50 protein-coding genes (2 of these 50 running past the window's edge) are annotated in these 56,325 nt (G+C 69.5%); 33 read left to right on the plus strand and 17 right to left on the minus strand.

Features of this window, described 5'->3' with window-relative positions; all coding sequences use genetic code 11:
- Together LXT13_RS24525 and LXT13_RS24530 are read left to right on the plus strand one after the other, a co-directional pair.
- Nucleotides 1-765, plus strand: the 3' portion of a protein-coding gene (locus LXT13_RS24525) for a glycosyltransferase (protein ID WP_233374947.1). It extends 78 nt beyond the left edge of the window; 765 of the gene's 843 nt are visible here — the last part of the coding sequence; the start codon falls outside the window, past its left edge; its stop codon occupies nucleotides 763-765.
- Nucleotides 766-769: 4 nt separating this feature from the next.
- Nucleotides 770-1,909: a rhamnan synthesis F family protein gene (locus LXT13_RS24530; RefSeq protein WP_233374948.1), complete on the plus strand. Its 1,140-nt coding sequence runs from the start codon at nucleotides 770-772 to the stop codon at nucleotides 1,907-1,909.
- On the opposite strand, the gene LXT13_RS24535 is transcribed toward LXT13_RS24530, so the two are convergent.
- From LXT13_RS24535 to LXT13_RS24575, 9 genes are read right to left on the minus strand one after another with little or no spacing between them, the layout of a single operon-like run.
- The gene (locus LXT13_RS24535; protein ID WP_233374949.1) at nucleotides 1,881-2,825 is read right to left on the minus strand and encodes a rhamnan synthesis F family protein; all 945 of its coding nucleotides are present in this window, start codon (nucleotides 2,823-2,825) and stop codon (nucleotides 1,881-1,883) included. The genes LXT13_RS24530 and LXT13_RS24535 overlap by 29 nt on opposite strands.
- Nucleotides 2,826-2,830: 5 nt before the next feature.
- Nucleotides 2,831-4,336, minus strand: coding sequence for a lipopolysaccharide biosynthesis protein (locus LXT13_RS24540; protein WP_233374950.1), 1,506 nt, complete (start codon nucleotides 4,334-4,336; stop codon nucleotides 2,831-2,833).
- Entirely contained in the window at nucleotides 4,336-5,028 is a 693-nt protein-coding gene (locus LXT13_RS24545; protein ID WP_233374951.1) for a hypothetical protein, read from the minus strand. The genes LXT13_RS24540 and LXT13_RS24545 overlap by 1 nt, the downstream gene beginning before the upstream one ends.
- A gap of 37 nt (nucleotides 5,029-5,065) precedes the next feature.
- On the minus strand, nucleotides 5,066-6,745 hold the full coding sequence (locus tag LXT13_RS24550; RefSeq protein WP_233374952.1) for an asparagine synthetase B family protein: 1,680 nt from the start codon (nucleotides 6,743-6,745) through the stop codon (nucleotides 5,066-5,068).
- A 15-nt stretch (nucleotides 6,746-6,760) separates the two neighbouring features.
- Entirely contained in the window at nucleotides 6,761-7,873 is a 1,113-nt protein-coding gene (locus LXT13_RS24555; protein ID WP_233374953.1) for a GNAT family N-acetyltransferase, read from the minus strand.
- 7 nt (nucleotides 7,874-7,880) lie between these two features.
- Nucleotides 7,881-8,807, minus strand: coding sequence for a glycosyltransferase family 2 protein (locus LXT13_RS24560; RefSeq protein WP_233374954.1), 927 nt, complete (start codon nucleotides 8,805-8,807; stop codon nucleotides 7,881-7,883).
- A 1-nt stretch (nucleotide 8,808) separates the two neighbouring features.
- On the minus strand, nucleotides 8,809-9,687 hold the full coding sequence (locus LXT13_RS24565) for a hydrolase 1, exosortase A system-associated (RefSeq protein ID WP_233374955.1): 879 nt from the start codon (nucleotides 9,685-9,687) through the stop codon (nucleotides 8,809-8,811).
- Complete coding sequence (locus tag LXT13_RS24570) at nucleotides 9,684-10,490, minus strand: hydrolase 2, exosortase A system-associated (RefSeq protein ID WP_233374956.1); 807 nt, start codon at nucleotides 10,488-10,490, stop codon at nucleotides 9,684-9,686. The genes LXT13_RS24565 and LXT13_RS24570 overlap by 4 nt, the downstream gene beginning before the upstream one ends.
- Nucleotides 10,487-10,744: an acyl carrier protein gene (locus tag LXT13_RS24575; protein WP_233374957.1), complete on the minus strand. Its 258-nt coding sequence runs from the start codon at nucleotides 10,742-10,744 to the stop codon at nucleotides 10,487-10,489. Before LXT13_RS24575 ends, LXT13_RS24570 begins: the two co-directional genes overlap by 4 nt.
- Nucleotides 10,745-10,878: 134 nt before the next feature.
- Between LXT13_RS24575 and LXT13_RS24580 the strand changes: the two genes are divergently transcribed.
- Entirely contained in the window at nucleotides 10,879-12,468 is a 1,590-nt protein-coding gene (locus LXT13_RS24580; RefSeq protein WP_233374958.1) for an acyl-CoA ligase (AMP-forming), exosortase A system-associated, read from the plus strand.
- A 7-nt stretch (nucleotides 12,469-12,475) separates the two neighbouring features.
- Nucleotides 12,476-13,738, plus strand: coding sequence for a pyridoxal-dependent decarboxylase, exosortase A system-associated (locus tag LXT13_RS24585; RefSeq protein ID WP_233374959.1), 1,263 nt, complete (start codon nucleotides 12,476-12,478; stop codon nucleotides 13,736-13,738).
- Between the two features lie 35 nt (nucleotides 13,739-13,773).
- On the opposite strand, the gene LXT13_RS24590 is transcribed toward LXT13_RS24585, so the two are convergent.
- Together LXT13_RS24590 and LXT13_RS24595 are read right to left on the minus strand one after the other, a co-directional pair.
- A complete protein-coding gene (locus LXT13_RS24590; protein WP_233374960.1) occupies nucleotides 13,774-14,514 on the minus strand; it encodes an arginyltransferase in 741 nt (246 codons plus the stop codon).
- Complete coding sequence (locus LXT13_RS24595) at nucleotides 14,511-15,242, minus strand: leucyl/phenylalanyl-tRNA--protein transferase (RefSeq protein ID WP_233374961.1); 732 nt, start codon at nucleotides 15,240-15,242, stop codon at nucleotides 14,511-14,513. Before LXT13_RS24595 ends, LXT13_RS24590 begins: the two co-directional genes overlap by 4 nt.
- Before the next feature lie 23 nt (nucleotides 15,243-15,265).
- Between LXT13_RS24595 and LXT13_RS24600 the strand changes: the two genes are divergently transcribed.
- The 20 genes from LXT13_RS24600 to LXT13_RS24700 all read left to right on the plus strand — a co-directional run bounded on the left by LXT13_RS24600 (nucleotide 15,266) and on the right by LXT13_RS24700 (nucleotide 35,986).
- Nucleotides 15,266-15,613: an arsenate reductase gene (locus LXT13_RS24600; protein ID WP_233374962.1), complete on the plus strand. Its 348-nt coding sequence runs from the start codon at nucleotides 15,266-15,268 to the stop codon at nucleotides 15,611-15,613.
- A 209-nt stretch (nucleotides 15,614-15,822) separates the two neighbouring features.
- Nucleotides 15,823-16,971 (plus strand): ammonium transporter, encoded by a 1,149-nt coding sequence (locus tag LXT13_RS24605; protein WP_233375095.1) that lies wholly within the window; start codon nucleotides 15,823-15,825, stop codon nucleotides 16,969-16,971.
- Between the two features lie 47 nt (nucleotides 16,972-17,018).
- Nucleotides 17,019-17,723, plus strand: coding sequence for a riboflavin synthase subunit alpha (locus tag LXT13_RS24610; RefSeq protein WP_233374963.1), 705 nt, complete (start codon nucleotides 17,019-17,021; stop codon nucleotides 17,721-17,723).
- 178 nt (nucleotides 17,724-17,901) lie between these two features.
- Nucleotides 17,902-17,994 (plus strand): K(+)-transporting ATPase subunit F, encoded by a 93-nt coding sequence (kdpF, locus tag LXT13_RS24615; RefSeq protein ID WP_233374964.1) that lies wholly within the window; start codon nucleotides 17,902-17,904, stop codon nucleotides 17,992-17,994.
- Complete coding sequence (gene kdpA / locus LXT13_RS24620) at nucleotides 17,991-19,685, plus strand: potassium-transporting ATPase subunit KdpA (RefSeq protein ID WP_233374965.1); 1,695 nt, start codon at nucleotides 17,991-17,993, stop codon at nucleotides 19,683-19,685. Before kdpF ends, kdpA begins: the two co-directional genes overlap by 4 nt.
- Nucleotides 19,682-21,736 carry a potassium-transporting ATPase subunit KdpB gene (kdpB, locus tag LXT13_RS24625; RefSeq protein ID WP_233374966.1) on the plus strand — a complete coding sequence of 685 codons (2,055 nt, stop codon included), beginning with the start codon at nucleotides 19,682-19,684 and terminating at the stop codon, nucleotides 21,734-21,736. The genes kdpA and kdpB overlap by 4 nt, the downstream gene beginning before the upstream one ends.
- Nucleotides 21,737-21,739: 3 nt before the next feature.
- The gene (kdpC, locus tag LXT13_RS24630; RefSeq protein ID WP_233374967.1) at nucleotides 21,740-22,315 is read left to right on the plus strand and encodes a potassium-transporting ATPase subunit KdpC; all 576 of its coding nucleotides are present in this window, start codon (nucleotides 21,740-21,742) and stop codon (nucleotides 22,313-22,315) included.
- Nucleotides 22,316-22,331: 16 nt separating this feature from the next.
- On the plus strand, nucleotides 22,332-23,306 hold the full coding sequence (locus LXT13_RS24635) for a magnesium and cobalt transport protein CorA (RefSeq protein WP_233374968.1): 975 nt from the start codon (nucleotides 22,332-22,334) through the stop codon (nucleotides 23,304-23,306).
- An 18-nt stretch (nucleotides 23,307-23,324) separates the two neighbouring features.
- A complete protein-coding gene (locus tag LXT13_RS24640; protein ID WP_233374969.1) occupies nucleotides 23,325-26,003 on the plus strand; it encodes a DUF4118 domain-containing protein in 2,679 nt (892 codons plus the stop codon).
- Between the two features lie 17 nt (nucleotides 26,004-26,020).
- Nucleotides 26,021-26,683 carry a response regulator gene (locus LXT13_RS24645; RefSeq protein WP_233375096.1) on the plus strand — a complete coding sequence of 221 codons (663 nt, stop codon included), beginning with the start codon at nucleotides 26,021-26,023 and terminating at the stop codon, nucleotides 26,681-26,683.
- Nucleotides 26,684-26,834: 151 nt separating this feature from the next.
- Nucleotides 26,835-28,397 carry a methyl-accepting chemotaxis protein gene (locus LXT13_RS28720; protein WP_304622828.1) on the plus strand — a complete coding sequence of 521 codons (1,563 nt, stop codon included), beginning with the start codon at nucleotides 26,835-26,837 and terminating at the stop codon, nucleotides 28,395-28,397.
- Between the two features lie 22 nt (nucleotides 28,398-28,419).
- A complete protein-coding gene (locus tag LXT13_RS24660; RefSeq protein ID WP_233374970.1) occupies nucleotides 28,420-28,635 on the plus strand; it encodes a DUF3820 family protein in 216 nt (71 codons plus the stop codon).
- On the plus strand, nucleotides 28,632-29,345 hold the full coding sequence (locus tag LXT13_RS24665; protein WP_233374971.1) for a phosphodiester glycosidase family protein: 714 nt from the start codon (nucleotides 28,632-28,634) through the stop codon (nucleotides 29,343-29,345). Before LXT13_RS24660 ends, LXT13_RS24665 begins: the two co-directional genes overlap by 4 nt.
- An 89-nt stretch (nucleotides 29,346-29,434) precedes the next feature.
- Nucleotides 29,435-29,920, plus strand: a complete 486-nt coding sequence (locus LXT13_RS24670; RefSeq protein WP_233374972.1) for a hypothetical protein — start codon at nucleotides 29,435-29,437, stop codon at nucleotides 29,918-29,920.
- Nucleotides 29,921-30,005: 85 nt separating this feature from the next.
- Nucleotides 30,006-30,947 carry an RNA polymerase sigma factor SigJ gene (sigJ, locus tag LXT13_RS24675; RefSeq protein WP_233374973.1) on the plus strand — a complete coding sequence of 314 codons (942 nt, stop codon included), beginning with the start codon at nucleotides 30,006-30,008 and terminating at the stop codon, nucleotides 30,945-30,947.
- A gap of 46 nt (nucleotides 30,948-30,993) precedes the next feature.
- Nucleotides 30,994-31,470: a carboxymuconolactone decarboxylase family protein gene (locus LXT13_RS24680; protein WP_233374974.1), complete on the plus strand. Its 477-nt coding sequence runs from the start codon at nucleotides 30,994-30,996 to the stop codon at nucleotides 31,468-31,470.
- Between the two features lie 325 nt (nucleotides 31,471-31,795).
- Nucleotides 31,796-33,613, plus strand: a complete 1,818-nt coding sequence (locus tag LXT13_RS28860; RefSeq protein ID WP_233374975.1) for a thiamine pyrophosphate-binding protein — start codon at nucleotides 31,796-31,798, stop codon at nucleotides 33,611-33,613.
- Nucleotides 33,610-34,377 carry an SDR family oxidoreductase gene (locus LXT13_RS24690; RefSeq protein WP_233374976.1) on the plus strand — a complete coding sequence of 256 codons (768 nt, stop codon included), beginning with the start codon at nucleotides 33,610-33,612 and terminating at the stop codon, nucleotides 34,375-34,377. Before LXT13_RS28860 ends, LXT13_RS24690 begins: the two co-directional genes overlap by 4 nt.
- Nucleotides 34,377-35,186: a citrate synthase family protein gene (locus LXT13_RS24695; RefSeq protein WP_233374977.1), complete on the plus strand. Its 810-nt coding sequence runs from the start codon at nucleotides 34,377-34,379 to the stop codon at nucleotides 35,184-35,186. Before LXT13_RS24690 ends, LXT13_RS24695 begins: the two co-directional genes overlap by 1 nt.
- Entirely contained in the window at nucleotides 35,183-35,986 is an 804-nt protein-coding gene (locus LXT13_RS24700; RefSeq protein WP_233374978.1) for a citrate synthase family protein, read from the plus strand. Before LXT13_RS24695 ends, LXT13_RS24700 begins: the two co-directional genes overlap by 4 nt.
- On the opposite strand, the gene LXT13_RS24705 is transcribed toward LXT13_RS24700, so the two are convergent.
- Nucleotides 35,983-38,091 (minus strand): TonB-dependent receptor plug domain-containing protein, encoded by a 2,109-nt coding sequence (locus tag LXT13_RS24705; RefSeq protein WP_233374979.1) that lies wholly within the window; start codon nucleotides 38,089-38,091, stop codon nucleotides 35,983-35,985. The genes LXT13_RS24700 and LXT13_RS24705 overlap by 4 nt on opposite strands.
- A gap of 234 nt (nucleotides 38,092-38,325) precedes the next feature.
- On the opposite strand from LXT13_RS24705, the gene LXT13_RS24710 reads away from it, so the two are divergent.
- Both LXT13_RS24710 and LXT13_RS24715 read left to right on the plus strand, forming a co-directional pair.
- Nucleotides 38,326-39,252, plus strand: a complete 927-nt coding sequence (locus tag LXT13_RS24710; protein WP_233374980.1) for a type 1 periplasmic-binding domain-containing protein — start codon at nucleotides 38,326-38,328, stop codon at nucleotides 39,250-39,252.
- A gap of 13 nt (nucleotides 39,253-39,265) precedes the next feature.
- The gene (locus tag LXT13_RS24715; RefSeq protein ID WP_233374981.1) at nucleotides 39,266-40,942 is read left to right on the plus strand and encodes an ATP-binding protein; all 1,677 of its coding nucleotides are present in this window, start codon (nucleotides 39,266-39,268) and stop codon (nucleotides 40,940-40,942) included.
- Here LXT13_RS24715 and LXT13_RS24720 read toward each other — a convergent pair whose 3' ends face one another.
- Nucleotides 40,943-42,928, minus strand: coding sequence for a methyl-accepting chemotaxis protein (locus LXT13_RS24720; protein WP_233374982.1), 1,986 nt, complete (start codon nucleotides 42,926-42,928; stop codon nucleotides 40,943-40,945).
- A 275-nt stretch (nucleotides 42,929-43,203) separates the two neighbouring features.
- On the opposite strand from LXT13_RS24720, the gene LXT13_RS24725 reads away from it, so the two are divergent.
- Nucleotides 43,204-43,482 (plus strand): hypothetical protein, encoded by a 279-nt coding sequence (locus LXT13_RS24725; RefSeq protein WP_233374983.1) that lies wholly within the window; start codon nucleotides 43,204-43,206, stop codon nucleotides 43,480-43,482.
- A gap of 89 nt (nucleotides 43,483-43,571) precedes the next feature.
- Nucleotides 43,572-43,928, plus strand: a complete 357-nt coding sequence (locus LXT13_RS24730; RefSeq protein WP_233374984.1) for a hypothetical protein — start codon at nucleotides 43,572-43,574, stop codon at nucleotides 43,926-43,928.
- On the opposite strand, the gene LXT13_RS24735 is transcribed toward LXT13_RS24730, so the two are convergent.
- The 4 genes from LXT13_RS24735 to acnA form a co-directional block, all read right to left on the minus strand.
- Complete coding sequence (locus LXT13_RS24735; RefSeq protein WP_233374985.1) at nucleotides 43,909-45,129, minus strand: potassium/proton antiporter; 1,221 nt, start codon at nucleotides 45,127-45,129, stop codon at nucleotides 43,909-43,911. The genes LXT13_RS24730 and LXT13_RS24735 overlap by 20 nt on opposite strands.
- Nucleotides 45,130-45,133: 4 nt before the next feature.
- A complete protein-coding gene (locus LXT13_RS24740; protein WP_233374986.1) occupies nucleotides 45,134-46,273 on the minus strand; it encodes a mechanosensitive ion channel family protein in 1,140 nt (379 codons plus the stop codon).
- A gap of 119 nt (nucleotides 46,274-46,392) precedes the next feature.
- Complete coding sequence (locus LXT13_RS24745) at nucleotides 46,393-47,469, minus strand: acyltransferase family protein (RefSeq protein ID WP_233374987.1); 1,077 nt, start codon at nucleotides 47,467-47,469, stop codon at nucleotides 46,393-46,395.
- 53 nt (nucleotides 47,470-47,522) lie between these two features.
- The gene (acnA, locus tag LXT13_RS24750; protein WP_233374988.1) at nucleotides 47,523-50,234 is read right to left on the minus strand and encodes an aconitate hydratase AcnA; all 2,712 of its coding nucleotides are present in this window, start codon (nucleotides 50,232-50,234) and stop codon (nucleotides 47,523-47,525) included.
- A 79-nt stretch (nucleotides 50,235-50,313) separates the two neighbouring features.
- Here acnA and LXT13_RS24755 point away from each other — a divergent pair, with 79 nt between their 5' ends.
- From LXT13_RS24755 to LXT13_RS24775, 5 genes are all read left to right on the plus strand, one after another.
- Nucleotides 50,314-51,663 carry an MATE family efflux transporter gene (locus LXT13_RS24755; RefSeq protein WP_233374989.1) on the plus strand — a complete coding sequence of 450 codons (1,350 nt, stop codon included), beginning with the start codon at nucleotides 50,314-50,316 and terminating at the stop codon, nucleotides 51,661-51,663.
- A gap of 72 nt (nucleotides 51,664-51,735) precedes the next feature.
- Nucleotides 51,736-52,713, plus strand: coding sequence for a BMP family lipoprotein (locus tag LXT13_RS24760; RefSeq protein ID WP_233374990.1), 978 nt, complete (start codon nucleotides 51,736-51,738; stop codon nucleotides 52,711-52,713).
- 78 nt (nucleotides 52,714-52,791) lie between these two features.
- Entirely contained in the window at nucleotides 52,792-54,336 is a 1,545-nt protein-coding gene (locus LXT13_RS24765; RefSeq protein ID WP_233374991.1) for an ABC transporter ATP-binding protein, read from the plus strand.
- Complete coding sequence (locus LXT13_RS24770; RefSeq protein WP_233374992.1) at nucleotides 54,333-55,442, plus strand: ABC transporter permease; 1,110 nt, start codon at nucleotides 54,333-54,335, stop codon at nucleotides 55,440-55,442. Before LXT13_RS24765 ends, LXT13_RS24770 begins: the two co-directional genes overlap by 4 nt.
- Nucleotides 55,435-56,325 carry the 5' portion of an ABC transporter permease gene (locus tag LXT13_RS24775; protein WP_233374993.1) on the plus strand. 75 nt of this gene lie beyond the right edge of the window, so 891 of the gene's 966 nt are visible here — the first part of the coding sequence; the start codon lies at nucleotides 55,435-55,437; its stop codon lies beyond the right edge, outside the window. Before LXT13_RS24770 ends, LXT13_RS24775 begins: the two co-directional genes overlap by 8 nt.

Genomic DNA, 56,325 nt, shown 5'->3' on the forward strand with positions numbered 1-56,325 from the left:
GCACAGCCGCAGCGGCGTTTCCACCTCTGCTACTTCAGCTGCTACTCGTACTTCGCCTACCTGTACTGCGCCATCGACAGCGTGGCCCGCCATGTCAAACAGCCCTGCACGGTCTACCTGTTCAACGACCAGGAGCAGCCGCTCAGCGACGAGCAGATCGAGCGCCTGCGCGAGCGCATGCCCGACCTGAAGGTGTTCCTGTGGCCCAAGAGCATGGGCTGGGGCGCGGCGCAGATCCAGACGATCTGGCAGGCATACGGGCTGGCGGCGGAGCAGGCGGCGGACGACGACATCATCGCCCGCGTCGACTCCGACGTGTTCTTCTTCAATGACCGCATCTTCCAGGTCGCGCAGCGCAGCGAGGCGGACGTCATCGGCGACGGACATTTCGTCGGCTTCGAGTACAGCCAGGGTGGTTGCTATTTTTTGAAGGCGTCGGCGGTGCGGCGCATCAATGCGTGGCTTGCCAGGCGCGACATGGACGAGGCGCTGGCCGGTGCGGCCATCAAGGTCGAGGACGTGGCGATGCACCACTTCGCGCGCAGCGTCGGCCTCGACATCTTGCTGACCTGGTTCATGATGTTCCCGGACGAGCTCCGCAACGCCGGTGGCCTTACCGCGTGGCAGCGCTACAAGTTCTCCTGCCTGCACTTCGTTATGAAGAACAAGCGCGGCATGCTGGACGCCTACCTGGACCAGGTGTTGGCACCGGCCGAGCGCGGCGCCTTCCTGGCCGCCGCCGGCCTGCCGGCGCCGGCCGCCTGAGGCGATGCGGGCGTCGGGCGCCGCCGGCCACTGGGCCCAGCTGACCTACGAACGCAGTCGCGCCGGCAGCGGCGTGCAGGCGCTGCAGGCCACCTGGCAGGCTGCAAGTGCGCGCCGCCATCAGCGCGCGGCGCTGTCCGGCGCGGATCGCCAGCAGCTGCTGGACGCCGAGCTGGCCTGCCTGCGGCTGGGCCTGGCCTGGCCGCGCGAGGCGCAGGACCAGCGCGCGCCGTGGCAACTGCCTGCGCGCGTGCTGCAGGCCGACGCGGTCGCATTGCCCGCCCACCCGCTGATCGATCCGGCGTGGGCCGTCGAGCGCATGGGCGTGCCGGGCAGTGCGCTGGCGTTGATCGACGCGCTGGGCCAACCCGACCGGCGTGCGGCGCTGTGGGCCGGCCTGCCGCTGGCGCCGCCGAAGGACGTGTCGCGGCTGGGCGTCGTCGTGCATCTGTTCTATCCGGCGCTGTGGCCGGAGATACGCGCCGCGCTGGCCGCGTTGCCGGAGGTCGCGGCGCTCTACCTGACCGTGCCGGAGTTCGCCGCCACGCCGGCGCTGCGCGACATCGTCGACAGCTGGCCCGGCCCGGTGCAGGTCGTGCCGTTACCCAACCGCGGCCGCGATGTGCGGCCCTTCCTGCACCTGCTGCGCGGCGGCGCGCTGGACGCGCACGAGCTGGTTTGCAAGCTGCACACCAAGCGCAGCCCGCACATCCGCGAGGGGGCCGCCTGGCGGCAGGCGTCCTTGCAGGGGCTGCTCGGCAGCCCGGAGCTGCTGGCCGAGCGGCTGGCGCGGATGCGGGGCGACGCGGGCGGCGGGCTGTGGTGCGCCGAGTCCGATCTCGTCGCGCCGGAGGACCGGCGTCGCTGGACGCGCCAATGCCACCGGCCGCTGCAGCGCCAGCTCGCGCTGCAGCAGTGGACTGAAGAGCCGGGCGGCTGGTCGTTCGCCGCCGGCACGATGTTCTGGCTGCGGCCCGCCGCGCTGCAGGCGCTGCGCGGCCCGGCCTGGACCGACCTGCACAACTACGAGCCGGAGATGGCCCAACTGGACGGCACCTGGGCGCACGCGTTGGAGCGGCTGATCGGCCTGGCCGTGCGGCGCGCGGGCTTCCAGCTCAATCCGCTGGCAGCACCTCGTCGATGAGCTGAAGCGGGTAGACCGGCGCGCTGGCCTGCAACTGGTCACGCCAGCCGTCGGTCAGCGTGGCCAGCCCGCGGCGTCGCTGCAGCAGGTCGCGCTTGACGTAAGGCATGCCCAGCGGCTGCAGGCATTCGCGCCAATACCAATGTGTCGGGTTGCCCAGGAAGCGGCCGTCCGCGGCATGGAGCTTGTCCGGTGCCCGGCGTGGCACCGTGGCGATGACGGTCTGCAGCCGGGCGGCCGGCACGAAGGCCTCGGCGCGCAGGCCGGCCTCGCGCAGCGCCACGCTCAGGCCCAGCTCGTAGCGGGCGATCAGCGCCTCGCGTTCGAGGATGAACCTGAAGCCGTCCAGCCAGCGCTGCAGGAAAGCCAGCGCCGGCCGCTCGAAGACGATGAAATAGCTTTGCAGGTGTGGCTGGCGCTCCAGTGACTCGGTCATGCCCCACGCGTCCGGCGCGCGCCCCGCCATCTCGGCGAAGACCGGCGCCAGCGGCGTCAGCGGGCCGAAGATGCTGTCGTTGGTGAACAGCCAGCGTTGGAAGCCGGCGACGCGCTGGCCCGTCAGTCGCCACACGGCGGCCGCGGCGACGGGCCAGCCGCCGAGGTCCAGGCTCACGTTGGGCCGCTGCAGCACCAGCCAGCAGCGCGGGCGAAGGGCGTCCAGCGCGGCGGCGGAGAGCTGCGGCGAGGTCGTGACGAACACGATGCGCGCATCCAGCGCCCGCAGCGCGTCCAGGTGATGCAGCACATAACCGGCGACGCGTCCGTCCGGGTCGAAGTGATTGAAGACGGCCACCGTGTGCGAGCGTAACGCGGCCAGCGCGTCGTTGCGGGCCAGCACGCGGCTGTGCAGCCGCCACGGGTCGAAGCGCCAGCGGGCCTCCCGCAGCGCACGCTGAAGCCGGGCCCTCAGCGCCATGCCGCTCAGCCGCGCAGGCGCGACCAGATCTCGCTGCCCAGCTGCCAGGCGGCACGCCGGGCCAGCACGGCCAGGCCGCCGATGTAGACGGCCAGACCTAGCGGCACGGCAATCAGCACGCGAACCAGCGATGGGACGTCGGGCAGCAGCAGCGGCAGCGTCGCGATGCTTGCCGCGCTGAACAGCGCCGCGCCGAGCCAGGGAGCGAGCGCCTGCACGAGGCTGCGCTTGCGCTGGCCGCAGGCGTTGCAGGCCAGCCAGGTCGTCACGACGTTCAGTGCGATCGAGATGACCGCGAAGACCGCCGAGGCCACGTTCAAACCGAACTGCGCGGAGGCGAACAGGCCGAGGCCGACGCTGACAGCGCTGACGATGGACAGTCGCATCAGCGCGCCTGCGTGGCCCAGAGACAGCAGCACGGTGGAGGCGGTCGTCAGCACCGCCTGGGCCGCCATCGAGATGGACAGGAAGGCGAGAGGCACGGCGGCGCCATCCCACTGCGGGCCGAGCAGCACGCGCACGACGTCAGCTGCCAGCGCGGCCACGCCGAGCATGATCGGCAGCACCAGCGCCGCGACGCTGACAGTTGCGCGCAACCAGGCGGATCGCAGACGTTCGAGGTCGTCCTTCAACGCCGACAGCGTCGGGAACAGCACGCGCACGACAACTGAGCTGATCTGGTAGATCACGCTGCCGGTCAGGTGCGACGCCGTGCCGAACAGCGCCAGTTGCGCGGCGCCGAGCTGACGGCCGAGGATGATGCCGGGCATGTTGCGGCTTGAGAAGCCGACGAGGTTGGACGCCAGCAGCTTGGACGAGAAGCCCAGCAGGTCGCCCAGGTCCGCAAACGCCCAGCTGCGGCTCGGCCACCAGCCGGCCGAGCGCACCATCAACCCACCGGTCACCAGCGTGCCAACCAGCGGCTGCACGGCCAGCGACCAGTAGCCCCAGCCCAGCATCGCGCTGCCCAGCGCACCCAGCGCCGCCGCCACGCTGCCCACCGTCTGCGCGACGATCATCGAGCGGAAAGCCAGCCGCTGTGTAAGCAGCGCCTGCGGCACGACGACGGCGGCCGACAGCAGCAGGTTCAGCGCCAGCGGCAGCAGTAGGCCCTGTACCTCGGGCCGGCGGAAGTACAGCGCCAGCAGCGGCCCACTGGCCGCGACGGCCACGGCGATGCCCAGGCCGATCAGCACATTGGTCCAGAAGCAGGCGCTGAGGAGCCGGGGCGACGAGGCCTGGCGCTGCACGATGGCCGAGCCGAAGCCGAAGTTCGTAATGATCTGCCCCGCCTCGGCAGCTAGGTAGGTCATGCCGAACAGGCCGAAGTCGTCGGGCGTGAGCAGCCGCGCCAGCACGCTCATCGTGATGAAGCCGAGCCCTTGCCTCAGCAGCTGCCCCCCGCCCAGCCAGGCAGCGCCCTGGACGGCCTGGTTGCCGATGCGGGGCGACGACCGGTCGGGCGCGTCTGCGGGATTGTCGTCGCGGGCCGCGTCGGCTGGTGGCTGCATTACTTCTCTTTCTCGGGTTCCGGCGCCTGGTCCCGGGGCTTGTCCTCGGGCTTTTCATCGTCCCAGTGGCCGGCCTTGCGCAGCTGTTCGATAAGGTCTTGGTAAGGCACGCCCAGCGTGACGGCGGTCTTCATCGCGGCCCTGGACTTCTCGTACTCGCCCAGCTCGTAGTAGAGCTTGGCGGCGTTGTACTGCGTCATCGGCACGTCGTCGGCCTTCTGCACGACGTAGTCGAGCTGCACCAGCGCGTCGGCCTTGCGGTCGTAGGTCTTCAAGTAGAGCGCGTAGACCATGCGCACCAGCAGGTCATCGGGCTTGTAGCGCAGCGCGCGCTCGAAATAGCACTCCGCGGTGAAAGGCAGCAGCATGGGCTGCTGCGTCTTTTCCTTCAGCGTCAGGTTGATCAGCGTCAGCAGCGCGCGCGGATGGTTGGGAAAGGCCCAGAGCGTGTAGTGCAGGTCGGGGCCGAAGTACTGGAAGATCGGCTTGCGCAGCTCCGCCACGTCGTCCGTGAAGTGGTTGCGCTCGACGATGTCGCGCATTTCGGCGGTGGCCGTGCGGTAGTCGAAGGGGCCGTACTTGCCGGCCTGGTACAGCGAGCCGCAGATGTTGGCCTGCGCGCTCATGCCGGCCAGCAGCAGCGCCGCGACGGCGGCAAAACGGGAGACGACCGAAAACCTGGCAAGAAACATCGGAGACCTCAGCGTTGACACGGGGCCATGTGGCGCCTTAACGGCGGTCGACCCGGTAGTGCGGCGCATGCGCCCGCAGCCATTGTTCCAGCATCATCAGGATCCAGACCATTTCGCCGTAGTAGCCGGCGTGCTCCCTGAGCCGCTGCGTCAGCAGGCTCTCGACGAACTCGGTCCGCACGAGGCCGCGGTCGGCGACGCCGCGCAGCGACTCGGCGGCCAGCGCGTTGAGCGCCGCGTCCTTGACGGCCCACGGGCCGAAGGGTAGGCCGAAGCCGTGCTTCTTCTTCGTCAGGATCTCGTCGGGCAGGAAGCCGCGCAGCGCCTCCTTGAAGAACCAGCGCAGCTTTAGGCCCTTGAGCTTGTAGCTCGTCGGCAGCTTCAGCGAGAAGTCCAGCAGCCGCGTGTCCAGCAGTGGGAAGCTGACGTCCACCCCGGCCAGCGCGGTCGTGCCGACGACCTTTGGCAGGTCGTTCTCGGCCAGCGTGTAGCGCCAGTCGAAAGCGAGCATCTGGTTGACGAGGCTGGCGTCATGCGGGCCGGCCGCCCAGGTCGCGCGCTGGTGCTGGCGCGGCGCCTGCGTGTCCACCGCGGCGAGGAAGCCGGGCGTGAAGACCTCGGCCAGGCCCAGTCGGTCCAGCAGGTTGTAGCTCTGCATGCGGTCGGGCATGGGCACGCGAGCTTGGCGGATGTAGCTGGTGCCCTTTTTCAGCAGCGGGATGCTGCCGGTGACGGGATTCAGAAACAGCGGATTCAGCACGCCCGAGCGCAGCGGCGACGGCATCTGGCTGTAGACGTGGAAGACGCGCTCCTTGGCATAGCGCACATTGCCGCCGAAGAGTTCGTCGCCGCCGTCGCCCGCCAGCAGCCGTGTGTAGCCGTCGTCATGCGCCTTGCGGGCGCAGTAGAACGCAGGCACCGCTGACGAGTTGCCGAACGGCTGGTCGTAATGGGCGGCGACGCCGGGGATGGCCTTCACGAGGTCGGCCGGCGTCACGTAGTACTCGTGGTGGTCCGCGCCGAAGGCCTTGGCGGCGATGCGCGCGTAGGCCATCTCGTCGTAGCCCTCCGCCTCGAACCCGATGGAGTAGCCGGCCGGCGCCTGGCCGGTGGTCTCGCGCAGCAGGCCGCAGACGGTGGAGCTGTCGGTGCCGCCGGACAGGAAGCAGGCCGTCTTGCCGTCGCCGGTCAGCCGCTCCTTCACGGCCGTGCGCAGGATGTCGCGGAACTCGTCGCGCAGCGCGTCGAAGCTGGGACGAGTCTCCTCGCGGAAGCCCGGCGTCCAATAGGGCGCGACCGTCAGCCGTCCGTTCTCGAACAGCGCGTAATGCGCCGCCGGCAGCCGCAGGATGCCGGCGTAGATGGTGCGCGGCGACGGGATGCAGTGGTGGTACAGGTAGTCGAAGACGGCCTGGGTGTCGATCTCGGTGATGCCGAGCTGGCGGGCCAGCGTGTCTGCCCGCGTGGCGTAGTGCAGCCGGCCGTCTTTCACGGAGTAGCACAAGCTGTGCACGGCAAAGCGGTCGACGGCGAGCCACGTGCCGCCTCCGGGCAGCGCCAGCGCCACGGCGTACTCGCCGCCCACGTCGGCCGCGCAAGTGGCGCCGCGTGCGGCGTAGGCGTCCTGCCACGCCGCCAGCACGTCGGCGGCGGGGCACCCGAAGCGCGGGGCGCCGGTGGCGAAGGGCTGGTCAGGCGTGGGGGCGTGGGCTTGCATCGCTGGGAATGAGAGTCAGGCGGGATTCTCGGCGGCCGGCGCAGCTGGTGCCGGTGCGGTGGCGGGCTTGGGGCGGAGCCGCCGCCAGGCCCGGCCCAGCGTCTGGCGGGCCAGGCCTGCCAGGCCGCGCGGCGTCAACGGGTCGTAGGCGACGATGCCGAAGCGTTCGCGGCGCTGGCTCATCCAGGCGGCCTTATAGGCATCGTCGCCGATGAGGTAGTCGATCTCCCGCACGGCGTCCACGTCCAGCGCCTGCTCCATCAGCGCCGCCGTCAGCAGCGTGCCGGGCGCAAGCGCCTTGTAGGCTTCGTCGTAGGCGAGCTTGTAGATGTCGGCGCGTCCGTTGGCGACGATCCAGATCTGCGCAGCCACGGCCTTGTCGCCCAGCCAGGCCACGCCCAGCCGCAGCCAGCCGCGCGCCGCGCACAGGCGGATGAGCCCGGGCACGAAGCCGGGGTAGGGCTCGGGGATCTTCCAGCTTTGCGCGTAGACGCTCTGGTAGGCCGCCAGGCCCGCCTCGAGCCGGTCGCCGCCCTGTACGATCTCCAACCGGCCGCCTTCGGCGGCGAACTTCTTGGCGTTGCGCTTGATCGTGTTGCGCACCTGGCTGCTGCGGGCCTTCAGGTAGTCGGCCCAGTTCAGGCGCACCGGCTCGTACCAATTGCCGAACGAGAAGAACGCGTGGACGCTCAGGCCGGCCAGCGCCAACGCCTCGCGCAGCAGCGCGAATTCGCGCGACGCCGGGTCCATCGGCCAGAAGCGAAACACGCCTGCGCCGCGCCCGTCGCGGCGCAGCGCGCGGGACAGTGGCAGCAGGTCTCGCGCCTGCACGTCGTCGGCGAACGCGGGGCTGTAGATGGCCGTGTAGAAGTTGGCCAGCGCACAGACCTCGCTGCCCGTGGCCAGCGTCGGCACCACGGCCAGCACGCCGGCGGCGCCGCGCAGCACCCACAGGCGCGGCTGGCCGGCGGCCTTGTTGTCCGCGTAGACGTGGGTGACCAGATTGCGGAACCAGTCGGCGCCGAACTCGATGTGCCGCGTCTCGGCCCGCGCCATCAGCGCCAGCGCATCGGCCGGCAACTGATCGATGTCGGTGAAGGACGTGACGCTCGGGATGGTGTCGTTCATGGGCGGCTCAGCGGGACAGCCAGCGCGCACGCGCGTAGTTCAGCCACACCCGCGGCGCGAGCGGCTCGTGGCCCAGCGCGATGCGGTAGAAGTCCAGCGCCGTCTCGCGCGAGCCGCCGGCCAGGTGCGCGTCGGCGAAGTTGCGCGCCGAGCGCGCCAGGCGCTGGCGCATCGTCGCCTCGGGAAGCCGCCGGCCGTCCGGGTTCTGCAGGCCCCAGCGGCGGTAGGCGCCGTCGAGGATGCGGTACTCGAAGTTCGTCGGGTTGACGGTGCGCGTGATGTTCTCGGTGTGCAGCCGATACAGCGCCAGCGACTCCGAGACGCCCTCCCATGGCGCCTCGTGCGCGAGCTTGAGCCACAGGTCGTAGTCCTGGCCCTTGCGCAGGCTGGGGTCGAAACCGCCGACCTTCTGCAGCAGGTCCTTGCGGGCCAGCACGGTGGAGGTCCAGACCTCGCAGTCCAGCAGCAGGTCGATGTAGAGCCAGCCGCTGCGCGCCGGTGCCGTGTCGCGCGCCTGGCAGGCGGCCAGGTGAGGCGCGGCGTCGGGGAAGGCCCCCGTTGCATCGGGCTCCCACAGCGAGAAGCGCGAGTACACCAGCGGCGCGCCGGCCTGCACGCGTTCCCACTGGCGGGCCAGCTTTTGCGGGTGCCAGTAGTCGTCGGCATCCAGGAAGGCCACATGATCGGCGCGGGCCGCCTCGATGCCGCGATTGCGCGCGACGGCCGAGCCCTGGTTGGCCTGTTCGATGAGGCGCACGCGGTCGCCGAAGGCGCGCACGCGGGCAACCGTGTCGTCGCGCGAACCGTCGTCCACGACGATGACCTCGATGGCCGGGCCGGTCTGCGCCAGTGCCGAAGCCAGCGCTTCGTCGATGAAGCGCGCGCTGTTGTAGGCCGGCACGATGACCGATATCTGGGGGGCGGCGTCGGCCATGTTAGAGGTCTCCATGGGGCTGCGTCGCGAGCGTGCTCAGCCAGTCGGCCGTGGCGGCCTCGACCGCCTGCTGGTGGGCGAGCGTCGAGAAGGTGTGGTCGGCGTCCGGCAGGTCCAGTCGCTGCACGCGTGGCGCCGTCAGCAGGCCCTGCCACGCCGGGGCCTGGCGGGTGTAGTCGATGAACTCCTGGGCCGTGTAGTCTTCGCCGCTGAGGATGAGCAGCGTGGCGCCGGTGTGGGCCTGCAGGCCGGCGGCCATGCGCTCCTGGAAGCTGCGGTTGTCAGCCGCTCGACCGGCGCCACGCGCCAGACGCAGGTTGCCGGCCAGCGTGCGCAGCGCGGTCAGCCCCACGCCGCCGCGCAGGAGCTTCAACCAGAACTCCGGCTGGCGCAGCCGGCGACCATAGTAGTGCTTGACATGGGTCTGCGCCAGCGTGGCGGCCGAGCGGGCCCAGGGATTCAGCAGGGCCATGCCGGCCACGCGGGCGTCGCGGGTGGACTCCACGTAAAGCAGCGCGGCCGAGGCGGCATCGCACAGGCCCCACAGCACGACGCGCCGCAGCGCCGGGCACGCGGCCAGCAGCGCGTCAATGGCTGCAGCGATGTCGGCCTGCACCGCGAGGAAGTCGCGCTGTTCATCGACCCGGCCCGGGCTGTCGCCCATGCTGCGGTAGTCGAAGCGCAGCGCGGTAAAGCCCTGGCTGGCCAGGTGGCGGGCGAGCAACGTGAACTGGCGGTGGCTGCCGGCGCGGTACTGTGGTCCGCCCACGACGATCAGCACGCCCACGTCGGCCGGTGCGCCCTCGGGCTCGGCCAGGATGCCCACCAGCCGCTGGCCCTCGCAGTCGATGCACAGCACCGATTCTCGTGAGGCGCTCATGCCAGCGCCTCTACAGTTCGGGCGATCAGCGCCGGCGCCAGTTCGATCTCAGTCGTGGACCAGAAGCTCGGGCCCTGCACGCCCTGGGCGCGCACCGTCCAGCCGGCGTCCTGCCAGGCCTTGACGGCCTGCTCGCCGGCGGGCGTCAGCGTGGCGTCCTCGCGGGTGCCGAGCTCCATCCATTCGACTCGGCCCGGCACGCCGGCGGGGGCCAGCCGGGCGGCTTCCAGCCCCGAGGCCAGCGCCGCGCCGAGCGTGTAGCCGGCCACCTCGACGCTGCGGCCGGAGGCCAACTCGGCCTTCATCTGCTCCATCAGGCCCTTGCTGGCGCCGCCGGCCATCTCGGCGGCGAGCTTCAGGCGCAGGAACTGCTGCAGCGCCAGCTTGCCGCTGCCCATCGGCTGCCAGAACAGGTGGTTGACCGGCCGGCCCCAGTCGCCGACAGCCAGCAGCGCGCCGGCACGCAGGCCCCATAGCCACAGCGGCGCCTCGCCGGGGGCCCGACGGTCCAGTTCGGCCAGCGCCAGCCGCACGTCGTCCTGCCAGTCGGCCCAGCGGGCCGCGCCGAAGTCGGCCGACGAATCGCCGCAGCCGCGCAGGTCGATCTGCAGCACCGCGTGACCCGCCTCGGCGAGCGCCCGGCAGGCGAGGGCGGCCATGCGGCGTGACTTGTTCATCTCCTCCGCGAACGGGTGCAGGTAGAGCAGCTTGCTGCGCGGACTGCCGGCCGGTGCGTGGAAGAGGCACAGCCGCTGCTCGCCTTCCGCGGCGGGCAGGAAGAAGACGTCGGCGTCGAGGGTCACCCCAGGCGGGCCGCGACGAAGTCGGCCAGCGAACCCACGGTGGCGAAGGTGTCGCCATCGATGTCGTCATCGTCGACGGTGAGGCCCAGCTGCTCCTCCAGGGCGGTGATGAGGCTGACGACGGCCATCGAGTCCAGCTCGGGCACGGCGCCGAGCAGCGCGGTGTCGCGGGTGAAGGTCTGGGCGCGGCCGTTCAGGCTCAGCACGTCGTCGAGAAGCCTCAGCACGTGGCTGAGTACCTGGGCTTGGTCCATGGATGTGGCGTAAAAAATGCAGCCGCGCAGTTTAGCGGGCTGGCCCCTCGGCTCCGGGGGCGGGCACCCCTTGCACCTGGGGGCGCGTGAGATACTTTTTTCACTCTTGCGCCCCCTTTCGACATCGCCGTTCCATGCCCGAATCAACCCTGCTGAACGAGTTGGTGGCCATTGCCGCCGAGCGCGCGCCCGACGCCCCGGCCCTGACCTATGGCGGGTCGACGCTCGGTTATGGCGCTTTGGATACCGCCGTGCGCGGTTTTGCCAGCGGCCTGATGGCGCTGGGGCTGGCGCGGGGCGAGCGTGTTGCGATTTACCTCGAGAAGCGCTTCGAGACCGTCGTCGCCAGTTTCGGCGCGCCAGCGGCCGGTGGCGTGTTCGTGCCGTTGAACCCGCTGCTCAAGGCGGAGCAGGTGGGCTTCATCCTGCGCGACTGCGACGTGCGCGTGCTGGTCACGTCGCCCGAGCGGCTGGCCCAGCTGGGTGACGTGCTGACGCAGTGCCCGTCGCTGCGCCATATCGTGCTGACGAGCGGTGCTGGCTCGGCGCCGGTGCCCGTGCATGACTGGGCCGAGCTGCTAGCGGCGCCCGTGCGGGCGGGCCATCGCGTCATCGACACCGACGTCGCGGCCATCCTCTACACGTCCGGCTCCACGGGCCGGCCCAAGGGCGTCGTGCTGTCTCACCGCAACATGGTGGCCGGCGGCAAGAGCGTGGCCAGCTACCTGGAGAACCGCGCCAGTGACACGCTGCTGGCGGCGCTGCCGCTGTCCTTCGATGCCGGTTTCAGCCAGCTGACGACCGGCTTCCACAGCGGTGCCCGCGTCGTGCTGCTGAACTACCTGCTGCCGCGCGATGTACTGAAGGCCATGGAGCGCGAGAAGGTGACGGGCCTGACGGCCGTGCCGCCGCTCTACATCCAGCTGACGCAGCTGGAGTGGCCTGCCGCCATCGACCAGCACATGCGCTACTTCGCCAACACCGGCGGCCGCATGCCGCGGGCGACGCTGGACCTGCTGCGCGCCAAGGTGCCATCAGCGAAGCCCTTCCTGATGTACGGCCTGACCGAGGCCTTCCGCTCGACCTATCTGCCGCCCGAGGAGGTGGACCGCCGGCCCGACTCGATCGGCAAGGCCATCCCGAACGCCGAGATCCTCGTGCTGCGCGAGGACGGCTCGGAATGCGCGCCCGACGAGCCGGGCGAGCTGGTGCATCGCGGCGCCCTCGTCGGCATGGGCTACTGGAACGACCCGGAGAAGACGGCCGAGCGCTACAAGCCGCTGCCCGTCGGCGTGGGCGGCCGCGAGGGCGGGCTGCAACTGCCCGAGTTCGCGGTGTTCTCGGGCGACACGGTGCGGCGCGATGCCGAGGGTTTCCTGTACTTCGTCGGCCGCCGTGACGAGATGATGAAGACCTCGGGCTACCGCGTGAGCCCCACCGAGGTCGAAGAGGTCCTCTACGCGACCGGCCTCGTCGGTGAATGCGTGGCCTTCGGCGTGGACCACGACACGCTGGGCCAGGCCATTCAGGTCATCGCGACGCCGCCCGAGGGCGACGCTGCGCTGGACATCGCAGCACTGATGGCTGCCTGTAAGGCCCGCATGCCGGCCTACATGGTGCCGCACGGCATCGACGCCCGCAGCGGCCCGCTGCCACGCAATCCCAACGGCAAGATCGACCGCAAGACTCTGTCGACCGACTGGGCCGAACGCCATCCCGCCTGATCTCTGCATGAGCGAAACCACTTCCCCGAAGCGTGCGCTGGAGCACGCGCCCGTCCTCTTCCCGCGCAGTGAACGCGGCGAGCTGCTGGTCGGCGGCCAGCGGCTGTCGGTGCTGGCAGAGCGCGTCGGCCAGACGCCGTTCTACGCCTATGACCGCGGCCTGCTTCAACGTCGCATTGCCGAGTTGCGTGCCGCGCTGCCGCAAGGCATCGAACTGCACTACGCGATGAAGGCCAACCCGATGCCGGCGCTGGTGCAGCTGATGGCCGGTCTCGTGGATGGCATCGACGTGGCATCGGCCGGGGAGTTGCAGGTGGCGCTGAACGCCGGCTCCGACCCGCATGAAATCAGCTTCGCTGGGCCGGGCAAGCGCGACATCGAGCTGGGGCAGGCGGTGGCAGCCGGCGTGCTCGTCAACGTGGAGTCCGTGCGCGAACTGAAGGTGCTGGCAGCGGCGTCGCAGCGGCTGGGCCTGCCGGCCCGCGTCGCACTGCGCGTGAACCCTGACTTCGAGCTGAAGGGCTCGGGCATGCGCATGAGCGGCGGGCCCAAGCAGTTCGGCATTGACGCCGAGACGGTGCCCGACGTGCTGGCCCAGGTCGGCGCGCTGGCAGGCGATGGCGTGGCGTTCGAAGGTTTCCACCTGTTCGCCGGCTCGCAGAACCTGAAGGCCGAGGCGATCTGCGAGGCGCAGCAGAAGAGCTACGAGCTGGCCTTGCGCCTCGCCAAGGCTGCGCCTGCGCCGGTGAAGTTCCTGAACCTGGGCGGCGGTTTCGGTATCCCGTACTTCCCCGGCGAGAGCCGGCTTGACCTGGCGCCCATCGCGGCCAACCTGGCCGCGCTTCAGGCGCGGGCGAAGGTGGATCTGCCGGCGGCGAAGCTGGTCATCGAGTTGGGTCGTTACTTCGTCGGCGAGGCGGGCGTCTATGTCAGTCGCATCGTGGACCGCAAGGTGTCGCGCGGCCAGGTGTTCCTGGTGGCCGACGGCGGCCTGCACCACCACCTGTCGGCGTCAGGCAACTTCGGCCAGGTGCTGCGTAAGAACTACCCGGCATCCATTGAGCCGCAGGGGCGCGTCGAGACGGCCACGGAGCCGGCCAGCGTCGTCGGCCCGCTGTGCACGCCGCTGGACCTGCTGGCCGACCGCATGGACATGGCGCGCGGCAACGTGGGGGACCTGGCGGTCGTCTACCAGAGCGGCGCGTATGGGCGCAGCGCGAGCCCGGAGGGCTTCCTTGGGCATCCGGCCTGTGTGGAAGTGCTGGTCTAGCAGCCGGCGCGACCGTACCGTCTGCTGCGCCGGCCCTAGGGTTCGACGGCGTCCGTCCAGACGCCGTTCTGCAGGATCTGGTGGGGCCTGAAGCCCGACTTGTAGGCCATCTTGGGGCTCTCTTCGATCCAGTAGCCTAGGTAGACGTGGCTGAGCTTCAGATCGCGCGCCTGCTGGATCTGCCACAGTACGCCGTAGGTGCCGAAGCTGCCTTCCACGTCGGGGTCGTAGAAGGTGTAGACCGCCGACAGCCCGTCGCTGAGGATGTCGAGGATAGACACCATGCGCAGCGGCGAGCTGCCGTCCGGCAGCGTCTCGCGGAACTCCACGAGGCGAGAGTTGATGCGGCTTTGCAGCAGGAACTGCGTGTATTGGTCGACGCTGTCATGGTCCATGCCGCCGCCGCTGTGGCGGCCGGCCTGGTAGCGCAGGTAGAGGGCATAGTGCTCGGGCGAGTAGCCTAGGCGCATGACCTTGGCCTGCAGGTGGCGATGCGTCTTCAGCGCCCGCTTCTGGCTGCGCGTGGGCTGGAAGGTGGCCACGGGTACGCGCAGCGCGATGCAGGCGCGGCATTGGTCGCAATAGGGGCGGTACGTGAACAGCCCGCTGCGGCGAAATCCGGCGGCCACGAGGTTGGAGTACGCGTCGGCGTGGATCAGGTGGCTGGGCGTCGCGACCTGCGAGCGCGCCTGGCGGCCCGGCACGTAGCTGCACGGATAGGCGGCCGTGGCGTAGAACTGGATCTGCGCAAGCGGCAGTTCTTTCGGGTGGGTCACGTGGGGTCGAGAAGCCTGTGCCAGTGGTCTGAATGATAGGTCCAGGGCCCCGGTGATGGGTCCTCCACATGCGCGCCCAGGTGGGCTTCGAACACGTTTCGCGGGACTTCGGCGGCGCCCAGAGATGCGAGGTGACGCGTGTTTTGCTGGCAGTCGATCCATGGGATGTCGAAGCTGCGACACAGGCACACGAGCGCGCACAGCGCGATCTTGGACGCGTCGGTGCGCCGCATGAACATCGACTCGCCGTAGAACATGCGGCCGAGGTTCACGCCGTACAGGCCGCCGGCCAGTTCGCCACCGATCCACGTCTCCACGCTGTGCATGGCCGGCCAGGCCAGGTAGGCGGCTTGCAGCTCTGGGACGATCCAGGTGCCGCTTTGGCCCTCGCGGGGCGCGCTCGCGCAGGCGCGGAGCACGGCGGCGCGGTCGTGATCGATGCGGATCTCGCAGCCGGGCGTTGCGGCGAAGCGCTGCACCGTCTTGCGCAGCGATCGGGAGAGCTTGAAGTCGGCCGTCTTCAGCACCATGCGCGGGTCCGGCGCCCACCACAGCGGCGGCTGACCGGGGCTGTACCACGGGAAGATGCCGCGCCGGTAGGCGGCCGCCAGGCGCTCCGGCGTCAGCGTGCCGCCGGCGGCCAGCAGGCCGGGCGCGTCGGTGTCGGCGCCGAGCGCACGGCGGCTGGGCGGGAAGTCCAGCGAATCTTCATCCAGCCAGTCGATCATGCGGACATGGTACGGTCGTCGCCATGATCACCGTCTATGGCATCCCGAACTGCGACACCGTCAAGAAGGCCCGCACCTGGCTGGCCGACCGCGGGCTGGAGGTCGTGTTCCACGATTTCAAGAAGCAGGGCGTTCCCGCCGAGCTGCTGCCGGCGTGGCTGCAGACCTTCGGGCGCGACAAGCTCATCAATCGCACCGGCACGACCTGGCGCAAGCTGGACGACGCCGCCAAGGCCGCGGTCATTGACGATGCCAGCGCGATCTCGCTGATGCGGATGCTGCCCAGCGTCATCAAGCGCCCGGTCGTCCGCTGGCCGGATGGCCGCTGGACGCTCGGATTTAGTGCGCACGAGTTCGAGAAGAGTGCGTAGACGCACCAAGTGGGTTCAATCTAATGTTTGAAGTGCGCGCCCATCACGGTGCGCAGTGCCTTCATTTCGGGCATTGAACTTGCGTTTCCGGTGCGTTCCGGTTCGGCCTGGTGCGTGGTGCGCGGGTCTGGAGCCGGTGGGCGGAGACATAGTTGGAGTCATCGATCAAGCAGGGCGCGGACGCGCTCTTCATCCTGTTGGGCGCCATCATGGTGCTCGCCATGCATGCGGGGTTTGCCTTCCTGGAGCTGGGCACCGTCCGCAAGAAGAACCAGGTCAATGCGCTGGTGAAGATTCTCGTGGACTTCGCCGTGTCGACGCTGGCGTATTTCCTCGTGGGTTATCTCGTCGCCTACGGCACGCACTTCTTCACCGGCGCCGAGACGCTGGCGCAGAAGAACGGCTACGAGTTGGTGAAGTTCTTCTTCCTGCTGACCTTCGCCGCGGCCATTCCGGCCATCGTGTCGGGCGGCATCGCCGAGCGCGCCCGCTTCGGCCCGCAGCTGGCCGCGACGTCCGTCATCGTCGGTTTCGTCTATCCCTTCTTCGAAGGCATCGCCTGGAACCAGGCGTTCGGCATCCAGGGCTGGCTGAAGGCTGTAACCGGCGCCGAGTTCCATGACTTCGCCGGCAGCGTCGTCGTGCATGCCGTGGGCGGCTGGATCGGCCTGGCCGCGGTGCTGCTGCTGGGCCCGCGGTTGAACCGGTACCGCAAGGATGGCGCGATGAGCGCCCATCCGCCGTCCAGCATCCCCTTCCTCGCCTTGGGCGCCTGGGTGCTGACGGTGGGCTGGTTCGGTTTCAACGTGATGAGCGCACAGACGCTGGAGAAGATGTCCGGCCTCGTCGCTGTCAACTCGCTGATGGCCATGGTTGGCGGCACGCTGGTGGCCGTGCTGCTGGGCCGCAACGACCCCGGCTTCGCCTACAACGGCCCGCTGGCCGGGCTCGTGGCCGTCTGCGCCGGGTCGGACGTCATGCATCCGCTGGGCGCCCTGGTGACGGGCGGCGTGGCGGGCTGGGTGTTCGTGCAGTTCTTCACTCTGACGCAGAACCGCTGGAAGATCGACGACGTGCTGGGCGTGTGGCCGTTGCACGGCCTGTGCGGGGCTTGGGGTGGTATCGCCTGCGGCATCTTCGGGCAGCGGGCGCTGGGGGGCATTGGCGGCGTCAGCTTCGGCGCACAGCTGGCCGGCACGCTGGGCGGTGTCGCCTGGGCGCTGGCGGGCGGCTTCGTCGTCTATGGCGCCATCAAGCGCATCACCGGCCTGCGGCTCGGCGCCGAGGAGGAGTTCGAGGGCGCCGACCTGTCCATCCACAAGATCGGCGCGACGCCCGACCGCGAGGTCAGCTGGTAAGCTGACTCGCGTCTCCGCAACAAGGCCTCCGCGGGAGGCCTTTTTCCATGTTCACAGGCATAGTCCAGGGCGTCGCCCATGTCGACGCCATCGAGGCCCGCGAGGGCCTGCACACGCTGCACCTGAAGTTCCCCGAGGGCTTCGACGACGACCTGGCCATCGGCGCCAGCGTATCCTGCGACGGCGTGTGCCTGACCGTCACCGAGCGTCCGGCGCCGGGTATCGCCAGCTTCGACGTGATGGCGCAGACGCTGAAGCTCACGACGCTGGGCGGCCTGTGGGTGGGCTCGGGGCTAAACGTGGAACGCGCGGCCCGTGAGGGCGTCGAGATCGGCGGGCATCCGCTGTCGGGCCATGTGGACGTGTCGGCCCGCATCGCCGAGATCCGCAAGCCCGACAACAACCACGTCATCCGCTTCGCTCTGCCCGCGCCGTGGATGCGCTACGTGTTCGCCAAGGGCTACATCGGCGTCAACGGTTGCAGCCTGACGGTGGCCGAGGCGCAGCGCGAGCGTGACGGCTCAGGCTGGTTCGAGGTGTGGCTTATTCCCGAGACGCTGCGCATGACGACCTTTGGCGACAAGGCCGTGGGCGATGCCGTGCATCTCGAGATTGAGCGCAGCACGCAGGTCGTCGTCGATACGGTGCGCGACGCGCTGGACGAGAAGCTGGGACCCCTACTGCCGGTGCTGGAAGCCATCGCGCGGGAGCGTGGCATCGAACTGACTCAGGTCACCCTTCCGAAGTCTTGATGCTTTCTTGATGCCGCCCGCCGCGATCTTGTCGGCGGTTTGACGGCGCGATTTCCAGAATCACCTCCATCGTCATTGGAGGTGTCATGGACATCGTTTTTCTCGGTCTCGTCGCCGCGCTGGCGCTGCTAACGGGTCTCGCCGCCTGGGGCTGCGAGCGCCTGGCGGGGAGGAAGTCATGACCGGCTTCGAACTCGCCGCCGCGGTGCTCGTCGTCGGGCTGGTCGGTTATCTGTTCTGGGCGTTGCTGTTCCCGGAGGACTTGTCATGAGTACCTCCGCGGGATTGCAGCTCTCGGCGTTCCTCGTCGTGCTGTTCGCGCTGGCCTGGCCACTGGCGCGCTGGGTCCACGCCGTCATGGACGGCCGCGTCGCCGCGCTGCGGCGCGCCGAGCGTCCGCTGCTCAAGCTGGCCGGCGTGGATGCCGAGTCCGAGCAGGGCTGGCTGGGCTACGCCCTCGGCCTGCTGGTGTTCAACCTGCTGGGCGTCCTCGCCGTGTATGCGCTGCAGCGCCTTCAGCCGTGGCTTCCCTGGAACCCGCAGCACTTCGGCGCCGTGTCGCCCGACTCGGCCTTCAACACGGCCGTCAGCTTCGTCACCAACACGAACTGGCAGGGCTATGGCGGCGAGACGACCATGAGCCACGGCACGCAGATGCTCGGCCTGACGGTGCAGAACTTCCTGTCCGCCGCCACCGGTATGGCCGTCGTCATGGCGCTGATGCGCGGCTTTGCGAGGCACAGCGTGCAGACGGTCGGCAACGTCTGGGCCGACCTGACTCGCGCGACGTTGTGGGTGCTGCTGCCGCTCTCCTTCGTCTTCGCGCTCGCGCTGGCGGGCCTCGGCGTCGTGCAGACGCTGTCGGCCAGCCAGCCGGTCGTGACGCTGGAGGGTGCGCAGCAGACGCTGTCCCTGGGCCCTGTCGCGTCTCAGCTCGCGATCAAGATGCTGGGCACGAATGGCGGCGGCTTCTTTAACGCGAACTCGGCCCACCCGTTCGAGAACCCGACGGTCGTGACCAACGCGCTGCAGATGCTGTCCATCTTCCTGATCCCGACGGCGCTGTGCTTCGTGCTGGGCCGCCAGGTCGGCGACATGCGGCAAGCCTGGGCGCTGCTGGGCGCGATGACGGTGATCTTCGTCGTGGCCGTCATCGCGACGACGGCGGCCGAGCAGGCCGGCAACCCAGTGCTGACCGCGCTGGGCGCGGACCCGGCGGGCGGCAACATGGAAGGCAAGGAGGTGCGCTTCGGCATTGACGCGTCGTCACTGTTCGCCGTCATCACGACGGCCGCCAGCTGCGGGGCCGTCAACGCGATGCACGATAGCTTCACGCCGCTGGGCGGCCTCGTGCCGCTGGTGATGATGCAGCTGGGTGAGGTCGTCTTCGGCGGCGTCGGCGCGGGCCTGTACGGCATGCTGGTGTTCGCGCTGCTGGCCGTCTTCGTGGCGGGCCTGATGATCGGTCGCACGCCGGAGTACGTCGGCAAGAAGATCGAGGCCTTCGACATGAAGATGGTGTCGCTGGCCATCCTGCTGACGCCGCTGGTCGTGCTGGCCGGCACCGCGCTGGCCGTCGTCACGGCGCCGGGCCGCGCCGGCATCGCCGCGCCGGGCGCTCACGGCTTCAGCGAGGTGCTGTACGCGCTGTCCTCCGTGGGCAACAACAACGGCAGCGCGTTCGCCGGCCTGTCGGCCAACACGCCGTTCTACAACCTGCTCACGGGGCTCGTGATGTGGGTCGGGCGTTTCGGTGTCATCGTGCCGGTGCTGGCGCTGGCCGGCTCGCTGGCGCGCAAGAAGCGCCTGGTAGCGGGCGAGGGCACGTTGCCCACGCACGGCCCGCTGTTCGTCGTCCTGCTCCTCGGCGTCGTGCTGCTGGTGGGCCTGTTGAACTACGTGCCGGCGTTGGCCCTGGGGCCGGTCGTCGAGCACTTCATCCTGTGGGGGGCTCAGCCATGAGTCGCGCCGGATTCTCGTTGTTCGACCCGGCGCTGACGCGCGCCGCGCTGGTCGAGTCATTCCGCAAGCTGGACCCGCGCACGCAACTGCGCAACCCGGTGATGTTCGTCGTCTACCTCGGCAGCCTGTTCACGACGGCGCTGGCGGCGGCGCAGCCGGGCGGCTTCGTCATCGCTGTGGCCGTGTGGCTGTGGTTCACCGTGCTGTTCGCCAACTTCGCCGAGGCGCTGGCCGAGGGCCGCAGCAAGGCCCAGGCCGCGTCGCTGCGCGGCCTGAAGAAGGAGACCTGGGCCAAGGTCGTCGACGGCTGGGCGCCCGGCGTCGCGCGCGACGGCCTGGCCTGGCACCCTCGCGAGGCGGGCACGCTGCGCCGCGGCGAGTTCGTGCTGATCGAGGCAGGCGACGTGGTGCCGGCCGACGCCGAGGTCGTCGATGGCGTCGCGTCCGTGGACGAAAGCGCCATCACCGGCGAGTCGGCGCCAGTGATCCGCGAGAGCGGTGGTGACTTCTCCGCGCTGACCGGTGGCACCCGCGTGTTGTCCGACTGGGTGGTCGCTCGCGTCGCCGTAAACCCGGGCGAGACCTTCGTCGACCGCATGATCGCGATGGTCGAAGGCGCGCAGCGCAAGCGCACGCCCAACGAGATCGCGCTGACCATCCTGCTCGTCGCGCTGACGCTGGTGTTCCTGGGCGTCGTCGCGACGCTGCTGCCGTTCTCTCAGTTCAGCGTGGCGGCGGCGGGCGCTGGCGAGCCGGTAAGCCTCGTCGTGCTGGTTGCGCTGTTGGTGTGCTTGATCCCGACGACCATCGCCGGCCTGCTGTCGGCCGTCGGCGTGGCGGGCATGAGCCGCATGCTGCAGGCCAACGTCATCGCGACCTCGGGCCGCGCCGTCGAAGCCGCCGGCGACGTGGACGTGCTTCTTTTGGACAAGACTGGCACCATCACGCTGGGCAACCGCCAGGCCGACGCGTTCTGGCCCGTGGCCGGCGCCTCGGAGGCGCAGCTGGCCGAGGCCGCGCGGCTGGCGTCGCTGGCCGACGAGACGCCCGAAGGCCGCAGCATCGTCGCGCTGGCGGACCGCCAGTTCGGCCAGCCCGCGGCGGCGGTCCAGCGCGGCGAGTTCATCGCGTTCACCGCGCAGACGCGCATGAGCGGTGTCAATCTCGGCGCGCGCCAGATCCGCAAGGGCGCCGGCAGCGCCGTGCGGGCTCACGTCGAGAGCCTTGGCGGCCGCTGGCCGGCGAGCGTGCAGGCGGCCGTGGACGAAGCGGCGCGCCGCGGCAGCACGCCGCTGGTCGTTGCCGATGGATCACAGGTGCTGGGCGTCGTCGAGCTGAAGGACATCGTCAAGCCCGGCATCAAGGAGCGGTTCGCCCAGCTGCGCCGCATGGGCATCAAGACGGTGATGGTCACCGGCGACAACCGGCTCACGGCCGCGGCCATCGCGGCCGAGGCGGGTGTGGACGACTTCCTCGCCGAGGCGACGCCCGAGGCCAAGCTGGCTCTGATCCGCGACTACCAGGCGCAAGGCCGGCTCGTCGCGATGACCGGCGACGGCACCAACGACGCGCCCGCGCTGGCCCAGGCCGACGTTGCCGTGGCGATGAATACCGGCACGCAGGCAGCCAAGGAGGCCGGCAACATGGTGGACCTGGACAGCAACCCGACCAAGCTCATCGAGGTGGTGGAGACTGGCAAGCAGATGCTGATGACGCGTGGGTCGCTGACGACTTTCTCCATCGCCAACGACCTGGCCAAGTACTTCGCCGTGCTGCCCGCGGCCTTCGTGTCCACCTACCCGCAGCTGTCGGCGCTGAACGTCATGCGGCTGCACAGCCCGGACTCGGCCATCCTGAGCGCCGTCATCTTCAACGCGCTGATCATCGTCGTGCTGATCCCGCTGGCGCTGCAAGGCGTGCGCTACCGAGCCATCGGTGCCGCCGCGCTGTTGCGCCGCAACCTGCTGGTCTACGGCCTGGGCGGTGTCCTCGTGCCGTTCGTTGGCATCAAGGCCATCGACCTTCTGCTCACCGCCTTTCACCTCGCCTGAATCATGAACACGCAACTCCGTCCCGCAATCACGCTCTTCGTCGTGCTGAGCCTCGTCACCGGCCTGGCCTATCCGCTGGTCGTGACCGGTCTCGCCCAAGGCCTGTTCCCGCAGGCCGCCAACGGCAGCCTGGTCGAGCATTCGGGTCGACCCGTAGGCTCGTCGCTGGTCGGCCAATCCTTCACTCAGCCGGGCCACTTCTGGGGCCGGCCGTCGGCGGTGAACGACGACGCCACGAACTCGGGCGGCTCCAACCTCGCGCCGACGGCACCGGCGCTGGCCGAGGCCGTCAAGGCACGCATTGCCGCGCTGCGTGCCGCCGACCCCGGCAACACCGCGCCCGTGCCGGTGGACCTCGTCACCGCATCGGCCAGCGGGCTGGACCCGCACATCAGCCGCGCCGCGGCCGACTACCAGGCCGCCCGCGTCGCCCGCGTACGCGGTCTGCCGGTCGAACAGGTGAGGGCGTTCGTCGCTCGGCTGGCCGAAGGCCCGGTGCTGGGCTTCATCGGTGAGCCGCGCGTCAACGTGCTGGCGCTCAACCTCGCGCTGGAGCGTGAGACGATGCCCGTACGATGACTTCGCAGATTGCCGAATGCTGATCAACAGCGCCATGTACGACGATGGCCATGTCGTCGCCGAGCCCGGTTTGGACCGCATCGCCGCAGCCTTGCAGGCGCGACCGACCGGTTTCGTCTGGGTCGCGCTGAAGGACCCGACCGACGAGGAGCTGACCCGCCTGCAGCAGGAGCTGGACCTGCCGCCGTTGGCCGTCGAGGACGCCCGCAAGGGCCACCAGCGGCCCAAGCTGGAGGAATACGGCGACCTGCTGTTCGCCGCCATGCACCTGCTGGAGGACGGCGCGGACGGTAGCCCGCAAGTGGGCGAGGTGCACGTCTTCGTCGGCCAGCGGTTCGTCGTGTCGGTGCGCCACCGCAGCGACCACGGCTTTCTCGGCGTGCGCGGCCGGGCCGAGCGCGAGCCGCACCTTCTGCAGCTGGGGCCGGGCTTCGTGTTCTACGCGCTGATGGATGCCGTCGTGGACCGCTACTTCCCGCTCATCGACGCCGTCGAGGAGGAGCTGGAGCAGCTGGAGGGCCACATGTTCGAGACCGGGCAGGACCGCCAAGCCGTCGTGCGGCAGCTGTTCGGCCTGAAGCAGCGCCTGGCCACGCTGCGCCACGCCGTCACGCCTCTGCTGGAGGTCACGTCCAAGCTGCATGGCGGGCGTGTGCCGGCGGCGTGCACGGCCATCCAGGACTATTTCCGCGACGTCTACGACCATCTGCTGCGCATCCAGGCCAGCATCGACGCCGCGCGCGAAACCATCATCGCGGCCACTCAGGTGAACCTGACGCTGGTGACCATCGACGAATCCCTCGTCACCAAGCGGTTGGCCGCGTGGGCCGCAATCTTTGCGGCCTCCACGGCGCTGGCCGGCATCTGGGGCATGAATTTCGAGAAGATGCCGGAGCTGAAATGGGCCTTCGGCTATCCGATGGCATTGGGCGCGATCGCGCTGGTCAGCGGCGCGCTGTACTGGCGCTTCAAGCGCCTCGGGTGGCTGTAGACATGGGGCAGGCCCGTTGTGGTTGACAGCCGCCCCGACCCCGATGCGCTGCTGGCCCGGGTCCAACGCGACGAGGCCGCTGCGCGGCGCGGCCGGCTGAAGATCTTCTTTGGCGCCAATGCCGGCGTCGGCAAGACCTTCGCGATGTTGGCCGCCGCGCATTCGGTGCTCAAGCACGGCCGTGCCGTCGCGGTGGGCGTGGTGGAGACGCATGGCCGGGCCGACACTGAGGCCATCGCCCGGGACCTGGTGCGGCTGCCGCTGAAGGCCGTGGCCCACCGTGGCCAGACGCTGCGCGAGTTCGACCTCGACGCTGCGCTGGCCTGGGGCCGCGGCCTGCCGGGCGGCGTGCTGCTGCTGGACGAACTGGCACACACCAACGCGCCCGGCTCGCGCCATGCCAAGCGTTGGCAGGACGCGCAGGAGCTGTGCGAGGCCGGCGTGGAGGTCTGGACGACGCTGAACGTGCAGCACCTTGAGAGCCTGAACGACGTGGTCGGCGGCATCACGGGCATCCGCGTGTGGGAGACGGTGCCGGACCGCGTCTTCGATGAGGCCGACGAGGTCGTCGTCGTGGACCTGCCGCCGGACGAGCTGCTGCAGCGCCTGAAGGAGGGCAAGGTCTACCTGCCCGCGCAGGCCGAGCGGGCGGCCAGCCATTTCTTCCGCAAGGGCAACCTGCTGGCGCTGCGCGAGCTGGCGCTGCGGCGCACGGCCGACCGCGTCGACGAGGAGATGCAGGCCTATCGCCGTGAGCAGGGGGCGGCGGCGGTGTGGCCCAACCGCGAGTCGCTGCTGGCCTGCGTGGGCGCCGGCGCGGCCAGCGACAAGGTCGTGCGCAGCGCCGCCCGGCTGGCTCAGCAGCTGGGGCTGGACTGGCACGCGGTGCATGTGGAGACAGCGTGGTCGCTCGGCGACGCGGGCCGGCAGCGCGTGCAGCGCACGCTGGCGCTGGCGCAGAGCCTGGGCGCGCGCACGGCAGTGCTGTCGGCGCCGGAGGCCGCGGCCGCGCTGGTGGGCTATGCCCGCGAGCACAACCTGGCGCGGCTGGTTGTCGGCAGGCGTGAGCGGGCCTGGCGATGGCCGGGGCGCCCGGCCCTGACCGAGTCGTTGAGTCGGCTGGCCGGTGAGATCGATGTGCTGCAGGTGGCCCTGCCCACCGCGGAGGCTCGCGACCGCGAGCCGGCCGTGCCGCCGGCGCAGGGGCTGCTGGCGCGCCAGGCGCTGCGCGGCTACGTGGCAGCCACAGTCGGCGTCGCGCTGACCACCGTGCTGGCCGAGGGCCTGCTGCGCTTCATCGCGCCCACCAACATCGCGATGCTCTACCTGCTCGTAGTCGTCGGCGTGGCGCTGTGGTTCGGCCGCGCACCGGCCGCGGTGGCGGCGCTGCTCAGCGTCGCGGCGTTCGATTTCGTGTTCGTGGAGCCGCGTTGGTCCTTCGTCGTCGGCGACGCGCAATACCTCGTGACCTTCGCCGTGCTGCTGCTGGTGGGCCTGGTGATCGGCCAACTGGCGGCCGGGCTTCAGGCGCAGGCGCAGGCGGCGCAGGAACGCGAGCGACGCGTGCGAGGGTTGTATGCGATGTCGCGCGACCTCGGCGCGGCGCTGGTGCCCGAGCAGGTGGCGGAGATCGCTGCGCGCTTCCTGCGGGCCGAGTTCGGCGTCGCCTCGGCGGTGCTGGCGCCGCCGCTGGCCGCTCCACCGGGCCGCGAGGTGCTGGCTGTGCTGGGGCCGGCGAGCGTCGCGCCGGACCTGGGCGTGGCGCAATGGGCCTTCGACCACGGCCAGCCGGCCGGGCAGGGCACGGATACGCTGCCCGGCAGCGCATGCCTGATGCTGCCGCTGAAGGCGCCGATGCGCCTGCGTGGCGTGCTGGCGGTGCAGGGGCGCGGCCCGCGCTGGTCGCCCGAGGAGCGCGAGCTGCTCGACACCTGCGCCGCGCTGCTGGCCATCTCGCTGGAGCGCATCCACTACATCGACGTGGCGCAGCAGAGCACGCTGCAGATCGAGAGCGAGCGGCTGCGCAATTCGTTACTGACGGCAATCTCGCATGACTTGCGCACGCCGCTTGCCGCGTTGGTGGGCCTGGCCGATGCGCTGCAGCTAACGCCGCTGCAGCCACAGCAGGCGGAGGTGGCGGGGGCCATGCGCCGCTCGGCGCTGCGCATGAGCGCGCTGGTGGCCAACCTGCTGGACATGGCGCGGCTGCAGTCCGGTGCTGTGCAGCTCAACCGCCAGTGGCTGCCGCTGCAGGAGGTGGTGGGCAGCGCGCTGGCCAGCGTCGAGGAGACGTTGGCCGGCCGCGACGTGACCGTGGCGCTGCCGGCCGACCTGCCGCTGGTGCAGCTGGACGCTGTGCTGATCGAGCGGGTGCTTGTCAACCTGCTCGAGAACGCGGCCAAGTACGCACCCGGGCCCATCCGCATCGCGGCACGCGTGGCGGGGCGGCATCTGGAGCTGGACGTGGCCGACCAGGGGCCGGGCTTCCCCGCCGGGCGCGAGGCGCAGCTGTTCGAGAAGTTCGAGCGCGGCGACCGCGAGAGCGCCACGCCGGGCGTGGGCCTGGGGCTGGCCATCTGCAAGGCCATCGTCGAGGCGCATGGTGGTCGCATCAGCGCCCACAATCTGCCGGCCGGTGGGGCCTGCGTGCGCGTGGAGCTGCCGCTGGGTCAACCGCCACAGGAGCTCGCCGTTTGAACGCCGCCCGCGTACTGATGATCGAAGACGAACCGGAGATCCGCCGCTTCGTCCGCATGGCGCTGGAGAGCGAGGGCCTGGAGGTGCACGAGGCGGCGACGCTGCAGCGCGGCCTCATCGATGCCGCCACGCGCCGGCCCGAGCTGGTAGTGCTGGACCTGGGCCTGCCCGACGGCGACGGGCTGGACTTCATCCGCGAGTTCCGTGGCTGGTCGACTGCGCCAGTCGTCGTGCTGTCGGCACGCGACGGCGAGGACCGCAAGGTGCAGGCGCTGGACGTCGGCGCCGACGACTACCTCGTCAAGCCCTTCGGCGTGGCCGAGCTGTTGGCGCGCGTGCGCGTGCAGCTGCGCCGGCACGGCGGCGGCAACGCCGGCGAGCCGGTGATGCGGTTCGGCGATGTGGCCGTGGACCGCGCGCTGCGCACCGTCACGCGCGGCGGCGAGGAGCTCCACCTCACGCCGATTGAGTACCGGCTGCTGCAGGAGCTGTGCAATGCCCCGGGCCGCGTGCTGACCCACCAACACCTGCTGAAGGCGGTCTGGGGCCCCGGCCATGCCGACGACGTGCACTACGTGCGCGTGCACATGGCCAACCTGCGCAAGAAGATCGAGGCCGACGCCAACCGCCCGCAGTGGATCGTCACCGAGGCCGGCGTCGGCTACCGTCTCAAGACCTGACCTGTCGAGAGCCCGGCGCGTGTAGGTGAATTGCCTACGGCAAGAAGCGCCAACGCTGCGCACGCGCCTCAGGTATCGCAGGCTCGCCGCCTTGCGCCTGGCTGCCGAAGATGCCGACTCATGCGATGACGACCAACCTGAGGAGGCCGCCATGTCGTTCTGGAACCAACTGTCGGTGAAGAGCAAGCTGATCGCTGCCTTCGGTCTGCTGGTGCTGATGATCTTGGGCATCGGCGGCGCCTCTTTGCAGTCCTTCAAAGAGGATGGCGAGCGGTTCTCCGCGTATGTGCAGGGTATCGAGGCGCGTGCCGCCCAGGCCAACCAGGTGCGGCTGGCCGTTGACCGCCGTGCCATCGCCGCCCGCAATCTCGTGCTGGTGACCGGCGCCGCCGACCTCGCCGTCGAGAAGACCGAGGTGCTGGCCGCAGTGACGGACGTGGGCCGGGCGTTGGCGGCGCTGCAGGCCTCGTCCGGCCAGCCCGGCGTGCCGGCCGAGGCGCGCGAGCGCATTGCCGAGATCGCGCGTGTCGAGTCGCAGTACGCGCCGGCGGCCGAGGCCATCGTGGCGCTGGCGCTGTCGGGCGATCGCGAAGCGGCGATCCGGCAGATGAACACCCGCTGCCGACCGCTGCTGGCTGCGTTGATCAGGGCGACGAACGACTACCTGCACTACACGGCGCAAACGTCGGCCCGCGTCGTCGCCGAGACGGACGAACTGCATGCGCAGCGCATGGCCTGGCTGGCCGGCGCCTGCGTCTTCATCGTGCTGGCGGCGGCGGCCGCTGCCTGGCGCATCACGCGAGGCATCGTCGTGCCGCTGCAGGAAGCCGTCACGCTGATCGACGAGGTGGCGCGCGGCAACCTGGACCTGCAGGTGCGTGTCGAGACCGGCGACGAATTCAGCCACCTGCTGCGTTCTATCGCTGCGATGCAGGGCGGCCTGCGCGACCTGGTCGCCAGCGTTCGTCAGGGTGCCGACAGCTTGTCGCTGGCCAGCGCTGAGATCGCCCAGGGCAACCATCACCTGTCCTCGCGCACGGAGCATCAGGCCAGCGCGCTGCAACAGACCGCGGCGTCCATGGAGCAACTGGGAGTGACGGTGCGCATGAATGCCGACAACGCGAGCGAGGCCAGCCGTCTGGCCGAGGCCGCCAGCACGGTCGCGCGCCAGGGCGGTCAGGCCGTGGAGCGGGCGGTACGGACGATGCAGGGCATCAGCCAGGCCAGCCAGCGCATTGGCGAGATCACGGGCGTCATCGACAGCATCGCATTCCAGACCAACATCCTCGCGTTGAACGCGGCCGTGGAAGCGGCGCGGGCCGGTCAGGAGGGTCGCGGCTTCGCCGTCGTCGCCGGCGAGGTGCGCGCGCTCGCGCAGCGCAGCGCCGAGGCGGCCAAGGAGATCCGCGTGTTGATCGCCGACAGCGTGTGCCGCGTCGAGACCGGTGCAGCGCAGGTGGGCGAGGCCGGCACGACGATGCTGGATGTCGTGGCCAGCATCGGCCGTGTGGCGGCCATCATGGGCGAGATCAGCAGCGCCAGCGCCGAGCAGCGCGAGGGCGTGGGTCAGGTGGGCGGCGCCGTGACGAGCATGGACCGCGCCACGCAGCAGAACGCTGCGCTCGTCGAGGAGATGGCGGCCGCTGCCTCCAGCCTCAAGTCGCAGGCGGTGGAGCTGGTTCGCGCGGTGGGCATGTTCCGCTTGTCGCGCTGAAGCGCGCTGGCACACTGGGCGGGTGAGCCCCGACGACCTGCCCAAGCTGCTGACGACCGAGATGCCGTTCGGCAAGCACCGCGGTACGTACATCGCCGACCTGCCAGCCAACTACCTCGCGTGGTTCGCCCGCGAGGGCTTCCCCAGTGGTGAGATTGGCCGCCTGCTGGCCTTGATGCACGAGCTGGACCACAACGGCTTGCGCGAGCTGCTGCAGCCGCTGCGGGGAAGCCGGTGAGGCACGGCGGCAATTTGCTGCTGGCCATGCTGTTGGCCGGCCTGACCCTGACGGCCCGGGCGGACGGGGAACAAGGCGAGGGGCGCTACACCGTCGTCCGCATCGAAGCGGCGCAGCTGCGCCTGGTCTGGCTGGACGACCGGGGTCGCCCGCTGCGGCGGCTGGACCGGCTGGCGGCCTGGCTGGAGGAGCAGGGGCACACGCTGAGCTTCGGCATGAACGCCGGCATGTTCCATGGTGATGGCGGTCCGGTGGGCCTGCTGGTCATAGACGGGCGCGAGATGGCGCCGCTGAACCTGGATGACGGCGCGGGCAACTTCTTCCTCAAGCCCAACGGAGTGTTCTTCGTTGACGTCAAGGGGCCCCATGTCGTCGATGCGGCCGACTTTCCGCGAGGGCAGTCAGGCGTGCGGCTTGCGACGCAGTCTGGGCCGCTGCTCCTGAAGGGCGGCGAGATGCACCCGGCCTTGCGGCCCAGTTCGGCGTCGCGCTACGTGCGCAATGGCGTCTGCGCCTTGGGCTCCCAGGCGGTATTCGTCATCTCAGAGCGGCCGGTCACGTTCCACGAGTTCGCGAGCTTCCTTCGAGACGAACTGCAGTGCCGCGACGCGCTGTACCTCGACGGGTCGGTGTCCAGCCTGCATTCGCCAGCGCTCGGTCGTGACGACCATGCGCACGAGCTGGGGCCGATGTTCGCCGTCATCGAATGACGCATGGGTTCCGATCGCGGCCTTGGCCTACGCCCGGTGCCGCCGGCCAGGCGCAAGATTGGCGCATCATGAAGGCTTACGGGTCCGCTTTGCTGATCGCGCTGGCATGGTGGCCAGGCGTCGGCGCATGCGCGCAGGAGTTGCCGCGATCGCCGGAATGCCGGCAGGCGCTTCAGGCTTTGGACGAGGCCGAGGCGGTGCTGGCCGACGCGGGGGCGGCTTCGGTTCCGATGGGCGAACGGCAGCGCCAGGTGGCGTCGCGGCTCCAGCCGCAGCGCGAACGGGTTGCGCGCGCATGCCTCGGCGGCCTGCAGTCCGGGCCGTCGCCGTCCCAGCACACGCTGGTTCTGCCACCGCCCGCGTGGCCCGAGGCGCCGGTTGCCCGCGGCGTCGTCCGTCCGCCGGTCGTGCCGGATGTGCCGTTGCCGCGCTATGAACCACCGGTCCTGGTGACGCACTGCAACGTCGCCACGTGCTTTACCAGCGACGGGCGCACCGTCACGCGCGTCGGCCCGACGGTTGTCGGGCCGCGCGGCGCGTGCACCGTGCAGGGCGTGTTTTTGAGCTGCCCCTGACGCATCACGCGTGGCAGCATGCCTGGCGATGTCACAAACGCCGGGGCTGGCTCGTCACCCCGGCATGCACATCACCGACACCGCGATGCCCAATCCCCTCGACCCCGCCGCCCGCGCACGCCGCTTCGACAGTGAGCATGCGCGGCGTCTGCGCGCGCTGGCCTACCGCATGCTGGGCTCCCGCGCCGAGGCCGAGGACATCGTGCAGGAAGCCTGGCTGCGCTGGGCCGACGTGGACGAGGCCGCCGTCGAGAACGCCGGCGCCTACCTGTCGCGGCTGGTGACGAACCTGTGCCTGGACCGCTTGCGCTCGGCCGCCGTGCAGCGCGAGCACTATGTGGGTGTGTGGCTGCCCGAGCCGCTGCTGGACGACGAGGCCCTCTTCGGCTGGGCGCCGGGGCCGGAGGCGCAGGCGGAGTTTGCGCAGGACCTGTCCATCGCCTTCCTGCTGACGCTGGAGCGGCTGTCACCACTTGAGCGCGCGGCCTTCCTGCTGCATGACGTGTTCGACCTGGGCTACGCGGAAATAGCGGCCCACCTGGACCGTGATCAGGCGACGTGCCGCCAGCTGGTGAGCCGCGCGCGGCGCAACGTCAAGGCCGATTACGCCCGGCGCGATGTGGCGAGGGAGGAGGGCGAACGTCTTGTGCAGGCCTTCATGGACGCCGTCCGCGACCGCGATGTCTCGGGCTTGGCCAGTCTGCTGGCGAAGGAAGCCGTCATGCTGGCCGATGGCGGTGGCAAGGTCAGCGCCGTGCCACGCCCCTTGCAGGGTGGCGAACGCATAGCGCGCACCTTCATCGGCTTTGCCCGGATGGCCAGCAGCGCGGGCTGGCGGCTCGTGTCGACGCGGGTCAACGGCCTGCCTGGCTGCGTCGTTCTCGACGATGCTGCGGGCGGGAGCCTCGTGCAGACCATCTCGCTGGCGCCGGCTGCCGAGCCGGGCCGTGTCTCCGTGCTGTACATCCAGCGCAACCCCGACAAGCTGCAGTTGGCTGTCACAACCGGCGCTGCCGGTTCGTCTTGAAGCTGAGGCCGCTCATGTCGAGCAGGCCATCACCGGAAGACGCACCATGGACTATCCCTCCAGAGCCGACTACGCCCGGCTCAACGCCGACCTGTACCGCAAGTACCTCGACTTCAGCACGGCCTTCAAGATGGACGGGGGCCTCGCGCTACTCGTCGACATCCGCGCGTCGCAGCTCAATGGCTGTGCGTTTTGCTTGGACATGCACGTCAAGCAGGCGCGCCTGCACGGTGAACGTGAACTGCGGCTGCACCATGTGCCGATCTGGCGCGAGTCCCCGATGTTCACGCCCCGCGAACGTGCGGCACTGGCCTGGACCGAGGCCTTGACGCACATCCCCGCCGGCGGCATCTCCGACGCTGTCTATTCCAAGGCGCGCGAGCAGTTCACCGAGGCAGAACTGGCCGAGCTGACATGGCGCGTCGCGGCCATCAACGGCTGGAACCGCCTGAACGTTGCGTTCCGCACCACGCCGGGCAGCAAGGACGGCATGTTCGGCCTCGACAAGTCAGGTCTTGGCTGAAGGCCAGCCGCGCACTAGTTGAGAACTAGTGCGCAAGTCCTGACCCCATCGCCCGCATTCGCGGGGATGCGGCTTCATGTTGCAAGTGGATACAGTGCCGTCACCGTGCAGTCGCCAAACGGCGTCATGCATGGACTCAGAAGTCGCCGAGCCTGGCTCGAAGCGCACGCAACAGGGGGAGACGCTGCCGGGAGAGTTCCCGGCAGCAAGGCCATCCACCCCGGTGGATGCATGAGACCCCGATGCCGCGCGGACAAGCTGGTGCGAGTGCCCGAGAGGGTGCGTTGCCACCTGCCGTTGCGGCGTCCCTTTCGCTGCTCGCAACGTGGAATCGAATACTGTTCTTGTCCCGGCCCCCGAGCCCGCACCGCAGGTCGGGCGCGACGCGGCCGACCTCCTGGTTGATGCGCTCGCCGCTCTCGGCGTGGAGTACGTCTTCGGCGTGCCGGGTGGTGCCATCGAGCCGCTGTACAACGCGCTGGCCCGCAGTGCACGCCGTGGTGGCCCGAAGGCCATCGTCGCCCGAAACGAGCAGGGTGCGGCGTACATGGCCGACGGCTATGCCCGTGAGACCGGCCGGCTGGGCGTGTGCATCGCCACCTCCGGTCCAGGCGCCACCAACCTGATCACGGGCGTGGCCTGCGCGTACGACAACAACGTGCCCATGCTGGTCATTACTGGCCAGCCACCGATCAAGAACTTCGGCAAGGGTGCGTTGCAGGAGTCCAGTTGCACGGGCATCAACACGATGGCGATGTTCCGCCCGTGCACGCGCTACAACTCGCTCGTCTCGCATGCCGAGCAGCTGCCCATCAAGCTGTTCAACGCGCTGATGCAGGCGCAGCGCGCGCCGAGCGGGCCCAGCCATTTGTCGATCCCGGTGGACATCCTGCGCCAGCCGCTACCGGATCACATCGAGACGCCCGATTTCGCCGGCCTGCTGTGCCGTGCGCCGGCACTGGTGGACCTGCCCGCCGTGCGCCAGCTCGCGCGTCTGCTGTTCTCTGCGCAGCGCCCCGTCTGGCTGCTTGGCGATGGCTGCGGCGAGGCCGTCAACGAGCTGATGCAGCTGGTTCAGCGCACCGATGGTCATTTCATCACCACGCCCGATGGCAAGGGCTTCGTCAACCCGCGTCATCCGCGTTTCCGCGGCGTGTTCGGCTTCGGCGGTCATGACAGCGCTGACGACCTGCTGACCAGCGAACCCGACCTCATCGTCGCGCTTGGCACAGGCTTTGGCGAGTTCAACAGCGGCGGCTGGTCCACCGCGTTGCTGAACAGCCGGCTGGCGCACGTCGATGACAGCGACGAGAACCTGATGCGTTCGCCTACCGCGCGGCTGCATGTGCGCGGGCACATCAAGTCGGTGTGCGAGCAGCTCATCACGCTGCTCGCGTCTCCGCAGGATGCCGCGCTGCTGCCCTTCCTGCATCCGCAGTCCGGCCGGCAGGCCTACGAGGCGATGCTCGACAAGCCGGATGCGATGCGCAGCGACAGCGCGCCGGTGAAGCCCCAGCGCCTGATGGCCACGCTCAGCGAGCGCTGCCCGCCACGGACCCGCTTCGTCGCCGACGCCGGCAACAGCGCCGTGTGGGCGGTGCACTACCTTGCGCCCCACGACCAGCGCAGCCGCCTGCCCGGCAGCGCGGCCCCACCCATGGGCAAGGAGCGGCGCAACCGCCCCTCCAGCTGGTTGCGTGTGACGATGGACTTCGCGCCAATGGGCTGGGCCATCGGCTCTGCCGTGGGCATCGCGGTGGCCAACCGGCGCTGCCCGGTCGTCTGCCTGACGGGCGACGGCAGCTATCTGATGAACGGCCAGGAAATCACCGTGGCGGCCGAGCTGGGCCTGCCGGTGCTGTACGTCGTGCTCAACGACGGCGCGCTGGGCATGGTCAAGCACGGACAGCGGCTGGCGGGCGCTGAGCCCATCGGCTTCCAGCTGCCGCAAGTGGACTTCGCCGCGATGGCGCTGGCCATGGGCATCCCCGGCCACGTCATCCGGTCGCCGGCCGACCTGGAGGCGCTGGACTTCAACTCGCTACTGTCGCGCCGCGGGCCGACGCTGCTGGATGTGCGTATAGACGGCGAGGAGGTGCCGCCCATGAACCTCCGTATGAGAACCCTTGGAACTGCGAAATGAACATGACGACGACACGGATGCTCGCTGGCAAGAAGGCCCTGATCACGGGTGGCAACAGCGGCATCGGCCTGGCCACCGCCAAGCTGTTCCTGGAGCACGGCGCGGCCGTGATGATTACGGGCCGGGACGAGGCCACGCTCGCAGCGGCGCGCGCCTCGCTGGGCCATGACGTGCTGGCCGAGCGCAGCGACGCTGGCCGACTGGAGGACATCGACCGGCTGATGGTGCAGGCCAAGGCCCGCTTCGAGCACCTGGACGTGCTGGTGCTGAACGCGACCGGCGGCTCGCCGGTGCCCATCGAGTTCATGACCGAGGCGCAGTTCGATGCGATGAACGACGTGGCCTTCAAGGGCGTGTTCTTCGCCATCCAGCGCGCGCTGCCGCTGCTGCGCCCGGGCGCGTCCATCGTCGTGACGACGTCCCTCGCCAACCAGGTCGGCGCGCCGGGCTTCTCGGCCTACGGCGCCTGCAAGGCCGCCGCGCGTTCGCTGGTGCGCACGGCCAGCCTGGAGCTGGCGCCGCGCGGCATCCGCGTCAACGCCGTCTGTCCCGGCCCGGTCGACACGCCCGGGTTCGGCCGCTGGGACGTGCCGCGAGAGGTGGTGGACGCCGCCCGCGCCGACCTCACGCGGCGCTCGCCGCTGCAGCGATTCGGCACGGCGGAAGAGATCGCGAACGCCGTGCTGTACCTCGCGTCGCCCGCGTCGTCTTACGTCGTCGGCGCCGAGCTCGTGGTGGACGGCGGCTTCAGCCAGCTGATGTGATGAGCGAGCGTCGACAGGAGCGGGTGCGCACGCGCATCTGGCGCGAGGAGGCGGAGCCCGCCGACCGGTTTGCGACGCGCGCGGCGCAATGCCGCGGCTATGACGTCTATGGCGACCTGCTGGGCCGTGCCCGCTGGGTGGACCTGTTGTGGCTGCTGTTCCGCGAGGAGCCGCCCACCGAAGACCAGGCCTGCCTGCTGGAGGCGCTGGCCGTGGCGCTGGCCAATGCCGGGCCGAGAGACGCGGCCGTGCATGCGGCCATGTGCTCGGGGCTCGGCCGCTCGCCAGCGGCCGCCTCCCTGATGGCGGCGCTGGCGGTTGGCGCCGGGCGCCACGGAGGCGCCCAGGAAGTGGCAACGGCCATGGCGTTGTGGGCCGACGTGCCGCCTGTGGACGACGTCGCGGCCTGGGCCGCCCACTGGCGGTCCACGTTGGCGCCCGTGTCTGCCATCTGGCCGGAGGCCGGTCATCCGCCGGGCTTCGAGCCCAACGGCGTCGTCACGGCTGGCATCGTGCGCGATGCGCTGCGCCGGCTGGCGGCGCTTGGCGGCGGCCCGCGCCTGCACTGGCTGGCTGCCCGCCGTGCGGACGTCGAGACGGCCGTAGGCATGCCGCTGGCCATGTCGGGCATCGCTGCGGCCGCGCTGGCTGACCTGGGCTTTAGCCCCGATCAGGGCGAGATGCTGCACCTGCTGCTGCGGCTGCCGGGCGCGGCGGCCCATGCGCTGGAGCAGCGTGCCGGCACGTACAAGGACTTTCCGTTCTTCGCGCTTGAACTGCTGGACGACCCGCTGAAGGAGGCCGCATGAGCCCACCCACTTCTCCGTTGGAGGCGCACGCCCGTCGCCTGCGCACCCGCATGGGCGGCGCCTTCGTCGGCCAGCGCGCCGTGTTCCGCGGCCAGGACCTGCATGTCGATCTGGCCGACATGGACTGGATGGCGCTGTACGTCTTCGGTATCACCGGCCAGCGCTACACGCCGGCGCAGATCCGCGTGCTGCATGCGATCTGGGTCTACACGAGCTACCCCGACGCGCGCATCTGGAACAACCGTGTCGCCGCCCTGGCCGGCAGCGCGCGCAGCTCGGGCAACCTCGGCGTGGCGGCGGCGCTGGCGGTGTCCGAGGCCGAGATCTACGGCCGTGGCATCGACATCCGCGCCGCCAGCTTCGTCCAGCGCGCGGCGCAGGTGATCGAGGCGGGCGCCAGCCTGGACGACTGCGTCCGCGACGAGCTGCAGCGCCATCGCGCCATCGCCGGCTACGGCAGGCCCATTGCCGCAGGCGACGAGCGCATCGCGCCCATACTGCGCATGGCCGAGCGCGAAGGCCTCGCGCAAGGGCCGCACGTGCGGGCGGCCCAGGCCGTCGAGCAGCACCTGCAGGCCGGCCGCTGGCGGCTGCGCATGAACTATGCGGCGATCACGGCGGCACTGACATCCGACATGGGTTTCACGCCACGCCAGCACTACCAGTTCGGCTTCCCGGCCTTTCTGGCCGGCATGCAGCCCTGCTACATCGAGGCCAGCGAACAGCCGGCGGGGACCTTGCTGCCGCTGGCCTGCGACGACGTGGCCTACGAAGGCCCGGCGGCCAGGCGCTGGCCCTAGAAGCGATACGCCAGCTGCACGTCCAGCGAGCGGCCGGCCATCGGCAGGTCGTACGGAACACCCGTGCTGGGCAGGCTGGGCTCGCGCACGTCGGCATCGAACAGGTTGCGCACGGACACCGAGAGGTCCCAGCCCGTGGCGCGCAATGCGGTGCGTAGCGTGAGGTCGACGGTCGTGTAGTCCGGCACGGTCGGGCGCGTGTCGCCTGCGGCACGCAGGCGGTCGGCCACGCGCTTGACTTGGCCGCTCACGGCCCAGCCGGTGTCCAGGTGCCAGTCGGCGCGCACGTAGGCCATCTTGTGCGGTGCGTAGCCGGCATCGCGACCAGTGCTTTCGTCGAGGGCGCGCTGGTAGGCGTAGTGGCCCGCCAGGCGCAGGTTGCGCGCCACGTCGGCCACCAGCTCCAGCTCGAAGCCATGGCCGCGCTGCGTGCCGGCGTTGGTGTATTCGGACGTGCCGCCGCCGATGCTCGCGGCGCGGATGATGTCCGTCATCGTGTAGCGGAAGGCGCTGGCCTGCAGCTGCACCTCGGAGTTCATCTGCCAGCTAATCACCGCCTCGGCCGTGCGGATGTGCTCCGGCTTAAGCGCCGGATTGCCGCGCATGACGGGGTTGTTGATGCTGTATTCCTCCGAGAACGACGGCGCGCGGAAAGCGCGGCCGACCAGCAGCTTGGCCGTCAGGTCCAGGCTGGCATCCCACACGAGGGCCATGCGCGGATTGGTCGTCGTGCCGAAGTCGCTGTAGTGGTCGCGCCGCACGCCGGCCGTCAGCGTCCAGTCCGGCGCCATGCTCCACTCGTCCTGTGCATAGGCGTAGGTGACGTGGCGGCGCTGCGGCGTGACGAAAGACTTGTCGACCGGGAACTCGATAAGCTGGCCACCAGGCAATGGCGCGGGTAGGCCCTTCATCGGGCCGGAGTCCACGAGGGTGAAGTTCTTGAACTCCTGCGTGCGGTAGAGGTCCAGGTCATCGTGACCGACGCCTGCGCGCCACTGATGGCCGACCCAGCCGCCGTACGACAGCACCGCAGCCACACGCGTCTGCCGCTCCCAGGTATTGGGCGCGCCGAGGACCCCGTTCGGGAAACTGCCGCCAAATGACCCGGGCGGGAAGATCTGCAGTGGTGTTTTGAACTGGTTGGTCAGCTCGAAGTAACTGCCTGTCAGGTTGAGCAGCAGCTGCGGCGCGAGCGCCAACTCCGACAGAGAGGCGCTCGCGGTCCAGCGCTGGTTGCGGCCCTTGCCGACCGGGTCCAGCGCGCCACCCGCGCCCGCACCCGTGCCGACGTTGTCGCGCAGCAGGTAGCCGGCCCTCAGCCGCAGCTTGCCGACGCTTGCCTCCACGTGGCCGTCCACCGCGTCGTAGCCGGTGTTCACCGGTCCCGGGGCCAGGCTCGCATGGGTGCCGAACGCCGTGTCCAGGCCGGTCTGGGCATCGGCTTGCACGGTTTCCTTGAAGCCGTCGGTATGGCCCGCGCGCAGGTAGGCCGACACGGCAAGCGGCCCCGCCGTGCCGCCGTACTGTGCCCAGCCGTCACGGCTGCCGAACGAGCCGGCGCGCAGTCCGATCTCCGCGCCCGCCGTGTCGGCCGGGCCCTTGGTGACGATGTTGATGACGCCGGCATAGGCATCTGCGCCATACAGCGCCGAGCCCGGGCCGCGGATGACCTCGACGCGGGCGATGTTGGCCACCGGCAGGCCGGACCACATCGTGCCGCGGTTACCGATGAACATCGATGTCATCGGCACGCCGTTGTAGAGAACGAGCGTCTGCGCGTTGAACTCGCTGTAGATGCCGCGCACGATGTACAGCGGGTTGTAGCCCTGATTGTTGCGACCAACATGGATACCGGGCACGGTGGCGAGCACCTGGTCGAGATCGGTGGCGCCCATCAGCGCGATGTCCTGGGCCGTGATGACGGAGGCCACGGCCGGCGCGCGGCGAAGCGACTGCGAGGTGCCAGTGGCCAGGCTGATGGTGGACTTGTCACCGTAGACCTGGGCGAGTTCATCTTCCTCGCTGGGAGTCTGGGCTACGGCGGACGTGAGCGCCGCAGTGCAGCAGGCGGCTCCCAGAATCACCTGGCGATACAACAAGGCCATGAGTGGCTTCTCCGATTTCGGTGATGCGGCAATTGTGCGGGCTGCTTTGACCGGTTTCGGCGCGTTGGACGAGTGTCTACGCGGTTTCCCCAGGCCCATGTCCGTGTCCCCTGAACGGTGGCCGGGCGGCGAGGGAGGCATCTGCATAATGCAGCGCCACGCCGTGCCGACGTGGCTCACCCCTCCGCCCCATTGAATTCCCACGTTAGCCCTCCGCCGGTCACCCGAAGAGCCTTGTTGCGACACGCTGTCGGTGGCATGGCCGCGCTGGTGGGGTGTGATGCGATGGCTGTCGAGACCGGTCGCGCCGTCGCCGTCGTCTACCCCGACCTGGGGGAGCCGTTCCGGCAGATCTTCGCCACTATCGTGCAGGGCATCGAGGACCGGCTAGGCGGGCCGGTGCCGGGTATTGCCGTGGGCAACAACGCCAACCCCGTGCAGGTGGCGGACGACCTGAAGCGGCGTGATGCGCAGGTGCTGATCGGGCTCGGGCGTGGCGGCATGCGCATCGCCGCGGCGCTGGCGGGCGAAATGGCCGTGATGGTGGGTTGCGTCGTGTCGGTGCAGGAGTCAGAGGCCCGCAGCTTTCCCGTGCACACGCTGGCGCCGGACCCGGCGCTGATGCTGGCCCGGCTCAAGCGGCTGCGCCCGGCCGCGCGGCGCGCCCACCTCGTCTACGACCCACGCGTGAATGCCTGGCTGGCCAGGCTTGCCCGCGAGGCGGCCCGCGCGGAAGGCCTGGAGCTGCTGGCCCAGGAGGCCGCCAACCCGGCCGAGGCGTTGCGCGCGTATACGCAGCTGCTCGCCACCGCCGACCCGCTGCACGACGCGCTGTGGCTGCCGCAGGACCCGACGACGGTTGATGACAACGTGGTGCTGTCTCTCGTGCTGCGAGAGGGCTGGAACCGCAACATCGCCGTGTTCTCGAGTCATCTCGCGCACGTCAAGCGCGGTGCGCTGTTTTCCCTCTATCCCGACAACCGCGAGCTCGGCCGTTCGCTCGCCACGGCGGCATTGCGGCTGGTGGCGTCGCCCCGCGCCGGTGGCGTGCTGCCGCTGCGCCAAGCGCTGGCGGCCCTCAACGTGCGCACCGCGGCTCATCTCGGCATCGACGTCGGCGCCGTCCAGTCCGGCTTCGACATGGTCTACCCCTCCAACTGAGATGCCATCCAAGATGCCATCCCAATCCTTCGACAGCCAGCCGCCCAGCAGCATCCTGCGCGACGACGATGCGGCCCTGCCGGCGCCGGCACCAGTGCTGGCGCACTGGCCGTGGCCGCTGCGAGTCTACGGGCGCTGGCTGCACGAGGCGTCCTTCCGCCTGCACCTCAGCCTGGCGGTCATGCTCGGCGCGCTCAGCCTGGCGCTGCTGGTGGCCGCGGTCAACGCCTGGCAGGGCGGCCGGCAGGTGCGCGCGATGCTGATGGACCAGGGCGGGCGCGTGGCCGCCAACCTGGCGTCCAACAGTTCGCTGGCGCTGCTCTATGCCGCGGCCGACAATGCCGAAGAGGCGGTGCGGTCATCGCTGAACTTTCCCGATGTCATCGGCATCGAGATCCGCGACACCCGCGGCCGGCTGTTGCTGGGCCTCGGTCCGGGCCGGGACAGCTTGCCCGCCACGCCGAGCACGCGCGGGCCGTCGGCCAGCGATCCCTGGCTGGACCAGGAGACCGAGGACAGCTGGGCCTTTTCCGCACCGGTGTGGACGCGGCCGGAGCCGTCGCCGTTCGACGTGACCTTGCGCCCGGCACAACTGTTGGGGCAGGTGCGCGTCATCCAGAGCAAGGCGACGCTGCACCGCGCGCAGACCTCGCTGTTCATCGCCAACTTCGGCGTCGCGCTGGGCTTCGCCGCGCTGTTCCTGTTTGCCGTGCGCTTCCTCGCGCTGCGGCTTACCCGGCCGCTGGCAGCGTTGGCAGAGGCGATGGAACGCGTGGAGCGCGGCGACAACGATGCCCGCGCGCCCGCGGACGGCCCGCGCGACATCGCGGCCATGGCCCACACCTTCAACCGCATGATCGCGGCGCTGCAGGAGCGCGAGGCCGAGCTGGGCGCGCACCGCGACCACCTGGAAGAACTGGTGCGCGAGCGCACGGCCGAACTCAGTGAGGCCAAGGAGCGCGCCGAGGTGGCCAGCCGTGCGAAGAGCCAGTTCCTCGCCCGCATGAGCCACGAGCTGCGCACGCCGCTGAATGCGGTCATGGGCTATGCGCAGATCCTGAAGATGGAAGGCGGCCTGACGCCCAAGCAGCGCAACGGGCTCGACGTCATCCACAGCAGCGGCCAGCATCTGCTGACGCTCATCGTCGACATCCTGGACCTGTCGCGCATCGAGGCGGGCAAGGCCGAGCTGCGGTTGGCCCCGGTCGATCTGCCGGGGCGGCTGCATGCCGTGGCCGACATCGTCCGCGTCATGGCCGTGGACAAGCAGATCAGCCTGAACCTGTGGCTGGATCCGCGGCTGCCACCCGTCGTGCTGACCGACGAAAAGCGGCTGAGTCAGATCCTTCTCAACCTTCTCGGCAACGCCGTCAAGTTCACTCACGTCGGCGGCGTGACGCTGCGCGCCCAGGTGATGGCGTCGGTCACGACGCTGCCGGGGCATGTGATGCTGCGCTTCGAGGTCGAGGACACCGGTGTCGGCATCGCCGAGGACCAGGTCGAGCGGCTGTTCGAGCCCTTCGAGCAGGCTGGCAACGCCGAGCAGCGCATCGCAGGCACGGGCCTGGGCCTGGCCATCAGTCGCCAGCTGGTGCGCATGATGGGCGGCGAGATCCGGCTACAGAGCCGGCTGGAGCACGGCAGCCGGTTCTGGTTCGAGATCAGTGTGCCGGTTCAGACGGCGCGCTGATCACGCCGGCAGCCGGAAGCGCGCCACCTGCTCGGCCAGCCCGTTCGCCTGGTCGCGCAGCGCCGACGCAGCCGCCGCCGTCTGTTCCACCATTGCGGCGTTCTGCTGCGTGGCTTGGTCCAGCTCCTGCACGGCGGTGCCGATCTGATCGATGCCCTGGCTCTGCTCGCGCGAGCCCTGGGCCACCTCGGCCAGCAGCTGGTTGATGCGCTCGGTGCCGTTGAGGATATCGCCCATGGCGGTGCCGGCATCGCGCACGATGGTCGTGCCGCGCTCGACCTGCGAGCCGCTCGCCGTGATGAGCGACTTGATCTCGCGTGCTGCCTCCGCCGAACGCTTCGCCAGCGCCCGCACCTCGGAGGCGACAACTGCGAAGCCACGTCCCTGTTCGCCGGCGCGCGCCGCTTCCACCGCGGCGTTGAGCGCCAGCAGGTTCGTCTGGAAGGCGATGCCATCGATGACGCCGATGATGTCGTTGATGCGGCCCGAGGCGGACTGGATGGACGACATTGTCTGCACCATCTGTTCGATGACGCCGCCGCCGTGCCGCGCCATGGCGGCGTTCTGGTTGGCCAGCTGCGTCGCCTGTTCGGTGTTGTCCGTCGTGTGCTTCACCGTGGCGCCGATCTGCTCCATGGCCGACGCCGATTCCTCGAGGTTGGCGGCCGTCTGCTCGGTGCGTGCCGACAAGTCGTTCGAGCCGTCCGCGATCTCCGTGCTGGCGTGGACGATGCCCGACGCGGCCGTGCGCACCTGGCTCACCATGGCGCGCAGGCTGCCCTGCATGTTGCGCAGTAGCAGCATCAGGTCGGCTGCCTCGTCCTGGCCCCAGGGCGACGGCGACGTGGTCAGGTCCCCGTCGGTCATGGCCACCAGGTGGCGGCTGACCTCGCGCAGGCCGCCATGCATGACGAGGAAGAATGCATAGAACAGGTAGGCGGCGAGGAGGAGCGACACACCGATGGCCGCCAGCATCAGGTTGCGCTGCGTCGCCGTCGTGTCGATGCGCTGTTGCAGCAGCTCGATGAGTAGCGTCGTGCCATCGCTGGCGAGTTTGCGCAGCGTGTCGACCGCCAACTGGCCGGGAGCGTCCAGCCTGTCGTTGTCCGCGGAGAACTCGCCCTTGAACCACGATGCGTCCGCCGCGGCGTAGAACGCACGCGTCGCGTCGATGGCCTGCTGGGTCGGCAGACGCTTGGCGGCCATCGGCGTGACCTGGCTCGCGCGGTCTACGGCGCCCTGGATGTCGCCCGCGCGCAGCTGGCCGGCATAGACGACGCCATAGAGTCGGCGCAACGTCGCGGCATCGGCCGTGCCATGACGGGCCGCGGCGCCCGCCATGGCGCGGGAGTGCGACACGGACTCGATGACGGCCGATGTGATGTCGGTGCTGAGCGCCATCAGGTAGTAGGTGTCCTGGTCGGGGTCCAGCGTCAGCTTGGAGCGGTCCAGCACGGTAGTGCGCAGGTCCAGCAGCGCGTCGACGTAGGCTTGCAGTGCTGCTTCCACAGCGGTCGACTGGCCATCGCGCAGCAGCGTGGCATGCAGCTGCTCCACCTTGGTCAGCTCTGCGTCGAGGTCGAGACCATCCGGATGCGTCCTGGCCAGCGCCTTGAAGGTGTCGAGCCGGGACTGGATCGCCGGGCCATCGAGCTGCGCGGTCTGGCCGGAAAGCAACAGCCGGCGCTGCTTCTGCACCTCGACGAGCCAGGGCTCGACACGCTTGATCAGCTCGGCGCCAGCCAGTTCATGCTGCGCGAAATCAATGGCGTTCTGGGCGGACAGCAAGTAGGCCGCCGTCAGCAGCGTCAACGGCACGAGGAAGGCCAGCGAGATCATGCCGGCCTTCACGGAGAACTTGACGCGGCGGAAGCACCGGACGCCGACGGCCCAGATGCCGTGATGGCTGAAGAAGCTGCTTGGACGGCGCGCGGGCAGCAAGAGTGTAGGGGGCGATGTGCCGGGCTGGGAGGTGATGCGGGGCATGGCGGTTCCAGGAAAGGCGGCGAGGCTTCACCCTGAATTCGATAGAAATGATTTTTAACTGTAAATTCAGACGAGGCGCCATAGACTTTCATCCATCTCCCCAGCGACCGACTCGCAGGAATTCCGTCACTGCGGCGCCGGTTTCATCAGCGGCCCGGTTCATTCCTACAAACGGAAGGCGCGGGGCGGCGCGGTGCGCAGACCGTGGACCTACACGTCGCGCCTCGCCGGCGGCGCACAGTGAAGTCCTGTCGTTGCGCTCGCAGGAGGTCACGATGCCCGAACCCACGCTGTCCAACCCGCCGCTGCTGGACGTCCCGGATGCCTTCACCGCGAAGGGCCGTGCCGGCGCCAGCGGGCTGACGCATCTGCTGCATTTCGAACCGCTGCGTGCCAACGACGCAGGACTCGACATTCCGTGTGACCCGCAGGGGCGTGTCGGCCTGGATGCGCTGGGGGAGCGGCTTCGCAACGACTACTTCTTCGCGCGCACGTTGATCGGCCGGCTGTTCGCGGCGCCGACTGTGCGCATCGCCACGCCGCTGCGCGGTTAGCAGGGCACGCCGAGCCGGCCTTGTCCTACAGGCGGGCTGCGGTGCGCCCGACGACCGTCGCAGCGGGCGCCCTGCACGATGTCGACCCCATGCCCAAGAACCCACCTCCCGTCATGATCCCGCTGTCGCCCCTGCCTGTCGCACTCGACGACGTCGTCGATGCCGACCTGGAGCTGAGCCTCAGCACGCCGTCGACGCTCGTCGTCAATGCTCGCCTCGAAGTCGAGACGCCCGATGCCAGCGGCCCGCGCAGTCTGGAACTCGCGCTCGTCATCCCGCGCTCCAAGTGCCGCGGCGAGCGACCCCGCCTGGGCGCGCTGCTGGAAGCCGCACGAGCCGCGGTGGCGCGCGCCACGCGCGCTGGCACCTGCCCACTGAGCCTGCTGCCGCGGCGTGTCGTCGCCTACGCCTCAGGGCGGCCCCACCTCATTCCGGTTTTCGATTGATGCCCAGCGCCCGCGCCAGCGGCGCGAGCGTGGGGCCCTGGATCATCAGCGACAGCAGCACGACGAGGAAGGCCACGTCGAACAGCTTCCAGGCGCCGGGCAGGTTGGCCAGCACCGGGTAGGCCGCCAGCACGATGGGCACGCCACCGCGCAGGCCCGACCAGGCGACGAAGCACTGATCCCGCCAGCCGAAGCGCAGTGGCGCCAGGCACAGCACGACGGCCAGCGGCCTCGCCAGCAGCATCAGCCCGGCCGCCACGGCCAGCCCGGGGCCGGCGAGGCGCCATACCTCGTGAGGCGTCACCAGCAAACCCAGCAGTAGGAAGAGCGCGGCCTGCGCGAGCCAGGTGTAGCCGTTGAGCCCCGGCAGGCTCATCACCGCCACCCGCTCGGCGCGGTGGCGCACCAGGAGGCCGGCCAGGTAGACCGCCAGGAAACCCGAGCCACCGCATCGGTTCGTCACGGCGAACAGCAGCAGGCCGAGCGCGGCCATCAGCAGCGCGGCCAGGCCGTCGTGGTCGTCGCGGATCGGGAGCCGCGCGATCCACGCCGCACAGATGACGCCCGCCACCACGCCCACCAGCACGCCCAGGCCCAGTTGCTGTGCCAGCAGCGGGGTGAGCACCTCGAGGCTGCTGGCGTCCGGCGTCGCGCCGCGGGAGCTGATCCAGGCGATCAGCCCCACGGTGAGCACCATGGCCATCGGATCGTTCATCGCCGACTCCACCTCGATGGTGGCAGCCAGACGGTTCTGCAGCTTCAACTGGCTCGCGCTGAACTGCGCGAACACCGCCGACGCGTCGGTCGATGACACAGCAGCCCCCAGCAGCAGCCCGTCCATCCAGGCCAGGCCCAGCACCAGATGCCCAATGACCGCGACACCGCAGGCGGTCGCGGCCACGCCCACGGTGGCCAGCAGGCCGGCGGGCAGTATGCCGTCGCGCACCTCCGCCCAGCGGCTGCGCAGGCCGCCGTCGAACAGGATGAGTGCCAGCGCGAGGTTGCCCACGTGCACGGCCACCGCATGGTTGTCGAAGGGCAGGCCCAGGGGCCCGTCGATGCCCGCCAGCATGCCGACCGCCATGAACACCAGCAAGTGCGACAGGCCGAAGCGGTGCGTATAGAGCGCGCCGGCGATCGCCACGAGCACCAGCGCGGCGACGGCTGCCGTGAGCAGATCGGCCGCGCCAGCGCCGTGCATCACTTCAACTCGAAGAGCGCTGCGCGCCATCGCGGCGCCGAGGTGCCGTTTGGGGCGGCGACGCGCCAGCCGACTGCTGACGTGGCGAGGTCCTGACCAGGGCCACCGTCCGGGTCGGGAAGGCGAAGCTGATGCCTCGCGCTTGCAACTCGCGCATCAACGCGAGGTTAAGCGCCTGCTGCCGATCCATGTAGACGTCATAGCTTGGGTCGTTCACGCGATAGACCACCTCGAAGTCGAGCGAGCTGTCGCCGAACGACTTGAAGTGCGCCCGCAAAAAATCCAGTTGCGGGTCTGCTTCAATCAACTGCCTGACCAGCGGCGGGATGGCGGACACCTCTTCGACGCTGGTGTCATAGGTCACGCCGAAGCCGAAGGACACGCGTCGGGTCTGCAGGCGTTTGAAATTGGACACCGTGCGCTTGAGCAGTTCGGCGTTGCCCATGACGATCTGCTCGCCACCTAACGACCGGATTCGCGTGGTCTTCAGGCCCACGCGTTCCACTGTGCCGCTGACGTCGTCGACGACGATGAAATCACCCACTTCGAAGGGCTTGTCCACAGCGATCGAGAGCGACGCGAACAGATCGCCGAGGATGTTCTGGACTGCCAGGGCGATAGCGACGCCGCCAATGCCGAGGCTGGCGACGAACGCGGTGATGTTCACGCCCATGTTGGATAGCATCGCCAGGGCGACCACGACCCACAGCGCCCCTCGCAAACCCCAGCCCAACAACGTCGCTGACGCGGTCAACGTGGCTGTCGTGCCGGCGTCCTCGGCGCGTCGTTGCGCATGAAACTGCAGCACCTGAGACACTATCTGCTGTCCCCACAGCCCGAGCTGCACCGCCACCACGGCGAACCACAGCTGTGACACCCGGCCATGCCAGCGGTCGTCCAGCGGCAGCAAGCCCAGGCCCACGAGCAAGCCCACCGTCCAGATCAGCAGCGAGCTGGTGCGTTCAAGCACCTGCACCAGGCCATCATCCACCGGCGTGCTGGTGCGCACGGACAGGGCGCGCAGCCGTTGCATGACAACCCTCAGGCCGATCTTGACGACCAACACAGTCGCGAAGCCTGCCAGTACTGCCGGCAGTACTTCCGGCCATGTCACTTCCGGCTGAGACGCCGCGACACGCGCCATGAATTCATTCCACGTCATCGGCCTGCCTTGTCCAAAGAAGTGCGGACGGTAGCTGTGGGTGGTTGCGGCGTCTGTCAGCCGGGTGCGCGTCGACTTAGTGGGCCTGGGCTGACAGAGCCCTAAAGAAAGTCGCGCAGCCTTAGAGCCGGCCGCTCGATCACGTGGTGCAACGTGGCGCCACCGGCGGCGATGGCTATCGCATAGGCGGCGAACAGGCCAATGCCAGAGAGACCGGTCGCCGGTGCCAGCCACACGTGAACCGCATTCATGGCCAGCTTGTGGCTGAGGTAGAGGCTGTAGGACATGCCCGCCACCCAGCCGGCGCCAGGCAGCGACCAACGGCCCAGCCAGCCGTGGCGCGACGTGGCCGCCAGCACCAGCAGCCCGAAGCCGGCCGACAGCAGCGGCCAGCCCGCCACATTTGCTACGAGGCCGGTGCGGTCGCGGAACAGCCAAAGCGCCGCAGCCGACGTGGCGAGCCCGGCCAGCGCGAGCAGGTTGGCGCGCGCCTGCAGCCGCGCCCACAGCGCCGGCCGGTAGACGCTCAGCGCCGCGAGCACGACGCCGGCGAGCAGGCCGTCCAGGCGCATCCAGGTCGGGTAGTAGAGGTCTTCCACGAACCAGTTCCGCGGCGGTTGCAGCGCATCGTCATGCAGCCAAACGGCCGCGCGCAGCGCGATGCCCGCGAGCACGACGCCCGCGACCAGCAAGGCGACCCGCTGTGCCGGCACCCGGCCCGCGAGCGCGCCAGCCAGCAGCGGGAACAGAAGGTAGAAGTGCTCCTCCACGCACAGCGACCAGGCGTGTGAGAAGGCCTGGTGGTGGGTGTAGTCGACGAGCAGGTTCAGCGTGAAGGTGGCGAACTGCCACCACGCTTCCAGCCCCGGCGCCTCGCGCAGCGCGGGGAAGGCCACGTAGACGGCGAGTACCACAAGGTAAGCCGGCAGGATGCGCCAGGCGCGGCGCCAGTAGAAGTGCCGCGGCGACAGCGGCTCACCGCGCTGCAGCGAGCGCAGCAGCTGAGAACCGATCAGGAAGCCGCTGAGGACGAAGAAGATGTCCACGCCCGCCCAGCCGAAGCGCGACAGCCAGGACCAGTCCGGTCCGAGGCCGCCGACGAGGAAAGAGTGGAAGAGCATCACCCAAACGATGGCGATGCTGCGCAGCAGGTCGAGGCCAGGGAGGCGGTGGGCCATGTCGGTCAACAAAAAGCCCGGCGCAAGGCCGGGCTCAGGGGGGGAAGGGCGAGTCAGGCGGCCAGCAGTTGGCGAAGCACGAACGGCAGGATGCCGCCATGCCGGTAGTAGGCCACCTCGATGGCGGTGTCGATTCGCAGCGTCAGCGTGACGGCGCGCGTCGAGCCGTCCGGCCGCGTGATCGTCATCGTCGCATCACCCTGCGGCCTGATGTCGTCGGCCAGCGCGATGTCGATCGTTTCATCGCCCGTCAGGCCCAGGCTTTCCCAGCTGACGCCGGGCTTGAACTGCAGGGGCAGCACGCCCATGCCGATCAGGTTGCTGCGGTGGATGCGCTCGAAGCTCCGTGCGACGACGGCCTTGATGCCCAGCAGCTGTGTGCCCTTGGCCGCCCAGTCGCGGCTGGAGCCTGTGCCGTACTCCTCGCCGGCGAAGATGATGCTGGGGGTGCCTTCGGCGATGTAGGCCATCGCGGCGTCGAAGATGGTCGTCTGCTCGCCGTCCTTCAGCGTGAACCCGCCCTCCACGCGAGAGCCATCGGGGCGGGCAGGCAGCATCAGGTTCTTCACGCGCACATTGGCGAAGGTGCCGCGCATCATGACGTCGTGGTTGCCGCGGCGTGCGCCGTAGGAGTTGAAGTCGGCCTTCTGCACGCCGTGGGCGACGAGGTACTTGCCGGCAGGAGTTGTCTCCTTGAACGAGCCGGCCGGGCTGATGTGGTCGGTCGTGATCGAATCGCCGAACAAGGCCATGATGCGGGCGCGCTGCACGCCGGCCTTCAGCGGCGGCGGCGTCATCGTAAAGCTCTCGAAGAACGGCGGCTGCGCGATATAGGTGCTGGCCGGCCACGTGTAGACCTGGCCTGTGACGCCCTTGATCTGGTCCCACAGCTTGCCGGGCTTCTTCGCGACCTGGGCGTAGTTGTCGCGGAAGGCGTCGGGGTCCAGCGCGTACTTCATCAGCTGATAGATCTCGTCGCTGCTGGGCCAAATGTCGCCCAGGTAGACCGGCCGGCCCTGCTTGCCGACGCCGACTGGCTCGGTCATCAGGTCGCGCGTGACGTTGCCGGCGATCGCATAGGCCACGACCAGCGGCGGGCTGGCCAGGAAGTTGGCCTTGAGATTGGGGTGGATGCGCGCCTCGAAATTGCGGTTGCCCGACAGCACGGCGGCGCACACCAGGTCGTGCTCCTGGATCACTTTGTTGAACTCCGGCGCCAGGTCGCCCGCGTTGCCGATGCAGGTCGTACAGCCGTAGGCGGCAAGGTTGAAGCCCAGCTTCTCCAGGTAGGGCAGCAGGCCGGCCTTCTGCAGGTATTCGGTGACGATGCGCGAGCCGGGTGCCAGCGACGTCTTGATGTGCGGTTTGACGCTCAGCCCGGCCTCGACCGCCTTCTTGGCCAGCAAGCCGGCGGCCAGTAGCACGCCGGGGTTGCTGGTGTTAGTGCAGGACGTGATGGCGGCGATCAGCACGTCGCCGTTCTTCACGTCGATGCCGTTGTCGGCCTTGAAGGTCTGGGCCAGCTTGGGTGCCGGCTGGTTGAAGCCGTTCTCGGCCACCGGCTTGCTGAACAACTCGGTGAACTTCGCCGACAGATGGGTGATCTCGATGCGGTCCTGCGGGCGCTTGGGCCCGGCGAGGCTGGGCGAGACGGTGCCGAGGTCCAGTGACACGACGGCGGAGTAGTCGATGTCGCCCGTGCGCGGCACGCCGAACAGGCCTTGCGCGCGCCAGTAGGCCTCGAAGGCTTCGATCTCGGCGGCGGTGCGGCCGGTACCACGGAAGTAGTCCACCGTTTTGCCGTCGACCGGGAAGAAGCCCATCGTCGCGCCGTACTCGGGCGCCATGTTGGCGATGGTGGCTCGGTCCGGCACGGACAGGCTCTCGGTGCCCTCGCCGAAGAACTCGACGAACTTGCCTACGACCTTGTATTTGCGCAGGATCTCGGTGACGGTCAGCACCAGGTCGGTCGCCGTGACGCCCTCGCGCAGCCGGCCGGTCAGCTCGAAGCCGACGACGTCCGGCGTCAGGAAGTACACCGGCTGGCCCAGCATGCCAGCCTCGGCCTCAATGCCGCCGACGCCCCAGCCGACGACGCCGACGCCATTGATCATCGTCGTGTGGCTGTCGGTGCCGACGAGGCTGTCCGGGTAGTAGACGCCGTCTTTGCCCCGATGCACGCCGCGGGCAAGGTATTCGAGGTTCACCTGGTGCACGATGCCGAAGCCCGGCGGCACGACGCCGAAGGTGTCGAAGGCCTGCATGCCCCACTTCATGAACTCGTAGCGCTCTCGGTTGCGCGAGAACTCCAGCTTCATGTTCAGGTCCAGCGCGTCCTTCGTGCCGTAATGGTCGATCATGACGCTGTGGTCCACGACGAGGTCCACCGGCACCAGCGGCTCGATGGTCTTGGGGTTCTTGCCCAGGCTCGCGGCCACGTTGCGCATCGCGGCCAGGTCGGCCAGCAGCGGCACGCCGGTGAAGTCCTGCAGCACGACGCGGGCGACGACGAACGGGATCTCGTCGACCCGCGGCGCCGTCGGCTGCCAGCCGGCGAGCTGGGCCACATGCTCCGGCGTCACTTTTTGGCCGTCGCAGTTGCGCAGCACGCTCTCCAGCACGATGCGCAGCGACACGGGCAGACGGGCGACGTTCGGGAAGCGCCTGGCAAGCCGTGGCAGCGAGAAGAGCTGGCCGGCCGCGCCGGAGGCTGTCTTGAACGAGGCCAGCGTGTCGGAATACGCGTGGGCGGGCGAGTTCGGCATGGGTTACTCCTTTACGATTTCCGGCTCATTCTGGCGAGCTTGCTGTGACTTGTGTGAATCCCGCCGCGGAGGCCCGACGATGACGGCCCCTTCCGCTCGCCCCCGCCTCTTTCCGCTCACTTGGCCGCTGCTGCTGGAGTTGCTGCTGGGCATCGGCATCGGCATCATCGGCACGATGCTGGCAGCGCGTCTGTCGGACGACAGCGGGGCCGCCTTTGGCCTGGCGAACCAGGTGTTCGCGTCCATCTTCGTGTTGTTCCGCGTCATCGGCGCTGGCGTCAGCGTGGCCGTCACGCAGGCGCTGGGCGCCGGCCGGCGCGACCAGGCCGACGCCGTGGCCCGCGCCACGGTCGGCGCGAGCGTGTGGCTCGGCGCCGGCGGTGCAGTGGCGGCGCTAGCGGCGGCCGGGCCGCTGCTGGCCATGGTCAATGCGCCGCCCGAGGTCGCCCCGCTGGCGGCCACGCTGCTGCGCGCGCTGGCCCCGGCGCTGCTGGTGGACGCCCTCAACGCGACGATGGCAAGCGTCATGCGCGCCCATCTGCGCAGTCGCGAGGCGCTGATCGTCGTGGTCGTCATCCAGGCGGTCACGCTCATCGTCGCGCTGCTGGCCATGCCGCATCTGGGTTTGGTGGGCTATGCACTGGCCTGCCTGTGCGGCCGGGGCACGGGTCTCGCGCTGCACATCGTACTGTGGCGCGCGCGGCTGAACCTGCAGCTGCGCCGCAGCGACTGGTGGCGGCTGGTGCGCGCGCCGCTGGCCACGGTGCTCCACATCGGCGTGCCGGGCGCGGCCGAGAACATCTGCTACCGGCTGGCGTTCATGGTGAGCCTGGCGGCGGTGGCGCAGCTGGGCGCGCTGTCGCTGGCGACGCATGCCTACACGATGCAGTTCCTGCATGTCATCCTGATGTTTGGGCTGGCCATCGCATTCGCGGTGGAGATCCTCGTCGGCCACATGATCGGTGCGGGCGAACTGCATGCGGCGCACAAGCTGGTGCGCAAATCCCTGGCACGGGGCCTGGTGCTGGCGGTGGTCGTGTCCGGCAGCTTCGCGCTGGCAGGGCCGTGGCTGCTGCGGCAGTTCACGTCGGACCCGCGCATCATCGAGCTGGGCTGCACCCTGTTGTGGTGCACCGTGCTCGTCGAGCCGGGACGTGTGTTCAACATGGTGGTCATCAATGCACTGCGGGCTGCCGGCGATGCGCGCTACCCGGTGGTCGCCGGTGCGGCGTCGATGCTGCTGGTGCTGGCTGGCGGCAGCTGGTTCCTGGGCGTTCACCTGGGCCTGGGCCTCGTGGGCGTGTGGATTGCTTATGCCTCCGACGAATGGATCCGTGGCCTGTTGATGTGGCGTCGTTGGGCGACACTCGGCTGGCTACCCTATGCCCGGTCGTCGCACCGCAAGCTGCGGCGCGCCAAGGCCCTGTGAATCAGTATTTTTCAGGTCAGTAAAACTTGAGGGATGTTTCCTACAATGCGCCCCTTTCGCCGGATCGACCCCATGACTCGCGCTCTGACTCGACTGTCCCTGGTTTTGGCCTTCGCCTGCGGCGCTGCCCAGGCGGCGCAGCAGCCCGCGGTGATCTTCGACATGGGCGGCAAGTTCGACAAATCCTTCAACCAGGCCGGCTATCTGGGCGCCGAGCAGTGGAAGAAGGAGTCCGGCCAGGCCTATCTCGAATTCGAGATCAGCAATGACACGCAGCGCGTGCAGGCACTGCGCCGCATGGCCGAGCGGGGCGCCAGCCCCATCATCAGCATCGGTTTCGCGCAGGCGTCGGCGTTGACGCAGGTGGCCAAGGACTTCCCTAAGACGCAGTTCGCCATCATCGACGCCAAGGTGGACCTGCCCAACGTGCAGTCCGTCCTGTTTAAGGAGCAGGAGGGCAGTTACGTCGTCGGCGCGATGGCGGCGCTGGCCAGCAAGACAGGCAAAGTGGGCTTCGTCGGCGGCATGGACATCCCGCTGATCCGCAAGTTCCAGTGCGGCTACGAGCAGGGCGCCAAGGCGGCCAACCCCAAGGTCGAGGTGTTCTCCAACATGGTCGGCACGACGTCCAGCGCGTGGAACGACCCGACCCGCGGCGGTGAACTGGCCAAGGCGCAGTTCGCCAAGGGCTCCGACATCGTCTTCGCCGCCGCCGGCGGCACTGGCGTGGGTGTCTACCAGGCTGCCAAGGACGCCGGCAAGCTCGCCATCGGCGTGGACAGCAACCAGAACCACCTGCAGCCCGGCACGATGCTGACCTCCATGGTGAAGCGCGTGGACGTGGCCGTCTACAACGTGCTCAAGGGCTGGAAGCCCGGCGTTCAGGTGCTGGGGTTGAAGGAGGGCGGCGTGGACTACGCGCTCGATGCCAACAACGCCAAGCTCATCGCCGCGCCGCTGAAGGCCAAAGTCGATGCGATCAAGGCCGACATCGTGGCCGGCAAGGTCAAGGTGGCCGACTACATGGCCGACAACGCCTGCAAATACTGATGGTCTTGCGGGATGGAGCTGGCGGCATAGCCGCCGGCAGTTCCGTCCTCACCTGACTGAGAGCGATTGCGCCCGGACATGCCAGAGCAAGCCCATCCCGCCGTCCGCCTCCGGGCGATCTCCAAGCGCTTCGGCGCCGTTCAAGCCAACCGCGAGGTGTCTTTCGACATCGCCGAGGGCAGCGTCCATGGCCTCGTCGGCGAGAACGGCGCCGGCAAGAGCACGCTGATGGCCATCCTGTATGGCTACTACCAAGCCGACGCCGGAGCCATCGAGGTCGACGGCCAGCCGGTGCAGATCAAAGACTCGCAGCAGGCCATCGCGCTGGGCATCGGTATGGTTCACCAGCATTTCATGCTGGTCGACACGCTGACATGCCTGGAGAACATCATGCTGGGCGCCGAGGGCGGCTTCTTGCTGAAACCGTCGAAGGCGCGTGTGCGCGCCCGGCTGGACGCGCTGATGGCCGAGACGGGCCTGCATGTCCGGCTCGACGCCGTCGCCGGCGACCTGCCGGTGGGCGAGCTGCAGCGGCTGGAGATCCTCAAGGCGCTCTACCGGGGCGCTCGCATCCTCATCCTGGACGAGCCCACCGCCGTGCTGACGCCGCAGGAGACCGACCAGCTCTTCGTCACGCTGCGCCGGTTGCAGGAGCTGGGCACGACGCTGATCCTCATCACACACAAGCTGCGCGAGGTCATGAACCTGTGCGGTGCCGTCACCGTCATGCGCGCGGGCCAGGTCGTGGAGACCCGGCCCATCGCAGCCTGGAGCGAGGCCGCGCTGGCCGAATCGATGGTCGGCCGCAAGGTCACGCTGGGCCGGCCTGCCGGGCTCGAAACCCGTGCCGGCGACGTGCGCCTGAAGGCCACGGGTTTGAACCTCAAACACGCCAACGGCGTCGCCGCGTTGAAAGACGTGAGCCTGGCGCTGAAGGCCGGCGAGATCGTCGGCGTGGCCGGCGTGTCTGGCAACGGGCAGAGCGAGCTGCTGGAGGTACTGTCCGGCCTGCGCGCCCCCGAGGGCGGCCGGCTGGAACTGGGCGGCCAGGCCTTCACGCCGCATGCCTGGCTGGACACCGCCCAGGCCCGCCCGCTGCGCCTGGCCCATGTGCCGGAGGACCGGCATGCGGTGGGCCTGGTCATGAGCTTCCCGGCCTGGGAATCCGCTGTGCTGGGCTACCAGAACCTGCCCAAGTACCGCCGCGGCGCCGCGATGGACCATGCGGCGATGAAGGCGGCCACACGTGAGATGCAGCAGCGCTTCGACGTGCGCCCGCGCGACGAGAACCTCGGCTCCAGCAAGTTCTCAGGCGGCAACCAGCAGAAGCTCATCCTGGCGCGCGAGATCGGCGAACAGCCGATCGTGCTGCTGGTGGGGCAGCCGACGCGCGGCGTCGACATCGGCGCCATCGAGTTCATCCACAACCAGCTGCGCGCGTTGCGTGACGCGGGCTGCGCGGTGCTGCTGGTCAGCAGCGAACTGGATGAGATCCTGGCGCTGGCCGACCGGGTCGTCGTCATGAACTGCGGACGCATCACCGGCGAGCTGGCCATCGAGGACTGCGACGAGCGGCGGTTGGGCCTGCTGATGGCGGCACAAGAAGAACGGGCGGCGGCATGAGCCAACCTTTGCAACTTCCGCGCTGGATCGACATCGGCCTGCTGCCGCTGTGGAACCTGGCCGTCGCGCTGCTGGTGGCTGGCGTCGTCGTCATGGTCATCGGCCACAGCCCCTGGCAGGCGCTGACGGTGCTGCTCAACGGCGCGCTTGGCAGCGTGCGCGGTCTCGGCTACTCGCTGTACTACGCGACGACCTTCATCTTCACCGGCTTGGCCGTGGCGGTGGCCATCCATGCCGGCCTGTTCAACATCGGTGGGGAAGGGCAGGCGACGCTGGGTGGCGTGGGCGTCGCGCTGGTCGCGCTGTGGCTCGGGGCCAAGCTGCCTGCCATCGTCATGCTGCCGCTGCTGGTGGTTGCTGCAGCGACCTTCGGCATGCTGTGGGCGGCCGTGCCGGCCTATCTGCAGGCCTGGCGCGGCAGCCACATCGTCATCACGACGATCATGTTCAACTTCCTGGCTGCCGGCCTGAATGGCTACCTACTCGTGAACTGGCTGCGCCCGGCGGACAGCATGGCGGTGGAGTCCGCCGAATTCGCGGCGAGTGCCCGCATGCCGGCGCTGCACCAGATCGCCGCTGCGCTGGGCTACGAGCTGCCATCGTCTCCGCTGAACCTGAGCCTCCTCATCGCGCTGGCGGCCTGCGTTTTCGTCGGCTGGTTCCTGTGGCGCAGCGCCGCCGGCTATGCAGTGCGGGCCGTGGGCAGCGCGCCGCGCGCCGCCCACTACGCCGGCATCCGGCCGCGAGCCCAGGTGCTGCTGGCCATGGCGCTGTCCGGTGCGCTGGCGGGCATGGTGGGCATCAACGAGATCTCGGGCGTGCAGGGCAAGCTGACGCTGGACTTCGTCGCCGGCGCTGGCTTCACCGGCATCGCCGTGTCGCTGATGGGCCGCAACCATCCGGTCGGTATCGTGCTGGCATCGCTGCTGTTCGGCGTGTTGTATCAGGGCGGCGTCGAGGTATCGTTCGAGCTGCCCGGCTTCAGCCGCGAGATGGTCGTCACGGCGCAAGGCCTCATCGTGTTGTTCTCCGGTGCGATGGCGACGGTCAGCGCGCCGCTGTTCGCGCGTGTCTATGCCGCGCTGATGGGAGGCCGTCATGGATGAGGTCGTGATCGCCTCCGTCATCGCGTCGACGTTGCGCGTCAGTGCGCCGCTGCTGCTGTGCGCGATGGCGGGCGTGCTGTCCGAGCGCGCCGGCGTCGTGGACTTGGGGCTGGAGGGCAAGATGCTGTTCGCCGCGTTCGCCGCGGCGGCCACGGCGGCCGCCACGCAGTCCACCGGCCTTGGCCTGCTCGCGGCCATCGGCGTCGCCTGCGCGGCGTCGATGCTGCACGGCTTCGCCTGCGTGACGCACCGCGGTGACCAGGTCGTGTCGGGCGTCGCACTGAACATGATCGCCGCGGGGTTGACGGTGGTGCTGGGCATCGCTTGGTTCCAGCAGGGCGGCCAGACGCCGCCCATCGCGCCCGAGGTGCGCCTCACGGCGCTCGCGCCGGCCTTCGCTGAGCCGCAGGCCGGCCACTGGGTGGCGTCGGTGCTGGGGCATGGCTTCCTGAGCCACAACCTGCTGGTCTATGTCGCCTTCCTGATGGTCGCGGCCGTGTGGTTCTTCCTGGAACGCACGCGCCCCGGTCTGCGGCTGCGCGCCGTCGGCGAGAACCCGGCGATGGTGGAGGCGGCCGGCATGTCCGTCCAGGGCCTGCGCTACCAGGCGCTGCTGATGAACGGCGCGCTGTGCGGGCTGGCCGGCGCCTACCTGACGCTGGCGCAGAACGCGTCCTTCTCGCCCAACATGACGGCCGGCCGCGGCTTCATCGCGCTGGCCGCGATGATCTTCGGCAAGTGGAAGCCACTGCCCACGTTGGGCGCCTGCCTGCTGTTCGGTTTCCTGGACGCGATGGCCATCCGCATGCAGGGCGTGCAGCTGCCGGGCATCGGCGAAGTGCCGGTGCAACTGATCCAGGCGCTTCCCTACCTCTTGACCGTC

It is taken from the genome of Pelomonas cellulosilytica (assembly GCF_021353265.1).
Lineage (GTDB): Bacteria > Pseudomonadota > Gammaproteobacteria > Burkholderiales > Burkholderiaceae_C > Pelomonas > Pelomonas cellulosilytica.

Bases quoted from the DNA above. Each gene is read 5' to 3' on its own strand.
- LXT13_RS24530 (WP_233374948.1), top strand. From the start codon at position 770: ATGCGGGCGTCGGGCGCCGCCGGCCACTGGGCCCAGCTGACCTACGAA.
- LXT13_RS24535 (WP_233374949.1), bottom strand. From the start codon at position 2,825: ATGGCGCTGAGGGCCCGGCTTCAGCGTGCGCTGCGGGAGGCCCGCTGG.
- LXT13_RS24540 (WP_233374950.1), bottom strand. From the start codon at position 4,336: ATGCAGCCACCAGCCGACGCGGCCCGCGACGACAATCCCGCAGACGCG.
- LXT13_RS24545 (WP_233374951.1), bottom strand. From the start codon at position 5,028: ATGTTTCTTGCCAGGTTTTCGGTCGTCTCCCGTTTTGCCGCCGTCGCG.
- LXT13_RS24550 (WP_233374952.1), bottom strand. From the start codon at position 6,745: ATGCAAGCCCACGCCCCCACGCCTGACCAGCCCTTCGCCACCGGCGCC.
- LXT13_RS24555 (WP_233374953.1), bottom strand. From the start codon at position 7,873: ATGAACGACACCATCCCGAGCGTCACGTCCTTCACCGACATCGATCAG.
- LXT13_RS24560 (WP_233374954.1), bottom strand. From the start codon at position 8,807: ATGGCCGACGCCGCCCCCCAGATATCGGTCATCGTGCCGGCCTACAAC.
- LXT13_RS24565 (WP_233374955.1), bottom strand. From the start codon at position 9,687: ATGAGCGCCTCACGAGAATCGGTGCTGTGCATCGACTGCGAGGGCCAG.
- LXT13_RS24575 (WP_233374957.1), bottom strand. From the start codon at position 10,744: ATGGACCAAGCCCAGGTACTCAGCCACGTGCTGAGGCTTCTCGACGAC.
- LXT13_RS24580 (WP_233374958.1), top strand. From the start codon at position 10,879: ATGCCCGAATCAACCCTGCTGAACGAGTTGGTGGCCATTGCCGCCGAG.
- LXT13_RS24585 (WP_233374959.1), top strand. From the start codon at position 12,476: ATGAGCGAAACCACTTCCCCGAAGCGTGCGCTGGAGCACGCGCCCGTC.
- LXT13_RS24595 (WP_233374961.1), bottom strand. From the start codon at position 15,242: ATGATCGACTGGCTGGATGAAGATTCGCTGGACTTCCCGCCCAGCCGC.
- LXT13_RS24600 (WP_233374962.1), top strand. From the start codon at position 15,266: ATGATCACCGTCTATGGCATCCCGAACTGCGACACCGTCAAGAAGGCC.
- LXT13_RS24605 (WP_233375095.1), top strand. From the start codon at position 15,823: ATGGTGCTCGCCATGCATGCGGGGTTTGCCTTCCTGGAGCTGGGCACC.
- LXT13_RS24610 (WP_233374963.1), top strand. From the start codon at position 17,019: ATGTTCACAGGCATAGTCCAGGGCGTCGCCCATGTCGACGCCATCGAG.
- kdpF (WP_233374964.1), top strand. From the start codon at position 17,902: ATGACCGGCTTCGAACTCGCCGCCGCGGTGCTCGTCGTCGGGCTGGTC.
- kdpA (WP_233374965.1), top strand. From the start codon at position 17,991: ATGAGTACCTCCGCGGGATTGCAGCTCTCGGCGTTCCTCGTCGTGCTG.
- kdpB (WP_233374966.1), top strand. From the start codon at position 19,682: ATGAGTCGCGCCGGATTCTCGTTGTTCGACCCGGCGCTGACGCGCGCC.
- kdpC (WP_233374967.1), top strand. From the start codon at position 21,740: ATGAACACGCAACTCCGTCCCGCAATCACGCTCTTCGTCGTGCTGAGC.
- LXT13_RS24635 (WP_233374968.1), top strand. From the start codon at position 22,332: ATGCTGATCAACAGCGCCATGTACGACGATGGCCATGTCGTCGCCGAG.
- LXT13_RS24645 (WP_233375096.1), top strand. From the start codon at position 26,021: ATGATCGAAGACGAACCGGAGATCCGCCGCTTCGTCCGCATGGCGCTG.
- LXT13_RS28720 (WP_304622828.1), top strand. From the start codon at position 26,835: ATGTCGTTCTGGAACCAACTGTCGGTGAAGAGCAAGCTGATCGCTGCC.
- sigJ (WP_233374973.1), top strand. From the start codon at position 30,006: ATGCCCAATCCCCTCGACCCCGCCGCCCGCGCACGCCGCTTCGACAGT.
- LXT13_RS24680 (WP_233374974.1), top strand. From the start codon at position 30,994: ATGGACTATCCCTCCAGAGCCGACTACGCCCGGCTCAACGCCGACCTG.
- LXT13_RS24690 (WP_233374976.1), top strand. From the start codon at position 33,610: ATGAACATGACGACGACACGGATGCTCGCTGGCAAGAAGGCCCTGATC.
- LXT13_RS24695 (WP_233374977.1), top strand. From the start codon at position 34,377: ATGAGCGAGCGTCGACAGGAGCGGGTGCGCACGCGCATCTGGCGCGAG.
- LXT13_RS24700 (WP_233374978.1), top strand. From the start codon at position 35,183: ATGAGCCCACCCACTTCTCCGTTGGAGGCGCACGCCCGTCGCCTGCGC.
- LXT13_RS24705 (WP_233374979.1), bottom strand. From the start codon at position 38,091: ATGGCCTTGTTGTATCGCCAGGTGATTCTGGGAGCCGCCTGCTGCACT.
- LXT13_RS24715 (WP_233374981.1), top strand. From the start codon at position 39,266: ATGCCATCCCAATCCTTCGACAGCCAGCCGCCCAGCAGCATCCTGCGC.
- LXT13_RS24720 (WP_233374982.1), bottom strand. From the start codon at position 42,928: ATGCCCCGCATCACCTCCCAGCCCGGCACATCGCCCCCTACACTCTTG.
- LXT13_RS24725 (WP_233374983.1), top strand. From the start codon at position 43,204: ATGCCCGAACCCACGCTGTCCAACCCGCCGCTGCTGGACGTCCCGGAT.
- LXT13_RS24730 (WP_233374984.1), top strand. From the start codon at position 43,572: ATGCCCAAGAACCCACCTCCCGTCATGATCCCGCTGTCGCCCCTGCCT.
- LXT13_RS24735 (WP_233374985.1), bottom strand. From the start codon at position 45,129: ATGCACGGCGCTGGCGCGGCCGATCTGCTCACGGCAGCCGTCGCCGCG.
- LXT13_RS24740 (WP_233374986.1), bottom strand. From the start codon at position 46,273: ATGGCGCGTGTCGCGGCGTCTCAGCCGGAAGTGACATGGCCGGAAGTA.
- LXT13_RS24745 (WP_233374987.1), bottom strand. From the start codon at position 47,469: ATGGCCCACCGCCTCCCTGGCCTCGACCTGCTGCGCAGCATCGCCATC.
- acnA (WP_233374988.1), bottom strand. From the start codon at position 50,234: ATGCCGAACTCGCCCGCCCACGCGTATTCCGACACGCTGGCCTCGTTC.
- LXT13_RS24755 (WP_233374989.1), top strand. From the start codon at position 50,314: ATGACGGCCCCTTCCGCTCGCCCCCGCCTCTTTCCGCTCACTTGGCCG.
- LXT13_RS24760 (WP_233374990.1), top strand. From the start codon at position 51,736: ATGACTCGCGCTCTGACTCGACTGTCCCTGGTTTTGGCCTTCGCCTGC.
- LXT13_RS24765 (WP_233374991.1), top strand. From the start codon at position 52,792: ATGCCAGAGCAAGCCCATCCCGCCGTCCGCCTCCGGGCGATCTCCAAG.
- LXT13_RS24770 (WP_233374992.1), top strand. From the start codon at position 54,333: ATGAGCCAACCTTTGCAACTTCCGCGCTGGATCGACATCGGCCTGCTG.